Source organism: Sphingopyxis sp. JAI108, from assembly GCF_013410105.1.
Taxonomy (GTDB): domain Bacteria; phylum Pseudomonadota; class Alphaproteobacteria; order Sphingomonadales; family Sphingomonadaceae; genus Sphingopyxis; species Sphingopyxis chilensis.
Genome location: NZ_JACCCJ010000006.1, coordinates 56,055 through 110,367, shown reverse-complemented (window position 1 = coordinate 110,367; position 54,313 = coordinate 56,055). Strand labels below are relative to the sequence as shown.

General features: G+C 65.8%; 45 protein-coding genes, 1 tRNA gene and 2 riboswitches (1 of these 48 running past the window's edge). Of the genes, 4 read left to right on the top strand and 42 right to left on the bottom strand.

What is annotated here, in order from left to right; all coding sequences use genetic code 11:
* Window positions 1-182: 182 nt before the first annotated feature.
* From HDC29_RS19085 to HDC29_RS19050, 8 genes are all read right to left on the bottom strand, one after another.
* A complete protein-coding gene (locus HDC29_RS19085; RefSeq protein WP_179499884.1) occupies window positions 183-1,544 on the bottom strand; it encodes an HlyD family type I secretion periplasmic adaptor subunit in 1,362 nt (453 codons plus the stop codon).
* Complete coding sequence (locus tag HDC29_RS19080; RefSeq protein ID WP_179499883.1) at window positions 1,541-3,295, bottom strand: type I secretion system permease/ATPase; 1,755 nt, start codon at window positions 3,293-3,295, stop codon at window positions 1,541-1,543. Before HDC29_RS19080 ends, HDC29_RS19085 begins: the two co-directional genes overlap by 4 nt.
* A 67-nt stretch (window positions 3,296-3,362) precedes the next feature.
* Window positions 3,363-9,068 carry a peroxidase family protein gene (locus HDC29_RS19075; protein ID WP_179499882.1) on the bottom strand — a complete coding sequence of 1,902 codons (5,706 nt, stop codon included), beginning with the start codon at window positions 9,066-9,068 and terminating at the stop codon, window positions 3,363-3,365.
* A 326-nt stretch (window positions 9,069-9,394) separates the two neighbouring features.
* Window positions 9,395-10,150, bottom strand: a complete 756-nt coding sequence (locus tag HDC29_RS19070) for a LuxR C-terminal-related transcriptional regulator (protein ID WP_179499881.1) — start codon at window positions 10,148-10,150, stop codon at window positions 9,395-9,397.
* Between the two features lie 162 nt (window positions 10,151-10,312).
* Window positions 10,313-11,305: an ATP-binding protein gene (locus tag HDC29_RS19465; protein ID WP_179499880.1), complete on the bottom strand. Its 993-nt coding sequence runs from the start codon at window positions 11,303-11,305 to the stop codon at window positions 10,313-10,315.
* Window positions 11,306-11,357: 52 nt separating this feature from the next.
* On the bottom strand, window positions 11,358-12,035 hold the full coding sequence (locus HDC29_RS19060; RefSeq protein WP_179499879.1) for a response regulator transcription factor: 678 nt from the start codon (window positions 12,033-12,035) through the stop codon (window positions 11,358-11,360).
* A gap of 219 nt (window positions 12,036-12,254) precedes the next feature.
* Window positions 12,255-12,476, bottom strand: coding sequence for a hypothetical protein (locus HDC29_RS19055; RefSeq protein ID WP_179499878.1), 222 nt, complete (start codon window positions 12,474-12,476; stop codon window positions 12,255-12,257).
* Window positions 12,477-12,908: 432 nt separating this feature from the next.
* A tRNA-Trp gene (locus HDC29_RS19050) sits at window positions 12,909-12,984 on the bottom strand.
* Window positions 12,985-13,076: 92 nt separating this feature from the next.
* On the opposite strand from HDC29_RS19050, the gene HDC29_RS19045 reads away from it, so the two are divergent.
* Entirely contained in the window at window positions 13,077-14,021 is a 945-nt protein-coding gene (locus tag HDC29_RS19045; RefSeq protein ID WP_179499877.1) for a DMT family transporter, read from the top strand.
* Complete coding sequence (locus HDC29_RS19040) at window positions 14,018-14,641, top strand: glutathione S-transferase family protein (protein ID WP_179499876.1); 624 nt, start codon at window positions 14,018-14,020, stop codon at window positions 14,639-14,641. The genes HDC29_RS19045 and HDC29_RS19040 overlap by 4 nt, the downstream gene beginning before the upstream one ends.
* A gap of 238 nt (window positions 14,642-14,879) precedes the next feature.
* Here HDC29_RS19040 and HDC29_RS19035 read toward each other — a convergent pair whose 3' ends face one another.
* The 30 genes from HDC29_RS19035 to HDC29_RS18890 all read right to left on the bottom strand — a co-directional run bounded on the left by HDC29_RS19035 (window position 14,880) and on the right by HDC29_RS18890 (window position 48,215).
* A complete protein-coding gene (locus tag HDC29_RS19035; protein WP_179499875.1) occupies window positions 14,880-16,439 on the bottom strand; it encodes a fatty acid--CoA ligase in 1,560 nt (519 codons plus the stop codon).
* 101 nt (window positions 16,440-16,540) lie between these two features.
* The gene (locus tag HDC29_RS19030; RefSeq protein WP_179499874.1) at window positions 16,541-17,176 is read right to left on the bottom strand and encodes a DUF938 domain-containing protein; all 636 of its coding nucleotides are present in this window, start codon (window positions 17,174-17,176) and stop codon (window positions 16,541-16,543) included.
* Window positions 17,173-17,619: an ABA4-like family protein gene (locus HDC29_RS19025; RefSeq protein WP_179499873.1), complete on the bottom strand. Its 447-nt coding sequence runs from the start codon at window positions 17,617-17,619 to the stop codon at window positions 17,173-17,175. Before HDC29_RS19025 ends, HDC29_RS19030 begins: the two co-directional genes overlap by 4 nt.
* Before the next feature lie 31 nt (window positions 17,620-17,650).
* On the bottom strand, window positions 17,651-19,159 hold the full coding sequence (gene gcvPB / locus HDC29_RS19020; RefSeq protein WP_257018407.1) for an aminomethyl-transferring glycine dehydrogenase subunit GcvPB: 1,509 nt from the start codon (window positions 19,157-19,159) through the stop codon (window positions 17,651-17,653).
* 32 nt (window positions 19,160-19,191) lie between these two features.
* The gene (gene gcvPA / locus HDC29_RS19015) at window positions 19,192-20,550 is read right to left on the bottom strand and encodes an aminomethyl-transferring glycine dehydrogenase subunit GcvPA (protein ID WP_179499871.1); all 1,359 of its coding nucleotides are present in this window, start codon (window positions 20,548-20,550) and stop codon (window positions 19,192-19,194) included.
* A 12-nt stretch (window positions 20,551-20,562) separates the two neighbouring features.
* Entirely contained in the window at window positions 20,563-21,369 is an 807-nt protein-coding gene (locus HDC29_RS19010) for a glycosyltransferase family 2 protein (protein ID WP_179499870.1), read from the bottom strand.
* A 39-nt stretch (window positions 21,370-21,408) separates the two neighbouring features.
* On the bottom strand, window positions 21,409-21,780 hold the full coding sequence (gcvH, locus tag HDC29_RS19005; RefSeq protein WP_179499869.1) for a glycine cleavage system protein GcvH: 372 nt from the start codon (window positions 21,778-21,780) through the stop codon (window positions 21,409-21,411).
* A 3-nt stretch (window positions 21,781-21,783) separates the two neighbouring features.
* On the bottom strand, window positions 21,784-22,908 hold the full coding sequence (gene gcvT / locus HDC29_RS19000; protein ID WP_179499868.1) for a glycine cleavage system aminomethyltransferase GcvT: 1,125 nt from the start codon (window positions 22,906-22,908) through the stop codon (window positions 21,784-21,786).
* A 52-nt stretch (window positions 22,909-22,960) separates the two neighbouring features.
* Window positions 22,961-23,084, bottom strand: a riboswitch (glycine riboswitch).
* Window positions 23,085-23,175, bottom strand: a riboswitch (glycine riboswitch).
* A gap of 59 nt (window positions 23,176-23,234) precedes the next feature.
* A complete protein-coding gene (locus HDC29_RS18995) occupies window positions 23,235-23,882 on the bottom strand; it encodes an NAD-dependent dehydratase (protein WP_179499867.1) in 648 nt (215 codons plus the stop codon).
* Window positions 23,875-25,047 carry a deoxyguanosinetriphosphate triphosphohydrolase gene (locus HDC29_RS18990; RefSeq protein WP_179499866.1) on the bottom strand — a complete coding sequence of 391 codons (1,173 nt, stop codon included), beginning with the start codon at window positions 25,045-25,047 and terminating at the stop codon, window positions 23,875-23,877. Before HDC29_RS18990 ends, HDC29_RS18995 begins: the two co-directional genes overlap by 8 nt.
* On the bottom strand, window positions 25,044-26,792 hold the full coding sequence (locus tag HDC29_RS18985; RefSeq protein WP_179499865.1) for a tetratricopeptide repeat protein: 1,749 nt from the start codon (window positions 26,790-26,792) through the stop codon (window positions 25,044-25,046). Before HDC29_RS18985 ends, HDC29_RS18990 begins: the two co-directional genes overlap by 4 nt.
* Before the next feature lie 61 nt (window positions 26,793-26,853).
* Complete coding sequence (gene ftsZ / locus HDC29_RS18980) at window positions 26,854-28,305, bottom strand: cell division protein FtsZ (RefSeq protein ID WP_179499864.1); 1,452 nt, start codon at window positions 28,303-28,305, stop codon at window positions 26,854-26,856.
* Window positions 28,306-28,458: 153 nt separating this feature from the next.
* A complete protein-coding gene (gene ftsA / locus HDC29_RS18975; RefSeq protein WP_179499863.1) occupies window positions 28,459-29,715 on the bottom strand; it encodes a cell division protein FtsA in 1,257 nt (418 codons plus the stop codon).
* 4 nt (window positions 29,716-29,719) lie between these two features.
* The gene (locus HDC29_RS18970; RefSeq protein ID WP_179499862.1) at window positions 29,720-30,658 is read right to left on the bottom strand and encodes a cell division protein FtsQ/DivIB; all 939 of its coding nucleotides are present in this window, start codon (window positions 30,656-30,658) and stop codon (window positions 29,720-29,722) included.
* Window positions 30,655-31,581 (bottom strand): D-alanine--D-alanine ligase, encoded by a 927-nt coding sequence (locus tag HDC29_RS18965; RefSeq protein ID WP_179499861.1) that lies wholly within the window; start codon window positions 31,579-31,581, stop codon window positions 30,655-30,657. Before HDC29_RS18965 ends, HDC29_RS18970 begins: the two co-directional genes overlap by 4 nt.
* On the bottom strand, window positions 31,578-32,474 hold the full coding sequence (gene murB, locus HDC29_RS18960) for a UDP-N-acetylmuramate dehydrogenase (RefSeq protein WP_179499860.1): 897 nt from the start codon (window positions 32,472-32,474) through the stop codon (window positions 31,578-31,580). The genes HDC29_RS18965 and murB overlap by 4 nt, the downstream gene beginning before the upstream one ends.
* 118 nt (window positions 32,475-32,592) lie before the next feature.
* Entirely contained in the window at window positions 32,593-34,023 is a 1,431-nt protein-coding gene (murC, locus tag HDC29_RS18955) for a UDP-N-acetylmuramate--L-alanine ligase (RefSeq protein ID WP_179499859.1), read from the bottom strand.
* Entirely contained in the window at window positions 34,023-35,207 is a 1,185-nt protein-coding gene (murG, locus tag HDC29_RS18950; RefSeq protein WP_179499858.1) for an undecaprenyldiphospho-muramoylpentapeptide beta-N-acetylglucosaminyltransferase, read from the bottom strand. Before murG ends, murC begins: the two co-directional genes overlap by 1 nt.
* Before the next feature lie 10 nt (window positions 35,208-35,217).
* A complete protein-coding gene (locus HDC29_RS18945; protein ID WP_179499857.1) occupies window positions 35,218-36,450 on the bottom strand; it encodes an FtsW/RodA/SpoVE family cell cycle protein in 1,233 nt (410 codons plus the stop codon).
* Complete coding sequence (murD, locus tag HDC29_RS18940; RefSeq protein ID WP_179499856.1) at window positions 36,447-37,751, bottom strand: UDP-N-acetylmuramoyl-L-alanine--D-glutamate ligase; 1,305 nt, start codon at window positions 37,749-37,751, stop codon at window positions 36,447-36,449. The genes HDC29_RS18945 and murD overlap by 4 nt, the downstream gene beginning before the upstream one ends.
* Window positions 37,748-38,818 (bottom strand): phospho-N-acetylmuramoyl-pentapeptide-transferase, encoded by a 1,071-nt coding sequence (gene mraY, locus HDC29_RS18935; RefSeq protein ID WP_179499855.1) that lies wholly within the window; start codon window positions 38,816-38,818, stop codon window positions 37,748-37,750. The genes murD and mraY overlap by 4 nt, the downstream gene beginning before the upstream one ends.
* Window positions 38,818-40,194 (bottom strand): UDP-N-acetylmuramoyl-tripeptide--D-alanyl-D-alanine ligase, encoded by a 1,377-nt coding sequence (gene murF, locus HDC29_RS18930; RefSeq protein WP_179499854.1) that lies wholly within the window; start codon window positions 40,192-40,194, stop codon window positions 38,818-38,820. The genes mraY and murF overlap by 1 nt, the downstream gene beginning before the upstream one ends.
* Window positions 40,191-41,630 (bottom strand): UDP-N-acetylmuramoyl-L-alanyl-D-glutamate--2,6-diaminopimelate ligase, encoded by a 1,440-nt coding sequence (locus HDC29_RS18925; RefSeq protein WP_179499853.1) that lies wholly within the window; start codon window positions 41,628-41,630, stop codon window positions 40,191-40,193. The genes murF and HDC29_RS18925 overlap by 4 nt, the downstream gene beginning before the upstream one ends.
* The gene (locus HDC29_RS18920) at window positions 41,630-43,318 is read right to left on the bottom strand and encodes a penicillin-binding protein 2 (protein ID WP_179499852.1); all 1,689 of its coding nucleotides are present in this window, start codon (window positions 43,316-43,318) and stop codon (window positions 41,630-41,632) included. The genes HDC29_RS18925 and HDC29_RS18920 overlap by 1 nt, the downstream gene beginning before the upstream one ends.
* Window positions 43,315-43,923 (bottom strand): hypothetical protein, encoded by a 609-nt coding sequence (locus HDC29_RS18915; RefSeq protein WP_257018404.1) that lies wholly within the window; start codon window positions 43,921-43,923, stop codon window positions 43,315-43,317. Before HDC29_RS18915 ends, HDC29_RS18920 begins: the two co-directional genes overlap by 4 nt.
* Entirely contained in the window at window positions 43,917-44,936 is a 1,020-nt protein-coding gene (gene rsmH, locus HDC29_RS18910) for a 16S rRNA (cytosine(1402)-N(4))-methyltransferase RsmH (protein WP_179499851.1), read from the bottom strand. Before rsmH ends, HDC29_RS18915 begins: the two co-directional genes overlap by 7 nt.
* Complete coding sequence (locus tag HDC29_RS18905; RefSeq protein WP_179499850.1) at window positions 44,903-45,403, bottom strand: division/cell wall cluster transcriptional repressor MraZ; 501 nt, start codon at window positions 45,401-45,403, stop codon at window positions 44,903-44,905. The genes rsmH and HDC29_RS18905 overlap by 34 nt, the downstream gene beginning before the upstream one ends.
* A gap of 276 nt (window positions 45,404-45,679) precedes the next feature.
* A complete protein-coding gene (locus tag HDC29_RS18900; protein WP_373562841.1) occupies window positions 45,680-46,843 on the bottom strand; it encodes a hypothetical protein in 1,164 nt (387 codons plus the stop codon).
* Window positions 46,840-47,241: a hypothetical protein gene (locus HDC29_RS18895; protein WP_179499849.1), complete on the bottom strand. Its 402-nt coding sequence runs from the start codon at window positions 47,239-47,241 to the stop codon at window positions 46,840-46,842. Before HDC29_RS18895 ends, HDC29_RS18900 begins: the two co-directional genes overlap by 4 nt.
* Window positions 47,238-48,215, bottom strand: a complete 978-nt coding sequence (locus HDC29_RS18890; RefSeq protein WP_179499848.1) for a cysteine synthase A — start codon at window positions 48,213-48,215, stop codon at window positions 47,238-47,240. Before HDC29_RS18890 ends, HDC29_RS18895 begins: the two co-directional genes overlap by 4 nt.
* Window positions 48,216-48,409: 194 nt before the next feature.
* Here HDC29_RS18890 and HDC29_RS18885 point away from each other — a divergent pair, with 194 nt between their 5' ends.
* Complete coding sequence (locus HDC29_RS18885; protein WP_179499847.1) at window positions 48,410-50,536, top strand: TonB-dependent receptor; 2,127 nt, start codon at window positions 48,410-48,412, stop codon at window positions 50,534-50,536.
* 61 nt (window positions 50,537-50,597) lie between these two features.
* On the opposite strand, the gene HDC29_RS18880 is transcribed toward HDC29_RS18885, so the two are convergent.
* The 4 genes from HDC29_RS18880 to HDC29_RS18865 are packed head-to-tail and all read right to left on the bottom strand — an operon-like array spanning window position 50,598 to window position 53,745.
* The gene (locus HDC29_RS18880) at window positions 50,598-51,137 is read right to left on the bottom strand and encodes a hypothetical protein (RefSeq protein ID WP_179499846.1); all 540 of its coding nucleotides are present in this window, start codon (window positions 51,135-51,137) and stop codon (window positions 50,598-50,600) included.
* A 32-nt stretch (window positions 51,138-51,169) separates the two neighbouring features.
* Window positions 51,170-51,910, bottom strand: coding sequence for a 3-oxoacyl-[acyl-carrier-protein] reductase (fabG, locus tag HDC29_RS18875; protein WP_179499845.1), 741 nt, complete (start codon window positions 51,908-51,910; stop codon window positions 51,170-51,172).
* Between the two features lie 23 nt (window positions 51,911-51,933).
* Window positions 51,934-52,872, bottom strand: coding sequence for an ACP S-malonyltransferase (gene fabD, locus HDC29_RS18870; protein WP_179499844.1), 939 nt, complete (start codon window positions 52,870-52,872; stop codon window positions 51,934-51,936).
* A 45-nt stretch (window positions 52,873-52,917) separates the two neighbouring features.
* Entirely contained in the window at window positions 52,918-53,745 is an 828-nt protein-coding gene (locus HDC29_RS18865) for an LD-carboxypeptidase (protein WP_179499843.1), read from the bottom strand.
* Window positions 53,746-53,800: 55 nt separating this feature from the next.
* Here HDC29_RS18865 and HDC29_RS18860 point away from each other — a divergent pair, with 55 nt between their 5' ends.
* Window positions 53,801-54,313 carry the beginning of a Mur ligase family protein gene (locus HDC29_RS18860; protein ID WP_179499842.1) on the top strand. It continues 867 nt past the right edge of the window, so only the first 513 of its 1,380 coding nucleotides appear in the window; the start codon lies at window positions 53,801-53,803; its stop codon lies off the right edge, out of view.

Here is a 54,313-nt window from a genome sequence, read left to right as displayed (position 1 = left end):
TCAAAACCGCTTTCCCCATAGCTCTCAGCCTATGACCCCCGCGGTTCGGGCATCGAAGACTTTCCGACGCCTATCGGCGTCCGAAACTCTCAACGTTAGCGGACAGGCGGTTTTTGGCGACCGAAAAAGAGAGCGGACATCGCGCGACACTTCAGAGCACTCACTCTCGGGATGTCCGCGCTTTAATTTTCCCGCCCCGCCATCCAAAGCGTTTGGGTAAGCGGTTCAATGAGGTAAGAGAGCGCCGTCCGCTTTCGCAACGGGATCATTATATCGACCGGCAGGCCGGCGCGAAGCCCGCCGTCCCGTCGAACGCGCCGGAGTTTCGCCAACTCGCTGGGCGGCACAATCAGTTCGATCTTGAAATATCGGATGCCCGAGCGCTCATCCTCGAAGCTGTCGGCCGAAATTTTGGAAATCTGGCCGAAAAGGATCGGCAGGTTGCGCTCCTGGAGCGCGGTAAAGCGGATCTGGGTTTCCATCCCCGGCGCGAGATCGTCGGCATCGGTTGGCGAGGCCTTGCCGTCGATGACCAGGGCCCTGTCTTGCGGAACGATCTCCATCAGCATGTCACCTGCCGAAACGACGCCGCCGACCGTGAAGATCTTGAGCCCGACCACCCGCCCGCTCGCCGGAGCACGCACGGTCGAGCGGGCAAGCTGTTCGCGCACGGCGATCAGCTTGGGCTGCAACTCGTCGAGACGAACCTGCCCGGCCTGCTTGGCCGTGGCCACCTCCTCGAGCATCTGCTTGTCGATACCGACCATCTGCATCTGCGCCTCGCCGATCGCTTCGGAGGATCTTGCGATGTCGGCGCGGTACGCGCCGTAGGAACCGTCGAGCTCCGCAGCGGAGCGTTCCATGCCGCGGACCCGGTTGATCGATACAAAGCCTTTCGGAAGCAGGGTGCGCAGCCCGTCCAGCTCTTCGCCGATCAGCTGTTGTTGGACCTTGTTGGAATTCATCTGGTAGCTGTAGCCGTTGATCTGCTCCGAATGCTGGCGCATCCGCTGGCGCAATACGTTGCGTTGTGTCTGCACGGAATTACGCCGCGCTTCGAAAAGCTGGCGCTGACCTCGCAAGGCTTCGGCCGCCAGGGCCCGATTCTCGGGCGCCAGCGATGCGAATTCCGCCGGTTCGGCGATACCTTGCAATCCGCCGAGTTCGGCGACCAGACGCGCGCGCTGCGCCAGCAGCGCGATGACTTCGCCCGTCAATCCCCGTTCGGCGGCCACCAGCTCCGATGCCGAGATTGTCAGCAGCGGCTCCCCCTTTGTGACCGTTTGCCCCTCGACAATATGGAGTTCGGTGACAATACCGCCTTCGCGGTGCTGAACCGCCTGCCGACTGCCCGATACCGCAACCACGCCGGGCGCATAGGCGCCGGCATCGAGAGGGGTCAGCGACGCCCATCCCAGCAGGCCCACAAAGAAGAAGGCGATGACGATCAGGCCGATCCGCATTTCGCGATGCGGACGGTCGGCGGCATCATTATCCGAAGGGCGATCGCCCCCGGCCGGCGGCTTCCAGCTCATGTCGGTCATGGCCGCGCTCCTTCATGGATGGGAACGACATTCTGCTTCGCCGCCGAATGCTTCAAAGCCTGGAGGATTTCGTCGCGTGGCCCCGTCCCCACGATCGCACCGTCGGCGAGGATCGCCAGCTTGTCGGCACTCGCCAGCACCGCCGCACGATGGGCGACGATCATGATCGCCGCGCCATCCAGCTTCGCGGCACCAATGGCCCTCGACAGGGCATCCTCGCCATCGCTGTCGAGCGCCGAGTTGGGCTCGTCAAGCACCAGGATGCGCGGGTTGCCATATAGCGCGCGCGCAAGCGCGACGCGCTGCGCCTGTCCTGCCGACAGCCTGTGGCCATGGCCTTCGATAAAGGTGTCGTAACCGCCGGGGAGATGCAGGATCATCTCGTGGACTCCCGCCATGCGCGCGGCGTTCATGACCTGCTCGTCGACGACTGCCTGCGGAACACCACGCGCGATGGCGAAGCGGGAGACATTTTCGCTGATCGTTCCGGGCAGCAGTCCGCAATCCTGCGGGAGATAGCCGATATGCTGCGCGAGCTGTTCGGAATCCCAGTCTGCCATGCTGGCGCCATCGACCCTGATCTCGCCGAGGTCGGGCGGGAGAGCGCCCGCAACGACGCGCGCCAGCGTCGTCTTGCCTGCTCCCGACGGGCCGACGACCCCCAGCACCTCTCCGGGTGCGAGTTTCAGCGATATATTCTTGAGCAGGACCGCGCTGCCGTCGGCGTTGCGAACGACAACCCCCTGGAGTTCCACTTGCCCCTGCGGATCGGGCAAGGTGGTGCGCGCGACCGGGCCGTTCGATTGCTCGAACAGCCGGCCGAGCGTCTGGATAGCCTGGCGCGACTGGACGATGCTCGGCCAGAGACCGACGAGCTGTTCGATCGGCTGCAGGGCGCGGCTGAGCAACACCGAGGCGGCGATGATCGCGCCGACCGAAATTTGCCCATTGATGGCGAGCCAGGCGCCAACCCCCAATGCGAAGGATTGCATGAACATCCGTACGAATTTGACGAGCGAATTGTATCGGCTGCCCGAAAACTGGAGATCGGCGACGGCATTCAGGCCGACGCTGCGTTGCTGGATATGACGGGAGACCAGCGCACGCCGCATCCCGAGCGCCCGCACGATCTCGGCCTTGCGTAACATCGCCTCATGCGATTCATAGGCCGCGGCACTGGCCTGATGCGCTTCTTCGGCCTTTGCCTTGCTGCGCCTTTCGTTGACGATCGCAAGCGTGACCAGCACGCTGCCCGCGGCGAACACCAGCAACCCCAAAATCGGGTGAATGAGGAACGCGACAAGAAAATACAAGGGCGTCCACGGGACGTCGAACAGCGCGGTCGCGGCCGGTCCCGCAAGCGACTGACGCAGCAAGTCGAACTCGCGCATCGCCTGTTGGGTCGAGGGCGCACCGGGCAGCGCGCGGGATCGAGCGAGCAGCCGGTCCAGTATCTCCCCCGAAAGCAGCCGGTCGAGGCGCAGCGACGCGCGCGTCATCAGTCGCACGCGGACCGCATCGAGCATCGACAACGTTGCGATCGCGACGCCCACGACGACGGTGATGACGATCAGCGTCAACACACCGTTGGTCGGCACAACCCGGTCATAGACCTGCATCATGTAGATGGTGGGTGCGAGATACAGGATGTTGATCAGCGCACTGAATGTTGCCGCGAGGATGAAGTGAGTCCGACAGGCGCGGACGGCTTCGGACAATGCTGGTGGAACGCGCATCCAGAACAGGCGCATGTAAATCCTCCCTGATTATCGAAAAAAGTGGCGCCGGGCCGGGGGGGAGGTCCCGGCGCCAAGATCTTTATGCAAACGGATAGTCCGCGTCGAAATGGTTGCGGAGACCCGCTCGGCCATGATCCATCCAGTCGTCGAGCAGCGTCCGGATTAGCTGGAAGGGGCCTTCTTGCCGCGGAGCGAACCCGCCGCCACCGCCATTGCCGGCATTGACCACATCCTGCGGCCGGGCATCGCCGATAAACCGATCCGCACCACCGCCGGTATTGAACACGAGCCGATGGTCGGAGTTCAATCCGGATATATCGACGGTGTCCGCGCCTCGTCCGCCGTTGACGGTAATCGTATTGAAGTTGAGGCTGGTGGGATTGAAATCGCCGATGACGAGGATCGAATCGCCGCCGTTCGCACCCCCACCGCCAGGGAGGATTCCTCCCGGCGACGACACGTTGAGCGCGTTGACGTTGATTTCTTCGATATTGTCGAGTTCGGCCACGATCTGCGCATTCGACGTGCCGTTGCGCGTGATGACGATTTCCGTGTTCGCGTTGAGGCCTGTCATGCCCGCCGCCTCGGCTGCCGCCCTGGCATAGATGCGGAAAGTCTCCGCTCCGGCAGCGCCATTCAGGACATAGGTGTCCGTTCCGGCCCCGCCATCGACAATATCCCGGCCGCCGGTGCTTCCGGTCTGCGTCACGGTATCGGCTCCGGCGCCGCCATGGAGATAGTCGTTGCCAGCCCCACCGTTGATCGTATCGGCACCGCCCAGTCCGAACACCGCCTGCGAGCCCGCAGCGCCGGCCGCGCCGTTCAGATTATTGTTGTTGCCGACGGTTCCGGTCACGACGGTGTAATTGACGCCGTTGAACCGAAGCACTTCAGTAGAGAGCACCGAGTCAACGCCCTCGGCGCCTGTATTGTCGGTGACGACGATCGTTGTGCCGTTGGAGTCGATTCCGAAGTTCGCGATCCCGCCGACGAATATCGCCGTATCGGTGCCGGCATTGCCGTAGACGCTATCGTTGCCGGCACCCCCCGTCATCAGGTCATTCCCCGCATCGCCGCGGAGCGTGTCGTTGCCGAGGCCGCCCGACAGCGTGTCATTGTCAGCGCCGCCGTTCAACACATCGACGCCGGCGTTCCCCGACATCGTATCGTTACCGCCTCCGCCACTACCGGAATCATCGCCGGCCGTGCCGTTGAGCGTATTATTGCCCCCGTTGCCGGCCCAATTCACGCCGGTCGGCCCCGTGGCGTCGGATACGACCTGTTCGACCGTACCGCCGCCGTCGGTAAAGGTTACCGCGACGCGCAGCCGGAGGCCGGCCTGATCGCCGAAAACAAGGCCGGGATTATCGTCCGGGGTGAACGTCGCCGCGGTTGCTCCGGCAATATTACCCCATGTCACGCCGTCGATCGACTGCTGCCATTGGTAGCCGAAGGCGCCGAGCCCGTTTGCATCGGCAATCGCCGCCGTGTTGACGGTCAGTTGCAGCGCTTCTCTCGGCGTCAGGTCGCTGATCACCGGCTGGCCGGTTGCCGGCTGATTGACGCCGATTTCGATGTCCGAGAAGCGCATACGTTCGATGTTGCGCAAATTGTCGGTGCCATCGAGCTGCGTACCGCGCGCATGCGCCACGCTGATCGTGCCATTGGCATTGTAGATGATGTCGTAATTGGCTCGGACGTCGGAGAACACGGCAATATCCGTGTCGCCCGCCGTGGTGTCGGTCAGGATTTCTCGGACGATGACCAGCTGTCCCGGATTGAACGTCCGGTTGAACATCCGCGTCACCAGCTGCGACATGCTGTCGGCGGTCGCGATTTCCGCGCCGGTCCCGCCATCGGGGCCAATGTTCTCGCGAACGCTGATCCGAACGTTCAGCCATTTGTCGCCATCGATGATATCATCCCCGGCGTTACCCCGGATAAGGTCGCTGCCGTCGCCGCCGAGAATGATGTCGCCGGCGTTGTAGGACGTGACGCCCGCACCAACCACGGCCTGGAGCCCGGCGACCCGGGCGATGCCGGCGGCGTCGAGGTTGCTCCCCCGATAGCCTTCCGATCCGCTGAGGGCCGGGTCGGGATCGAACGGCGCGCGTTCGGCCGCGGTGACGTCGGAGCCCGCCAGAATGTCGTTGAACCGCGAACCCGAGAGCCCTTCGACGCTTTCAAAGGCGTCCTGCGTCGCATTGATCGGCGGCGTGGGATTCTCGTCGAATACGATCCCGCGCGTCAGGTCGGCATCGACGCCCGAACTATTGTCCTTGTAGATCGCCCAGTCCCATCCGGACATGCCGGCCATCTTGCCGCGCCCGGGACTCCCAACCATGATATCGTCGCCGCCTTCGGCGATGAACTCGTCGAAACCGCCAAGGCCGAAGAAGACGTCATGGCCGACCACGCCGTCCTGCGCGAAAATCTCATCGAAATTGTCGCCCGGCGCGCCGTCGAACGTGCCATGCTCGATCCAGTCGTCGCCTTCGTTGCCGAGGATGCGCTCGGCGGTCAGGTTGCCCAGGATGAAGTCATTGCCTTCACCCGCAAAGACTTCCGAACCCGCATCGGTGCCAAGGACGATAAAATCCTGGCCGCGACCACCCAGCACCAAGTCGAGGCCCGGACCGGTATTGAGCACGTCATGGCCGTCGCCGAGCTTGATGTTGTCGTCGCCGCCAAGGTCGCGGACGACATCGTCCCCCGCCCCGGCATTGATGATGTCGTTCCCCGCACCGCCTTCGAGCGTGTCGTTGCCGCCGTCGCCGAAGATTGTATCGTCGCCTTCGCTGGCGATGATGATATCCGCGCCCTCGGTACCGCCCAGAACGACATGTTCATCGCCGGTATAGCGCAGATAATTGGTGTCCGGGCCTGCGGTCCCCGGGTTGTTGCGGACGACGAGCGGGGTCAGGATGCCGCCGCCGCTCGGATCCGCGCTTTCAAGATCGCCATCGCCGTCCAGATCATTGAACTGCCGCGTCGGATCGACCTCGAGGATTAGTCCCGGGGTCGAGAAGACGTCCGACGGCAGATGAGTCGCGTCGGTATGGCGCATGATCATCGCGGCGAAGCTGTTCGCCTCCATCTCTCCGAACAGGTGCAAGCCGTCGAGGCGTTGCAGATAATAGAAGCGGTCGCCGTTCTGGAGCTGCTCCATCTGCACTTCGAAAACGAAGTTGAAGGTCGAACCGAGCATGCCGCCGAAGGGCAGTATCTTCTCGGCGAGGCCGCCGATCCAGAGATCGACATTGTCGAGCCCGGTCGTGGTGACGCCACCCGGGCCGCTCGCCCAGGCACCTTCCCCATTGAGGAAATCCGCGGCATCCGCAGGCACACCGGCGGCGCCGACGCCGAGATCGGTACCGAAGATGATTTCCATCGCCGCGTTACGCTTCCCTTCCACCGTCGTTTCATTGACGATCAGGGGATGCAGGCCATAAGCCGCGATGAAGTTGATGATCGACGCCTCATTCTTGAGATTGCCGGCAAAATCGACCCAGCTCTCATAGGGTTTCAGCCGCGCGTCATTGTTGGTCGCCTCATAGAATTCGCGGCGTGCCGCATTCAGCGATGGGACGCCGGTGTCGCGGCCACGCGCGAGGTTGATCGTCGCGAGGTCGAGCGGCAGGCCCAACAGGTTGTTGCGCAGCGCGCTGGTAACGAATTCGTCGATCTCGTTGCCGACCTGACGGGTCATGCCGCGGATGATGTCACCCGCCGCCAGCCCGTCTTCGATGGCGCCGTCAACCCCGTTGAAAGCCGTGGGATTGAGGAAGCCTTCGATCAGGCTGATGTCGTTGGACACGAAGGTCGGACCGAACCGGTCGATGTCTTCGGTCAGCATCGAGTGGCCGAACCGGTATACGACATGCGCGAATTCGGCGACGATGTCCGGATTGATCGTCGTGTCGAAGCCGTCGGGGACGACAAACGGATCGACCTGCGGCTGGATCTTGCGCGCGAATTCCTCGAACACGAGGTGCTGATACTGCATCTCGGTGCCGAATTTCGCGGCCTGGAACAGGCGTTCGCCGTCCCACACCAGCGCGTCGATCGCCGCCGCGCCAACAGGAACCGAGGCGACATCGTCGACCAGCCATTCGTTGAGGAACGCCACCGCTTCGGCCTGCGTCGCGCCGTCGGCGAGCATTTGCGCCGCATCGGCAAGCGTCACCTCCTTGGTATGTTCGACGAGCCGGTTATGTTCGGCATGGAACACATGGTGCACCGCGGTCAGACCGATATTCTCGTTCACACGCCCATCGCCCGCCATGAAGTGGGCGTCGAGCAGCTCGTCGTCATAAACCAGCGGGTTGTTGCCGGGGTTCAGCAGCCCGATCGTGATGTCGCCGTCTTCGATGCCGTTCGGTACCGCGGTGTGGGCGATGTCGGCGAGGAACGCGCTGTTGGTGCGGATCGCGGTATCCAGGCTTACAGGCGCCAACGGCGTTCCCGAAATCACGACGTCGTCGGCCGTGTTCGGAATTCCGTCGATGCCGATGCCGGTGATAACCTGCGCATAGCCCGCGGCGTTCGGAATGAAGTTGCCATAGGCGTCGGTCCGCAACAGCGGCACCTTGCCCACGTCCTGGTCGGTCAGCAGGATGCCGAGCATCAGCGCCTGTTCCTTGACTTCACCCCAGGTCGCCATGCCGCCGGGCGAGCCGCCGGCGCCCTCGATCAGCTTGCCGGTCGCGACCGGATGTCCATCGGCGTTCAGCGTATATTGGCGCAGGAAAACCTGATGCGACGCGTGCGACGCATAAGTCTGGTTCTGATCGACGTAGGAAGTCGTCGTGTTGATCGGCCGCACATCATCGGCGGTTCCCATGATGCCGTCGGTGCCGGCGGAAACCGTGGCGCGGGTCAGCACCATGAAGTTGGTCTGGCTGCCCGGAACATAGAGCGGATCGTCGGGTTCCAGCGGAATGAAGACGGTGCCGCTGCCACCCTTGTTGATGAGGTCGAGCCCATGATCGAAGAACTGCCCGAACAGGGTGAACCACGAGTTGAAGGAGGCCGACAGGCCGCCGTCGGGCGAAATATTGGGTAGATGGACATTGTCGCCGTCCATCGCGAGGCCGTAAGGCTCAAGCGCGGCGTCGCGCACCACGCGCGCGGCATCGAGGTCGGTAACGGTCACGTCGTGCGCCGCCGTTGCAGCGGCGAGCGCAGCGAGCGCGGCGGTTTCCGCCGCTGTTTCACCAGGCAAACCATCGTCGACCAGGGTCGCAGCCGTCTGCGCGTTCTGCATCACGACACGCGCCTGATATTCGGCGTCGGAGGCCGGTTTGAAGGTTTGATAGATCGCCGTGATCGCCGGCAGGTCAAGCAGCGGATCGGCGCTGCCCGCCCGGGCCAGCCCCTCGAGAATGGCTGCCGGATTGCCCAGCGTCTGGTCGACCAGCAGGTTGGAGATCGTCCGCAGGCTGGCATCGAAGACGAGCGAGTTCGGGTCGTTCGACGGACTATAGTCCGCCTGCGTCGGCATCGCCGGAGCCGGACCCGGCCCGTCGGGGTCAAAAGACGTCCCGTCGGCAGGGCGGTACACCGGATCCAGCAGCGTGGGAAACGGCACGTTGGCCGCGCCCCATTGTTCCTGGCCAGGGAGCAGATGGTTGTTGCTGCCATCGACCGTGCGCAATCCGAAAGAAAGATTGTACGCCGGAACAAGTCCGCCCGGCCCGTAAAGCGGTTGGCCAGCAGCATGCGCTTCGGCGATCTTGATCTGGTCCAGAATGAATTCGAGATCGCTGCGGATATAGGTGACCATGTTTACCTCCCTGCAATAAACCCGCGCGCACCGCTCACTTTACGGCACGGCTTTCGACTCGCGATACGCTGTCGATCTGCGGGATCTTGTGGGTGTAAGTTATGGCTGATTAAGCATCATAGTCGAGTTGGACTGGCGACCTATTCCGTTTCCGCAATTCTATATTCGTCTGCAATATAACTGTGTCGCAATAGACATAGTACTTTATATATAGTGAGCGATCAGCGAAGACGCGTGCGAAATTCCGACGACAAGTCAGCAAAGCAAAGGAAGAACGGAAGAAATCTGGTTTCGCGCTGCGCCGGCGCGTGACGGTGAAGCCTGGTTCAACGCCTGTAATATATCTGGGACAGCCCGCTGAAGTTGCGTTGCAACATCGGCTTTCCGCGGCTCTCTTCGATAAGGCCAGGCAGATATTTCTGGTCGGGACTGCCGTTGAACGCCCGCGCCTGCATCACCGCCACAGCGCTGACCCGGTTATGGACACCCAGCATACGAAAGGCCGCGGCAATATGGACCTTGACCGTTCCCTCCGCGATGCAAAGAAGCCGGGCAATTTCCTTGTTCGAGCGCCCAGCCGCGAGGAGGTGCAGCACTTCGAACTGGCGTCCGGTCAGCGCCGTCTCGTGTGCGCCGCCCTCCTCCTCCGCGACATTCGCCTTGCGGACATTCAGGTCGGAAAGAAACGGAGGAACATAAATCTGCCCCGCCAGCACCTTGCTTAACGCTTCCGCCATTTCGTGGACCGAAAAATCTTTTGGAATATAGCCGTGGACGCCAGCGCCCAGCGCGTCGAGCACGATTTCGCGGTCGCGGGACGCGGTTACCACGACAATGCGGACCTCGGGATATTTGACGCGCAAATCGCGCAAGCCCTCGCGCTTGTGCATTCCCGGCAGGCCGAGATCGATGGTTACAAGGCCGATCGACCGGCGCGCCGCAATCGTGGCGATGACGGACGGAAAGTCCCAGGCTTCGACCAGGTCGGATCGACCGAGATTTCGCGAAAAAAGCGTGGTCAGGCCTTCGCGGCAAAGCGGATGGCTATCCGCAACCAAAATCTCACATGTTTCTTTCGCCACGGATTTGCCCCCCACGGGTACTTGCCTAGGCACGCGCCGACAAACATACTCCCGCTTGACCTTTTCCCGCCGCCGCGACCCGTGCAGGAAGGCTTTTCTCCAATTATGAAACGATTCGGTCAAAGTTGAGCCTATGCCCCCAAGCTGACGCCAACCTGACGATCAGTTCCGATCGAGAGCGCCCGATCCCACTAAATGTTCGTCATCTTGAAATAGCAGACATATTTCTCTTCGATGAGGATCCGTCACCAATGCGGCGTGGTGGATTTCTGCGATCCGCGCCACGATCGCAAGGCCAAGCCCCGCCCCCCCCACGCTGGCGTGATCGGCGCGAGCAAACCGATGACTGAGCGCGGCCAGTTCCGCCGCCGACAAGCCGGGCCCCTCGTCCCTTACACATAGTCGGGCGTCGGGACCGATAGAGATCACAACCGTCCCGCCCTCGGGGGTCACCCGCAACGCATTTTCCAACAGGTTTGAAAGCGCTGCCGCAAGCGTCTCCCTGATTCCCGAAACCATCGGCTTGCCTTCGACCGCCAACGCCACATGTCTGCCCTGCTCCGCCGCCAGCGGCGCAAAGCGGTTTGCCACTTCCATCGCGACGTCGGGAAGGGAAATGCGGCTTCGGGGGATTGGCGCCTCCAGATAAACGTCCATCTGGGCCATCATCATGATCTGGCCGACAAGCCGCTTCATCGCCGCCACATCCTTTTTCAGCCGGTGAGCATCTGGCGATCCCAACCGGTCGAGTTCGATCATCAGTATTGCCAATGGCGTTCGGAGTTCGTGGGCCACATTGGCGGCAAAGGCCTCGCGCTGCCCGGCCGCATCATCAAGGCGCGCCAGAAGATCGTTCAGCGCGCGCGCGAATGGCTGAACCTCGAGCGGGAATTCGTCGAGATTCACGCGAAATCCGCGGTCGGTGCCGAGCACCGAATCCATGTGTGCGGCCGCCGCGCCCAACGGAGCGAGCGATGTTCGAATAACCCATCTCGCGGCGAAAAACATCGGCACCATCAGCAAGAGAAGCGGCAGGACGACATGCTCGCCGATTTCAAGCCATTCGCCCCGCCAGCCGTCCGCTGCGGTCCTCTGCTCGAGCATAACCTCCACATCAAAGCTGACAAAGATGATCAGCGCAAGGCCCCCGAACACCCCCGTCCAGGCGAGACCACGCGTCAGGCGGCGCGAGACCGAATGCGGCGCCTTAATCTCCGCAATCCCTGAGTAAATAGCCCATTCCCCGGACCGTGATGAGCATGTCCGGACGATCGGCTTCGCTCAACTTGTGGCGGAGCCGGGACACGGTCGCCTCGACCGCATTCGGCGTCACCGGTTCGTCAAAGCGATACAATGCGTCTTCGATCGACGACCGCCGAACGACGGTGCCGGCCCGGCGAATGAGCAACTCCAGCAAATCGGCTTCGCGACGTGTCAGCGGGATAGCATGGTCGCCGCTCCGAGCCGTTCGCGTCGCCACGTTGAACGCCAGCCTTCCGGCCCGGATGACCGGCAGCTCGCGCGTTCCCGGACGGCGCAGGAGCGCGCGGAGTCGGGCAGCCAGCTCCTCCATTTCGACGGGCTTGACAAGATAGTCGTCGGCCCCCGCGTCAAGGCCGGCGACACGATCGCCCATGCCATCGCGCGCGGTGAGGATCAAAACGGGCGGGAGCGGTCGTTTCGGCCTTTCGCGGCGCAGCCAGTCAAGTCCGTCACCGTCAGGGAGCCCCAGATCCAGAATAACCGCATCATAGGTCGCGCTGGCGAGCGAATCTTCGGCTTCGTCGATACTCGCCACACCGTCCCCGCTAAATCCGTGCCGAGCTATACCCTCGGAAATGAGCGCCGCCAGACGGCTGTTATCCTCTATGATCAGGACGCGCATGTGATACTGTTCGGCAGCGGGGCCCCCTACGGCCTGGCCAAGCAACACCCGAAAAATCATCCTCCGGCGTGCCTGGTTACTAATCGCAAGACTTGCTGATTATGAACTCATTATCGGTAAAATCAAGACAATCGGCCAGCCCGCCGGACATAGCCGCTGACATCGGCCTAAGAGGTTCAGAAAAGTCCCCAAGAAAAAGGTCGTCGAAATTACCGATATTCAACCATATTCGATTCGTCCATTTTCTGAATCAAGCAATTTTATACGAAAACATATGAAATAAAGCGCGGCACAACCGTTGAGAACTGTGCTTGCGAGGCCACGAAAGCCTTGGACGGTTGCCTTTCCGCGAAGCGCCATCCGGTACATGATGTCGATCATTCGATTTTCGCTGATCACCAGCGTCTTCGCAATTGGCGCCGGGAAAAGATAACGGCCCAAGCGCATATTGCCTGCAGCACGATACACATTGAGATCGCGGATTTCGTCGAGCAGGCCCAGCGCTTGCCGCCGTAGCGAACCAAGTGCTCTGATCGCATTTTCATTCGCTCAGGCGAGAGGCGCCACACTGGTTCGGGCCCATCGAGATTTTCGAACTCGTCCCGTTCACCTTCCTGTATGGCTTCCCGGCTGGCTTGAAGGCGTCGATGGCAACGTTGGTAAACATGTTGCTACCTCCTACCCGACACGTCGCGAGTTCGATTCCCAGGCTCACCAGTGTTGGTAGTCAGCGCCATTTGACACCAACAATCGACTCAAACTGCAAGGGGAGCAGGGGGGGACATCATGGGACGTCCCTTACTCATAACCCGCTGATTTTCTGATTTTCGAGAGACGCGCTGGGCCTCTCTGGGACGTCCTGGGACGCGGTCCTGGCAGGGGCAGCAGGACTCGAACCCGCGACCCTCGGTTTTGGAGACCGATGCTCTACCAACTGAGCTATACCCCTAGGCCGGAGTGCGCCACTAGCCCGATTGGAGGGACGGGGCAAGGGGGATGACGGCTTGCGCGTGCGAGCCGGACTGATATGCGCGATTTCGCATGAGCGACGCGCCATCATCCACCCCGTTCGACGGACCTCCGCAGCATTATCTGGGCGGGATCGCCCTGCGGCTGCTCGCGATGGTCAGCCTGTCGCTGATGTTCGTGCTGGTCAAAAAGATCGACGCGGCGGGAATCCATGTCGTCGAAAGCCTGTTCTGGCGACAGGCGCTCGTGCTGCCCTTCCTGCTGGCATGGGTGGTGGCGACGGGCAGCCTCTCATTGCTCAGGACGCAGCGGATCGGCGCGCACGCGCGGCGCATGCTGATGGGCCTGACCGGCATGGCGTGCAATTTCGGCGCGATGATCCTGCTGCCGATGGCCGAGGCGACGACCATCAGCCTCTCGGTGCCGATCTTCGCGGTCATTTTCGCGGCGCTGCTGCTCGGCGAGGCGACGGGGTGGCAGCGTTGGAGCGCGGTGATCGTCGGCTTCGTCGGCGTGCTCGTCGTGCTTGACCCGCTTTCGGGCTTCGCGGGCGGCTTCGGCGGGACGCACGGCGTCGGCACGCTCGTCGCGCTGACCGGCGCGATCATGACGGCGCTGATCACGATTGCGGTGCGCGACCTGGGCCGCACCGAAAATGCCGCGACGATCGTCTTCTGGTTCAGCCTCTTGTCGATGATCCCGCTCGGCATCGCCCTGCCCTTCGTCATCACGCCGCATAGCGGCCACGAATGGCTGCTCTTGATCGGGCTCGGTTTCCTGGGCGCGGTCGTCCAGATGTCGCTGACCGGCGCGCTGCGCCTCGCGCCCGTGTCGGTGGTGATCCCGATGGATTATTCGAGCCTGCTTTGGGCGATCGCCGCCGGCTGGTGGTTCTTTGGCACCCTGCCGGCCGACACGACCTGGGTCGGCGCCCCGCTCATCATCGCCTCGGGCCTGTTCATCGCATGGCGCGAGCATCGCCGCCATATCGCGCGGCCGAAGGAGGTTGCAGCATGACGCGCCCTATCCTGTATCATTGTCCCGACGCGCGCTCGCTGCGCTGCCTGTGGGCGGTCGAGGAAGCGGGGATCGACGTCGACCTCCGGCTGCTGAAATTCCCGCCGCGCGCGTTCGAGCCCGATTATCGCGCGGTGAACCCGCTGATGACGATCCCCGGCTGGGTCGAGGACGGACGGCTGATGACGGAATCGGCGGCGATCTGCGAACGCATCGCCGAGGGGACGCCGCTCGAGGTGCGCCGTGACGAGGCGGATTATTGGGATTATCGCAACTGGCTGCACCGCAGCGACGCGACCCTCACCTTCCCGCTCGCGATCATGATCCGCTACACGCGCGTCGAGCCCGAGGAGCGGCGGCTGAGCCAAGCAGTCGCGGATTACAAAGCCTTCTTCGGCGGCCGCGCGAAAAGCATCGAGGCCGCGCTGGGCGACGGGCGCGAGTGGCTGGTCGCGGGGCGCTTCACCATCGCCGACATCGTGATCGGCTATGCCGCCTTCCTCGCGACGACTTTGGGCGCCGACGATGTGCTGGGCGATGCGACCAAGGCGTGGCTGGGCCGCTGCATGGCGCGCGACGGTTTCCGGCACGCGCGGCAGCGGCAGACAGCCTCCGCTTAACGGAAAAGGGCTCCACCTATAAGGTGAAGCCCTCCGTGCCCCCGTGCATGGCAAAGCCAACGAGGAAAACGCATCGGCCTTTCGGGGGTGTAGGTCGCGTGAAAGGCCGGATGTGGGGCCAATTTATGGGGCGGCGATGAGGTTGGCTTTCACATTCTCACCGTCGATGTGCCAACCGCAAATGGAGCCATTCCCAGTGCATTTGGGCTGGTAACTACTTCCGGTCGAAAGCCGCCGCTCAATTCACCATCCGCTCATAGCCTTCCCAATAGGGCGCACGCAGGTCCTTGCGCAAAATCTTGCCGCTCGCGTTCCTCGGCAGCGCCTCGATCACGTCGATGCTGCGCGGGCATTTGAAGGGCGCGATGCGTTCGCGCGCCCAAGCGATGATGTCGGCCTCCTCGACGCCGGTGCCGGGTTTGGCGACAACCACCGCCTTCACCGTCTCGCCCCATTTCGGATCGGGGATGCCGATCACCGCGACTTCCTGAACCGCCGGATGGCCAAAGATCGCGCTTTCGACCTCGGCGGGATAGACATTCTCGCCGCCGGTGATGATCATGTCCTTCATCCGGTCGTGGATGAAAAGATAGCCGTCGGCATCAAGATAGCCCGCGTCGCCGGTGCGGATCCAGCCGTCGTCGGTCATCGTATTCGCGGTCGCGTCGGGCAGGTTCCAATAGCCCAGCATATTGTTCGACGAACGCGTCACGACTTCGCCGACCTCGCCCGTCGGAACCGGCTGGCCGTCAGGACCGAGGATGACGATTTCGACCCCGGGCAGCGCCTTGCCGGCCGAGCGCATCCGCGCATTGCCCGCCGGATCATGATCCTCGGGCGGCAGCATCGAGATGGTGCCGGTGGTCTCGGTCATCCCATAAGCCTGGATGAAATCGGCACCGAAGACCTGGATGCACTGGCGCAGCAGTTCGAGCGGGATCGGCGCGGCGCCATAGAGGATATATTTGAGGCGGCTGTAATCGACGCTGGCGCAGCGCGGGTGCATCAGCAGCATCTGGAGCGCCGCGGGGACCATGAAAAAGCGCGTCACGCCATGCTGCTCGACCGCGTCGAACACCCCGTCGGGATTGAATTCGGCGAGGATGATACCGGGGAGTCCCGCCGCGAGCGCCATGATGCCGAGCCCGGTGCCGCCGATATGCGCGCACGGCATCGCAACCAGCACCGCCTCGTCATCGTCCCATTTGGTGTAGGGCATGTCGAGCGTGCTCGAATGCTTACGGAGCGCGAAGAGGTTGCGGTTCGAGAGGACGGCGCCCTTGGGGTTACCCGTGGTTCCCGAGGTATAAAGCTGGAGCACCGCGTCGTTCGCGCCCGACGGTTCGAAGGGGATGCGCGCCGCACCCTCGATCATCGCCCATGCGTCGGTCGCGCTTACGATCGCCGGATCGTTCGCAAGCTTGCCAGCAAGCTGATCCGCCAGTCCCTCGAACCCCTGTCCGGCGAAGACCATCTTCGCCTGCGTATCATTGACGATGAACGCCCATTCGGTGGGCGACAAACGCCAGCCGATCGGTGCCATCACGATGCCGGCGCGCGCCGCGCCATAGAAGAGCGTGAAATAAAGATCGCTGTTCTTGCCGATCCACGCGATCCGGTCGCCCTTCTGCAGCCCCGCCGCGATCAGCGCCGACGCCGCCAGCGCGGTCAGTTCGTCGAGTTCGGCATAGCTGTAGACGCGATCCTCTTCGCGCAGCGCCACCCGGTCGGGCCGCTCGGCGGCCCAGTGGGTCAGGAATTCGTCGAACGTAAACAGTTCCGAAACGTCGCGGCCCATCGCCTCTCTCTCCTCGAATCGCGTCTTTTGCGCGCAATTGGAGGAACGCTAGCGGCTGCGGGCGCGAGGTAAAGCGCCGATCGCCGATCCTGTCAGGTCCGTCAGGTGCGGCGGAAGAGCAGCATCAGATTGTTCGCGGGCATCGCGCGACGCTCGGTGAAGGCAATGCCGGCGTCGGCGGCGGCCGCCTTGACCGCGTCGGCATCGCGCAGCCCCCAAGCCGGATCGCGGCTCCGCAGGCTGGCGTCGAAGGCAAGGTTGCTCTCTGCGGTCCGCACATCGGGTTCGGTATAAGGGCCATAGAGGATCAGCGGCGCGCCGGGGGCGAGCAGTCTGGCCGCACCCGCCAACAGGCCAAGCGTCGCTTCCCACGGGCTGATGTGGACCATGTTGATGCAGAGGATCGCGTCGGCGCGCTCGATCGGCCATTGGGACGCCGACGCGTCGAGCGCGACGGGCGCCCCCAAATTCGGGAGCGCGGCTTCTGCGCGGTAAGCCGCGATCGACGTCAGTCCGGCGGGATCGGGATCGCTCGGCTGCCAGTCGAGGTGCGCGAAGGTCGAGGCGAAATGGACGGCATGCTCACCCGATCCGCTCGCGACTTCAAGCACTGTCCCCGATGCGGGCAGCCAGTCGGCGAGTACGGCCGCGATCGCATCGCGATTGCGCAGCGTGGCGGGGGCGTGGCGCTTGTCCGCCTCGCCGCCGTCGCCGGGCATCCACGGCTGCGACGTCATTTTTTCGCCTGTGCCCGCGCGCGCCGCTCACGGACGATCAGCCAGGCGAACAGGCCGACCGGCCCGACCATCAGCGTCAGGAACAGGATGGGCAATTGGACGATACGGCTGAAGCCCTTCTGGTCGGCATCGCGCGCGATCCACATGCCGGTGAACAGGTCGAAGGCAAGATAATGAACCCAGCCGAGCGTCGCCCCGCCGGGGCTGTCGAACAGCTTCATCACGCCAGCGAGCGTCGTGAAATCGCCTCCGCCCGCCCCGCCCGCATCGATGCCGCCCGTGACGAAACCGACGATCAGCACGGTGTAGGCCAGACAGAGGAGCGCGACGCCGAGATAGAGGATGAGCGCCAGTGTCTTCGGCCCGCGCGGCAGAAAGGCGAGCGCGATCCATGCGGCGAACGCCCAGTAGTTTGCCAGCAGAAACAGACTATCCCAGCTCATCTCAATCTCCCCCATTTGCCGATGTCGGCGATCACCCCTCCCACGCCAGCACGGGCTTGCGCGCCGCGAGCGTTTCGTCGAGCCGCGCGCGCGGCGCGAAATGCGGTGCACTCTTCAACGCAGGGTCGCCGTTCTTCGCACGCATCGCGATGCTGCGCAGCGCGCCGATGAACTGGTCGAGCGCCGCCTTCGATTCGGTCTCGGTCGGCTCGACGAGCATCGCGCCATGGACGACGAGCGGGAAATAGACGGTCATCGGATGATAGCCCTCGTCGATCAGCCCCTTGGCGATGTCGAGCGTCGAGAAGCCTTCGGCAAGCCCCTTATCGCTGAACAGCGCCTCGTGCATGCACGGGCCCGAGGTGGCGAACGGCGCGTCGAGCACGCCTTCGAGACTGCGCAGCACATAATTGGCGTTGAGCACCGCATCCTCGGCGATCTGCTTCAAGCCGTCGGCGCCGTGGCTGAGGATATAGGTCAGCGCGCGCGTGAACATGCCCATCTGGCCGTGGAAGGCGGTCATGCGGCCAAAGCTCTGCGGATGATCCTCGCCTGCGCTCTCCTCTTCGATCAGGCGGAACGCATCGCCCTGCTTCGTCACGAAGGGGAGCGGCGCGAACGGCGCGAGCGCTTCCGACAACACAACCGGACCCGAGCCCGGGCCGCCGCCGCCATGCGGGGTCGAAAAGGTCTTGTGGAGGTTGATGTGCATCGCATCGACACCCAGGTCGCCGGGGCGCACCCGGCCGACAATCGCGTTGAAATTGGCGCCGTCGCAATAGACATAACCGCCCACCGCATGGACCGCGTCCGAGATCGCCTTCATGTCGCGCTCGAACAGGCCGCAGGTGTTGGGGTTGGTGATCATCACCCCCGCGACATCGGGGCCGAGACGCGCCTTCAACGCTTCGAGATTGACGCGGCCCGCCTCGGTCGCCGGAATATCCTCGACGGTGAAGCCCGCGAAGGCCGCGGTCGCCGGGTTGGTGCCGTGCGCGCTTTCGGGGACAAGAATGACGCGGCGGTCTTCTCCGCGCGCTTCGAGCGCTGCCTTGATGCAGAGGATACCGCACAATTCGCCATGCGCCCCCGCCTTGGGCGACATCGCGACGCTGTGCATGCCGGTGAGCGTGATCAGCCATTCGGCGAGCTGGTGGATCACCGCATAGGCGCCCTGCACCGTTTCCTGCGGCTGGAGCGGGTGGACGTCGGCGAAACCCGGCATCCGCGCGACCTTTTCATTGAGGCGCGGGTTGTGCTTCATCGTGCAGCTGCCGAGCGGGAAGAGGCCGAGGTCGATCGCGTAATTCTGACGCGACAGCCGCGTATAATGGCGCACCGTTTCGGACTCGCTGAGCCCCGGCAGGCCGATCGGCGCGGAACGCGCGAGCGCGCCGAGGTCGGCGCCGGGCGCGTCCTCGTCGAAGTCGACGCCGGTGGTGTCGGCGCCGCCGATTTCGAAGATCAACGGCTCTTCGAGCATCAGCGCGCGGTTACCGGTGAAGGTGACATTGTCGTCGGCGCCGCCGGCGGCGTTCATTTCGGGGCGCCAGCCGGCGCGATTGAGCGCGGTCATGCCAGCACCTCCTTCAGGGCCGCGGCGAAGGCGGCAATGTCCGCCTCGGTCACGGTTTCGGTCACGGCGACGACGAGGCCGTTTTCGAGGCCGGCGTTGTCGGGATAGAGACGGCCGAGCGAGACGCCGCCCAATATGTCCTTCTCGGCCAGCTTGTGAATCACGGGGCGCGCCGCGGTCGGAAGCAGCAGCGTGAACTCGTTGAAGAAGCTGTCGTTCATCACCGACACGCCGGGAACCTTCGCCAGTTCCGCGGCGGCCGCCTTGGCCCGGCCATGGTTGATCGCCGCGAGCCGGCGCAGGCCCGCTTCGCCGAGCAATGTCATATGGATGCTGAAGGCCAGCGCACAGAGCCCTGAATTGGTGCAGATATTACTCGTCGCTTTCTCGCGGCGGATATGCTGTTCGCGCGTCGACAGCGTCAGCACGAAGCCGCGCTTGCCATTGGCGTCGACGGTCTCTCCGCAGAGGCGGCCGGGCATCTGGCGCACATATTTGGTCTTGCACGCAAAGAGGCCGACATAGGGCCCACCGAACTGGAGGCCGACGCCGAGCGATTGCCCCTCCCCCACCACGATATCGGCGCCCATTTCGCCGGGCGACTTGATCAGGCCGAGCGCGACGGGTTCGGTGACGACCGCGATCAGCAGCGCTCCCGCAGCCTGACAGGCTTCGGCCAGCTTCGTCATGTCGTCGATGCGGCCGAGGATGTCGGGATATTGCACGACGACGCAGCTCGTCTCCTTGTCGATGCTGTCTGCGAGCGCTGCCCAGTCGGTGCCGGCTTCGAGGCTCGGGTCACCATCGACCAGAACGTCGCCGGTATATTTCGCCATCGTGCGCGCGACGCTGCGATAATGGGGGTGAAGGCCCGTCGAGAGCAGGGCCTTGGCGCGCTTGGTGATGCGGCGCGCCATCACGATCGCTTCCCAGCAGGCGGTCGAGCCATCGTACATCGATGCATTGGCGACGTCGGTGCCTAGCAGCCGCGCGACCTGGCTCTGAAATTCGAACAGCATCTGGAGCGTGCCCTGTGCGATTTCGGGCTGGTAGGGGGTGTAGGCGGTGAGGAATTCGCCGCGCTGGATCAGGTGATCGACGCTGGCGGGCACATGATGGCGATAGGCGCCGGCGCCGAGGAAGAAGGGCCCCTCACCCGCCGCGCGGCTGCCGCGCGCGAGCGCGCCCATGTGGCGTTCGACAGCCAACTCGCTCGCATGGTTCGGCAGGCCCGCGATCGGACCATCGAGCCGTGCTTCGGCAGGGACATCAGCGAACAGATCGTCGATCGACGACGCGCCGATCACGCCCAGCATCGCCGCGCGGTCATCGGATGTGAGAGGGAGATAACGCATGAAATACTCCGGTCAGCTATCGGAAGAGGAAGAAAAAAGCGGCGCGAGATCGGCCAGCGATCCGCGAAATGTGGCGGGGCCGCTGTGCGTCGTGCGGACCCAGGGCGCGAGCCAGATCCGAAACCCCGCGTCGCGCGCGCGGCGGCAGAAAGCATAATCTTCCGACAGCATCAGTCCGCTCGGGCGGTCGATCTCTGGCAGGAAGAGCGCATGAACATTTTCGCGTACACCCGTTCCCTGCCGGTCGCGCGCTTCGGTGCGAAAAGCGAGTTCGGGGTGCCGCGCGCAGAGCGTCTCGACGACGTCGCGGCGGATCAGCATCAGCCCGGTACCGAGCTGCGACAGTTCGACGAGGTCGGTCAGCGCGAAGCGTTCGTCGGTGTTCAGGAAACTGAGCGCGAAATCACCGGCATAGCGCGCAAGGTCGGCCGCATTATCCTTTGCCAGCCCGCACTCAGCGGCGCGCGCAACCTGCGACCAGTTGACCGTGCGGCGCGGCACCGCAGCGCCAAGCATGGCGCAGTCGGGCCGTCCCGCCATCGCCTCGATCATTGCGAAAATGTCGGCCGCCGCGAAATCAATGTCCGCATCGACGAAGAGCAGATGGGTGCAATCGCTCTGCATGAAGAGGTCAGCGAGCAGGCTGCGCGCGCGGTGGACCAGGGCTTCATGCAGAATAAGCTCGAACCGCACGGGCATATCCCGCCGCTGCGCCGCCATCGCAAGGTCGAGCGCCGCGCGGACATAGGTGCCCTGCGCGCCGTCATAGATCGGCGTCGCCACCATCAGGCGGCAATTGGCTGGCGCGGCGTCGGTCATCGCATCCCTCCCCCTCCCGCCCGCGGGAGGGGCGATCGGTTACAGGGCGTCGCAGAAGGCCTTATAGGCCTTTGCATCCATCAGGCCGTCGAGCTGGCCCTTGTCGGACAGCGTCATGCGAAAGAACCAGCCCTCGCCCTCGGGGTCCGAATTGACGAGCGCCGGGTCTTCCTCGAGCTGGCCATTGCCTTCGGTCACGGTGCCGTCGACGGGCGCATAGACGTCGCTCGCGGCCTTCACCGATTCGACCACCGCCGCATCGCCGCCCGCGCTCAATTCGGCGCCGGTGTCGGGAACCTCGACGAAGACGATGTCGCCAAGCTGCCCCTGCGCGAAGTCGGTGATGCCGACCGTCGCGACGTCGCCATCGACGTCGATCCATTCATGTTCTTCGGTGTAATAACGCGGCATCGATCAGGCTCCCTGTTTGCGCACATAGCGGTGTGGAATGAATGGCATGGCGGTGACGGTGCAATGGACCAGCTTGCCGCGCACCTCCGCCGCGATGGCGGTGCCGGGCACGGCATGGTCGCGCGGGACGTAACCCATCGCGATCGGCGCGCCGACGCTGGGGGCGAAGCCGCCCGACGTCACGACGCCGATCTCGTCCTCGCCGTCGAACAGCTTGGCGCCCTCGCGCACCGGCAGCTTTCCATCGACGGTGAGCCCGACGCGCTTGCGCGGCGGGCCGTCTTCCAGATGGCCGAGGATGCGCGCCGCGCCGGGGAAATTCTCTTCCTCGCGGCGGCGCTTGCTCACCGCGAAGCCGAGATCGGCTTCGGCGGGGTCGATCGCCGGGGTGAGGTCATGGCCATAGAGCGGCAGACCGGCTTCGAGCCGCAGCGAATCACGCGCGCCGAGGCCGATCGGCTTGACCTCTTCCATCGCGCACAGCGCGTCGGCGAAGGCGGTCAGTGCCTCGTTGGGCAGCGAAATCTCGAAGCCATCCTCGCCGGTATAGCCCGAACGGCTGAGAGCTATTTGGTGGCCAGCCCAGGTCGCGCGGGTCGCCTGCATGAAGACGAGATTTGCCGCTTCGGGAACCAGCCGCGCGAGCGCATCGACCGCTTTCGGGCCCTGCAGCGCGAGCAGGCCATAATCCTCATTATGGTTGAGCGTGATATCGTCGGGCAGATTTTCGCGCAGGTGGCCGATATCTTCCCACTTCACCGCGCCGTTGACGACGATGCCATATTGATCGCCCTCGTTGGTGATCATCAGGTCGTCGAGGATGCCGCCGTCGTCATCGAGGAGCAGCGAATAGCGCATCCGTCCGGGTTTCAAGCCCGAAATATCACCGGGAAGGAGCGTTTCGAGCGCTTCCGCGATGCCATCACCCGACAGGGCAAGCTGCCCCATATGGCTGACGTCGAACAGGCCGGCGCTTTCGCGGGTCCAGAGATGTTCCGCCATGATGCCTTCATACTGGATCGGCATCCAGTAGCCGGCGAACTCGACCATGCGGCCGCCCTTCGCGCGGTGCCAAGCGTCGAGCGGCAACGTCGCCGTTTCGACCGGAATTTCTTCATCTTCGCGCATATCGCACTCCCGTCGTTGACACGGCAAGACGCGGCCGGGTGCCGCCCTGTGCCATGCCCCCTCTGTCACGGGAACCTGAGAGTTTTCCTCCATGCGCCCTCGTCGAGGTTGGGCATGGAGTTACCCCTTCGGTGGTTCCGGCGGAAACAGCCGGAACGCTTTCCAGAGTGTCCGTTCCAGCCCGCGCGGTCCGCTTGACCTGAGAGTTTCCGGGGCGGTTGCTCCTTCGGTGGCGGGGTTGCCCCCACGCTCTCCCGCGCGGCCGGTCGAATCCCTTGGCGGAACCCGACAGACGCCGCGAGCCTTGGCGCTCCCCCTGTGCGGAGTCAATCGGCGACCGCGCGGATCGCGTCGTTTTCGTGGATATACACGCCCGAATCCCTTTGGCCGGCAAGCGCGACGATCGCCGCCGCGACTTTGTCGCCCGAAATCGAGCGGTAGCGGCGGAAGCGGCCGTGGAGCAGCGCGTCGGTCAGCGGCGCGGCGATCGTCGCCAATCCTTCGCCGAGGCGCTGCGGCCCGGGACGCTCGCCGCGGAGCAAACCGGGACGGATGAGATCGAGGCGGTCGAAGCCGAGCGCGACGAGATCGTTCTCGGTCTGCCCCTTGGTTCGCAGATAGAAATTGCCGCTCTTCGCCGCCGCCCCGACCGAGCTGACGACGATCATGTGCGGCGTGCCGCCCGCCCTTGCGCCGCGCGCGGCCGCGAGGACGAGATCGTGATCGACGGCGCGAAACGCCGCCTGCGATCCCGCTTGCCGGATCGTCGTCCCAAGGCAGGAGATAAGAATCGCCGGCTTTTCGGCGGCGATGATATCGGCCCAGCGTTCGGGCGGAGCGACCAGTTCCTTGTGATGCGGGGCAAGCCCCGCGACAGGGCGGCGCGCCAGTATGGTCACGGGCGCGGAGCCGAAATGATCGATCACCGCGCGCCCGACCATCCCGGTCGCGCCGACGATCAGCGCGTCAGGCATGCGCCAGCGCGGCGGGCACCGCGTCGCGGCCGAAAATGTCGGCATAGCGGTCGATGGCGAAGCGGTCGGTCATGCCGGCGATATAATCACCGATATGCCGGCTTGTCGCGCATTCTTCACCGGGCAGGCGCGCCGACCAGTCCGCGCCCATCAGCCGGGGATCGGCGGCATAGGCGGCGAAGAGGTCGGCGACGACCTGATTCGCGGCCTCGGCGGCGGCAAGCTGTTCGGGGTGGTGATAGAGGTTGGCGTACATGAAGCGCTTGAGTTCGCGTTCCTGCGCCGCCAGCTCTGCCGAAAAGCCGCCGAGGGTCCGCCCCGCCGCGCGGACCTCCTCGACGCTTGCGACCCCGGCCTCGGCGACATTGGCGGCGGTGGCGGCGATCACGTCGTTGACCATCGCGCCGATCTGGTCGCGGACGAGTTCGCGCAGCAGCCGGTCGCGCGGCGCGCCCGGGAAACGCCCCTCTACCGCGCGATAATTGGCGGCGACGAAGGGCTGTGCCATCAACTGGTCGAGGTCGAGCAGGCCGGCGCGCAGCCCGTCGTCGATGTCGTGATTGTCGTAGGCGATGTCGTCGGCGATTGCCGCGACCTGCGCCTCGAGGCTGGCATGGCTGGCGAGATCGAGTCCGAAATCGCCGTCGATTTCGGCGAGCGCCCAGCCGGGGTTCGCGACCGGGCCGTTGTGCTTGGCGAGCCCTTCCAAAGTCTCCCAGGTCAGATTGATCCCGTCGAACAGCGGATAGGGGCATTCGAGCCGTGCGAGCGTGCGCAGCGTATGACCGTTGTGATCGAAACCGCCGTGCGCCGCCATCGCGGCCTTAAGCGCGTCCTCGCCCGCATGGCCGAAGGGGGGATGGCCGATATCGTGCGCGAGGCACAGCGCCTCGGTCAGATCCTCGTTCAGCCCGAGCGCGCGCGCGATGCCGCGACCGATCTGCGCGACCTCGATACTGTGGGTCAGGCGAACGCGATAATGATCGCCATCGGGCGCGACGAACACCTGCGTCTTGTGGCGCAGGCGGCGGAAGGCGATCGAGTGAATGATGCGGTCGCGGTCGCGCTGGAAATCGTCGCGCGGCCCGCGCACGACGCGGCCGGGTTCGGAGTAGCGGCGCCCGCGACTATGTGCGGGATCGCTGGAGCAGCGCGCCAGGCTCACTTGAGCGGATCGACGGTTTCGCCGACATCGCTGTCGAAGAGGAAGCCGTCGCCTTCGGCTTTTTTATAGTCGCCGAGCCAGTCCTGCGCCGCCTTGCGATTGGGAAATGGTCCGACGAGCAGGCGCCGCGTCTGGCCCCATTCGGCGGTCGATCCGGACTTGCCCTTGAACAGCGCTGCGTTGCGCTTGGCGAACCGGTTATAGTCGAAGGCGAGCGCCTTGAGGTTCGATCCGGTGGCGATCTGGACCCAGATGCGCGCAGGGTTCGCCTTTTTCTTGGCGGCTTCTTCCTTCGCTTTGGCGTCCGCCTCTGCTTTCGCCTTGGCGGCCGCCTCCTCCTTCTCGCGCTTCGCCGCTTCGGCCGCCTCGGCCCTGCGCTTGTCCTCCAGCAGCCGGGCAAGCGTGTCGGCGCCGACCGCACTGTCGGACGGCGCGAGTTCGGCGGCGGGAATTTCGATCGACCCGACGATGTCGGCAAGCGACGCGAGCGGAGCCGAAACGGCGGCGTTCGTCGCGGCGGATGGCGGGGGGCTTCCGGGCTGCGAAACCGCCGGGGTCGAACGCCCCACGTCGGCGATCGAGAAACCGGGACCAATCAGGCCCTTCGCGGCATCGACGGCGGCGCCGACCGGTTCGGACGCCGGCGCGGCGCGCGCCGGGGCCGGATCGGGTCGGCTCACCGCTGCCTGAGCGGGGGGCGATGCGGGTGGATCGGCCGGTCGGACGACCTGAGCGGGGGGCGAAGGCGTCGGCGAACGCGCGGCCGGGGCCGGATCCGGATCCGGTTTGCGGGTGGCCGCTACCGGCGCGGGCGCCGGCGATGGCGCCGGTTTCACGGCCGCGGCGGGCCGCCGTCGATCGTCCGCCGCCGGCTTGCGCGCTGCCGCCGGCGGCGGCGAGGATGCCGCCGCGACCTGCACCGGCGGGCGTTTCGGGCCGAGCTGGCCGTTCGGGAAGCGGCCGAAATGCGCCGCCGCGGCCTGCTGCGCGGGATTGAGCCGGTCCAACTGGACGAGATAGGGGGTGATATTCTGCGCCATCGCGGGCGGCATCGTCGCATTGACGATATCGGTCGCTTCCTTGTCGCGCCCGTTCATCGCGAGGATCATCGCGCGTAGCCGCCACGCGCCGCGGTCCTGCGCGCGCAGTTGCGGGGTCAGCATGGCGATCGCGCGATCGGCGTCGCCGCTGATCCCGAGCGACAGCGCATAGCGCCGGGTCAATTCCTCATTGGGCGAGATCGACAGCGCAAGCTGATAATCGCGCTGCGCCGCGTCCTGCTGGCCAAGAAGATCGCGCGCGAGCCCGCGGTCGGCGAGGAACAGCCGTTCGGGGGCGCCCATCAGCTGCGCCTCGCCGAAATAGTCGAGCGCGCGTGTCGGATTTTCCATATGGACCATCGCCGACCCGAGCGCGGCCTTGATCGCGCCGTCGCGCGGGCGCGCCTGTTCGGCACGGACGAGGAAACCGAGCGCGGCGCGATAATCCTCGAGGTCGATCGACGCCCGGCCGGCGTCAAGCAAGGCCGACACATCGCTGTTGTTCGCAGCGATGCGGGCGAGCGACGACGACAGCAAGGTCCGCGCGGCGGCGCGCTTTTGCATCGCCGCCTGCGTCGCGGCGTCGGGCGGCGTCACCTGCGCATGAACGGCGGGACAGGCAGCCGTCCCCAGCAACAGCGCCCCGAGCGCGCCGACCCACGGCCGTGCGCGCACCGGCTTCGCCGTCAATTTCACCTGCCGCATGGGCAACTCATCCCGATCTCCGGCCTGCCGTTGCCCGGCGGGCGGCCGCTCGATAGCCCCGTTACTGGTTGTTCTGCCGTCCGAGGAAGCGCGGAATATCGACCCCGTCGTCCTTGCCGGCCTCTTCGGCGTCGGGCGTCGATGCCCCGCGCGAGAGCCGCGACATGCGTTCGAACAGCGTCCCCCCGCCCACCGAGCGCGCGGGCGATTCGGCCGGCGCGGGATCCGCGGTGCCTGCCGCACGATAATCGGCGGCCGGCGCTTCGGGCGCGTCGAGGACAAGCTCGTCGGCGGTATCGTCATAGGTCGCGGCGACCTGCGACAATTCCATCGGCTCTTCCTCGGCCGCCGGAGCCGGAGCTTCGCCGGAATCGCCGAGCGAGAAACCCGGCGCCGGGTCATTGTCCTGCTGGACGGGCGATTCGGCGACAGGCTCTTCCTGCACCGCCGGCTCGACGACCTCTTCGGCCACCGGAGCGGGCGCCGCGGCGCGCGCGGGGGCGAAGGAGAAGCTGCGCGTGGCAGGCGCGGCCTGTGCGGCCTCGCCTGTGCCGTCGATACCTGTGGCAACGACCGACACGCGGATCTTGCCATCGAGGCTGTCGTTGAAGGCGCTGCCCCAGATGATGTTGGCGTCGGGATCGACCAGTTCGCGGATATGGTTCGCGGCTTCGTCGACTTCCATGAGGCGCATGTCCTCGCCGCCGGTGATCGAGATGATGACGCCCTTTGCGCCCGCCATCGACACGCCGTCAAGCAGCGGGTTGGCGATGGCTTTCTGCGCCGCTTCGAGCGCGCGGCCGTCGCCTTCGGCTTCGCCGGTGCCCATCATCGCCTTGCCCATTTCGCGCATCACGCTGCGCACGTCGGCAAAGTCGAGGTTGATCAGGCCGGGCATGACCATCAGGTCGGTGATGCCGCGGACGCCCTGCTGGAGCACTTCGTCGGCCATCGTGAACGCTTCCTTGAAGGTCGTGTTCGGGTTGGCGACGAGGAAGAGATTCTGGTTCGGGATGACGATCAGCGTATCGACATGATCCTGCAGCTCGGCGATGCCGGCGTCGGCCGAGCGCATGCGCCGCGCGCCTTCGAACATGAAGGGCTTGGTCACGACGCCGACGGTCAGGATGCCGCGGTCGCGTGCCGCCTTGGCGATGACGGGGGCCGCGCCGGTGCCGGTGCCGCCGCCCATGCCCGCCGCGACGAAGCACATATGCGCGCCATTCAGCGCCTCTTCGACCTGCGCGATGCTTTCCTCGGCTGCCGCACGCCCGACCTCGGGCCGCGAACCCGCACCCAGCCCCTGGGTGATCTGCGTCCCCAGCTGGATGCGCCGTTCGGCCGGCGAGGCGTTGAGCGCCTGCGCGTCGGTGTTGGCGACGACGAAATCGACGCCCTCGACGCGCGCCGCGATCATGTTTGCGATGGCATTGCCGCCCGCGCCGCCGACGCCGATCACCGCGATCCGCGGCTTCAGCTCGTCGACCTGCGGCGGGCCAATATTGATGCTCATCAAATAATCTCCCTGCAGCGGCGAACCCATGCCGCTTCCCTGCACCTTGCGACCCGTCGGACGGTGGTCCTGCCGCCCGGATAACTGTCACCGCATTGCACTATTGTGACTTCGGAATCACCCAAAAAATTAACCTTTTCACCTTTGCCGCCACTAAAAACTGCTTTTCAGCGCGGCCATCAGCCGGTGGAGGATCGACGTCCCCGCCGGCTTGTAAACATCCTGTGCCATCATCGGCAGGTCGCGAAGGTCGACGGGGTCCGACGCGGCATAGAGAACCAGACCCGCGAGCGTCGCGAAAGCGGGGCCGCCATGCGCATCGGGCAGTCCGTGCAAGCCGCGCGGTCGCCCGACGCGCGCAGCGCGGCCGAGCGCGCTTTGCGTATAATCGGCGATGCCTTTCAGGTCCGCACCGCCACCGACGAGCACCACCTGCCGCCCGATCGGACCGACGAAATGCAGGTCCTTCAATGTCCGGCCGATCTCCCCCATCATCGCGTCGAGCCGCTGGCGGATCACCGCCACGAGCTGCGCGCGCGTGATGCGCGGGGAATCGCTGCCCGACGGGGCACCGGGTTCGAGTTCGATGATCTCGTTATTGTCGCGGGGGGACGCCGAGGCCGAGCCGTAGAAGCTCTGGAGCCGCTGCGCCTGGCTGCGGCGGATGCCGAAGGCCGAGGCGATGTCGTCGGTGATATCGCTCGCGCCGAAAGGCAGTGACGCCATTTCGACGAGCATGCCGCCTGCGTAAAGCGAGACGGTCGTGACCGCCGCCCCGAGTTCGACGAGCGCGACGCCGAGGTCGCGCTCCTCCTCCGACAAACAGGCAAGGCCCGCGGCGATCGGTGAGGCGACGACGGCGTTGACGTCGAGATGCGCTTGCCGGACCGCAGACTCGAGGTTCCGCACCGGCGCGCCGTCGGCCATGATGATGTGGATATCGACGCCCAGCCGGTCGGCGTGGAGGCCGATCGGATTCTTGACGCCGGTCAGCCCGTCGAGGGTGTAGAGCGCGGGCTGGGCGTGGAGGATCATCCGCCCTTCGGGATCGATGCCCGCGCGCCCCGCGGCGAGTAGGTCATCGACATCCTCCTGCTCGATGCGGTGGCCGCCGAGCTCGCTTTCGATCGGCGCGACGTCGCTGAGCAAGCTTCCCGCCGAGAAGCTGACCCAGACGTCGTCGATATTGAGCCCGGCGATGCGTTCGGCCTGCTCGATCGCCTCGCGCACGACATGCTCGGTCTGTTCCATGTCGGCGACATAGCCGCGTTGGACGCCGCGGCTCTCGCGCTGGCCGGTGCCGAGCACGTGGAGCTGGCCGTCGGCGGTCTGCCCCGCGATCAGCGCGCAGACCTTCCACGACCCGACGTCGAGCGCGGTGATGATCTTTTCGATGCGCGGCGGCGCCATCGCCTTATCCTTCGTTCGAAGCGGCGGCGGCAACCGCGTCGACCGCGGCGCGCGCCTCGTCGAGCTTCGCGGGCGCGACCTGCCCCTCGTGCGGCAGGCGGAGCACGAAGCGGGCGGGGTCGCGCATGTCAAAGCGCAGGATGCCGCGGCCGAGCAGGCGGTTGGCGCCGTCCATATGCGCGAATTTGGCGAGCGCGGCCTTTGCCTCGGCCTCGCCTTCGGGCAGCGAGAGCGTCTCGCCGCTGCGGAAGCGGAGGTCCCAGCGGCGGTTTCCGACCCAGGTCGCGCCGGCGAGCAATTCCTTGAGGCTGCTCGCCTCCGAAAGCAGGCGAGCGAGATCCTGCGAACGCTGGTTCGCGCGCGGACCGATGACGAGCGGCAGGTCGGGCATCGTCGCGACGGTGACGGGTTCGAGCACGACGCCCTTTTCGTCGATCAGCGACAGGCGATTATTATGCTGCCAGATCGCGGCCGGGGTGCGCTCGACGATGTCGACGACGAGCGTGTCGGGCAGGCGCCGCGACACGCGCGCATCCTTGATCCAGCCGTAGCGCATCAGGTCGCCGCGCACATCTTCCAGATCGACCGCAGCCATCGAGCGGTCCTTCTGCGCGAGCGCGATGTCATAAACCTTGAGCCGGTCGATGCGGTCGGCGCCCACGACCTCGACCTTCTTGACCTGAAAGCCCGCGCGGCCGACCGCCTGCGCATATTCCTCGTGGATTTTCGCGGTGACGCCGGTGGCGTGCGCCGCGATGGCAACCACGGCGCACAGGCTGAGGCCGATCGTCCAATTAGCGGCCTTCTGCAATCGCTGCGGGCTGATCGGCAGCGCGTTGATGATCGCGTTGAGGCGCGACTGCTGGATCTTACGCCGCTTCTTCGGCGCGCGCGCGGGCCGCCGGGGCGGCGCCTTGGCGCGCTTGATCTTCGTACTGCTCATGACAACGCTTCCCCCACGATGCGTTCGACGAGTTCGGCATAATCGATGCCAACGGCGCGCGCCTGTTCGGGCACGAGGCTGAGCGGCGTCATGCCGGGCTGGGTGTTGACCTCGAGCAGGAAGATGCCCGCGAGGCCATGTTCGTCGTCCCACCGAAAGTCCGAGCGCGAGGCGCCCTTGCAGCCGAGCAGGCGATGCGCCTGCACCGCCAGATCCTTCATCCGCTGCGCGACGTCATCGGGGACGTCGGCGGGGCAGACATGCTCGGTCAGCCCCTCGGTATATTTGGCGTCATAGTCGTAGAAGCCCGATTTGACGCGGAGTTCGGTGACGGCGAGCGGCGTGTCGCCGAGCACCGCGACGGTCAGTTCGCGCCCCTTGATGAAGGGTTCGGCGAGCAGCCGGTCGAACTCCTGCCACGGACCCACCGCTTCGCGCGCGATCGGGTTGCCGTAGTTGCTGTCGTCCTTGACGATCGCGACGCCGACCGACGAGCCCTCGTTGACGGGTTTCAGCACATAGGGGCGCGGCAAGGGGTCGATCGAAAAGAGGCTTTCGCTGTCGACCATCGTCCCCGCCGGCATCGGAATACCATGCGGCACCAGCGCCTGCTTCGTCAATTCCTTGTCAATCGCGATCACCGAGGTGACGAGGCCGCTGTGGGTGTATTTGAGGCCCATCAGGTCGAGCATTCCCTGCACCGTCCCGTCCTCGCCGGGGACGCCGTGGAGCGCGTTGAACACGACATCAGGCTTCGTCTCGGCAAGCCGCAGCGCGACGTCGCGGCCCATGTCGATGCGCGTGACCCGGTGCCCGCGGCTTTCGAGCGCATCGGCGACACCATTGCCGCTCATCAGCGACACCTCGCGCTCGGCCGACCAGCCGCCCATCAGGACGGCAACATGCCACGGACCCCGGCTCACTTCATGACTCCCACACGCTGTATTTCCCATTGCAATTCGATGCCGCTCTTGTCCTTGACGCGGCGGCGGACTTCCTCGCCGAGCGCTTCGATATCGGCGCTCGTCGCGTCGCCAGTGTTGATCAGGAAATTGGTGTGCTTCTCGCTGACCTGCGCCCCGCCGACCGCGAAGCCGCGGCAGCCGGCCTCGTCGACGAGTTGCCACGCCTTGTGGCCGTCGGGGTTCTTGAAGGTCGAACCGCCGGTTTTCGAGCGCAGCGGCTGCGAGGCTTCGCGGCTTGCCGAGATGCGATCCATTTCGGCCTGGATCGCGTCGGATTCGCCTGGCTGGCCGCGAAAGGTCGCGCCGATCACGACCGCGCCCTCGGGCAATTCGCTATGGCGGTAGGTATAGCCAAGGTCGGCGAGCGGCAGGGTATGGCGTTCGCCCGAGCGCAGCACGACGTCGCAGTCGATCAGGATGTCCTTGACCTCGCCGCCATAGGCGCCACCGTTCATACGCACGAAACCGCCGACGGTACCGGGGATCGAGCGGAGGAATTCCATGCCGGCAATGCCCGCATCGCGCGCGGTCGAGGAGACGAGGATGCCCGATGCGCCGCCGCCGCAGCGCAATGTGGTTTCGTCGATCGCTTCGACCTTGGCGAACGCCTTGCCCAGCCGGATCACGACGCCCGGAAAACCGCCGTCGCGGACGATCAGGTTCGACCCGAGACCGAGCGCCATCACCGGCACGGCGGAATCAAGGTCACGCAGGAAATCGGCAAGGTCGTCGGCGTCCTTCGGCTCGAAAAGCCAGTCGGCGGGGCCACCCGACTTGAACCAGACGAGCGGGGCGAGCGGCGCGTGGGGCGTGAGTTTGCCGCGCACTGAAGGAAGCGTTGCGGTGCTCACAGCGCCCTCCCTTCCCCGCTCGCATCAAGCGAAGTCGAGATGCCCCTCGGGCCAGACGCGAGGTCGATGGGTATCTCGACTTCGCTCGACACGAACGGGATGAAAGGCGGATACAAAATCATGCCGCCTCCACCGCGCCTGCCAGCCCCGCCGCCATCTTCGTGATGTCGCCCGCGCCGAGGCAGATGATCATATCGCCCGCGCCGAGGTCGCCGGCCTTGATGCTCGCCGCGATGCTCGCGGCCAGCGCGCCCGCATCGGCGACGACATGGGCGTGGCGATGGCCGCGGTCGCGCAGCCCCTCCGTCAGCGCATCCGACGATATGCCATCGATCGGGTTTTCGCCTGCCGCATAGACGGGCAGCGCGAGCACCATGTCGGCGTCGTTAAACGCCTGCTGGAAATCGTCCATATGATCGCGGAGGCGGGTGAAACGGTGCGGCTGGACGACGCCGACGACGCGCCCTGCTCCCGCGCCCTCGCGCGCTGCCGAAAGGACTGCGCGGATTTCGACGGGGTGGTGGGCGTAATCGTCGATCACCGTGATCACGCCGCCCTCGACCGCGATCTCCCCCACCTTGGTGAAACGGCGCTTGACCCCTGCAAAGCCGTGAAAGCCCGATACAATCTTGTCGTCGCTAACGCCCATGTGCAGCGCCACGGCGATCGCCGCCAGCGAGTTCTGCACGTTATGACGGCCCGACATCGGCAAATGGATGCCCTCGATCGTCCGGCTGTTGCCGTCGCGGTCGCGCACGACGACGTCGAAGCGGTTGCCGTCGGGGCCGGGCGTCACATTGGTGCCGCGCACGTCCGCTTGGGCAGAAAAGCCATAAGTAATAATCCGCCGGTCGCGGATGCGCGGGATGATCGCCTGCACCTCGGGATGGTCGAGGCAGAGCATCGCCGCGCCATAGAAGGGCACATTCTCGATGAACTCGACGAACGCGTCCTTGATCGCGTCGAAACTGCCATAATGGTCGAGATGTTCGGGATCGATGTTGGTGACGACCGCGATCGTGCCGTCGAGACGCAGGAAGCTGCCGTCGCTCTCGTCGGCCTCGACCACCATCCAGTCGCTGGCGCCGAGGCGCGCGTTCGAGCCATAATTGTTGATGATCCCGCCGTTGATGACCGTCGGGTCGATCCCGCCCGCGTCGAGCAAGGCCGCGACGAGGCTGGTGGTGGTCGTCTTGCCGTGCGTGCCGGCGATGGCAACGGTCGATTTGAGGCGCATCAGTTCGGCGAGCATTTCGGCACGGCGGACGAGCGGGATGCGGTGCGCGAGCGCGGCCTCGACTTCCGGATTGCCGCGCTTGACCGCGGTCGACGTGACGACCACCTGGGCGCCGTCGACATTCGAGGCTTCATGACCGATCGCGACCTTGATGCCGCGCTTGCGGAGACCCTCCACGACATAGCTATCGGCGATGTCGCTGCCCTGCACCTGATAGCCGAGATTGTGCATCACCTCGGCGATGCCCGACATGCCGATGCCGCCGATGCCGATGAAGTGGATGGTGCCGATGTCGGTCGCGACGCCGCGCATCAATTGTCTCCCGCGCGGGTGGCGGCGATGCCGCCGGCGACCGAGGCGCTGCGCGAAGGCGCGCCGACGCGAATCACGTCCATCATCGGCGGCGCGGCGAGCGATTCGACAAGATCGGCGAGGTCGCGCGTGGCATTCGGCAGGCCGCAGCTTGCCGCGCGTTCGGCGGCTTCCTCGAGTGCGCCGGGTTCGAGCGCCATGCGCTGAATATGTTTCGCGACCTCGGCCGGGGTGAAGGCCGGCTGCTGGAAGGCGATCGCTCCGCCCGCTTCGACGAGGTCGACGACATTATAGGTCTGGTGATCGTCCATCGCGCTCGGATAGGGAACGAAGATCGCCGGACGACCCGCGCACGCGAGTTCGGCGACGGTCGAGGCGCCGGCGCGCGCGATCACCATATGCGCCCAGCGCAGCCGCTCGGGGAAATCCTTGATATATGGCGCGCATTCGGCGGCGACGCCCAGTTCGGCATATTTGGCGCGCACGCCCTCGATGTCATCTTCGCGGCACTGCTGGACGACCTGCAGCCGGTCGAGCAAAGCGCGCGGCAGCATCGCGATCGCGGCGGGGACGACGTCGCTGAGCACCGTCGCGCCCAGGCTGCCTCCGACGACGAGCAGGCGGACGATGCCATCCTCGGGCAGCGGCGGAAAACCGTCCTCGCGGATCGCCACGATCTCCTCGCGTACCGGGTTGCCGGTGATATGTTTCTTGAGTTCGTGCCCCGCAGGATAGCGCTGGATATTATGATAGGCGACCGCGACCGCATCGACGCGCGGCGCCATCATGCGGTTGACGCGGCCGAGCACGGCATTTTGTTCGTGAAGCACGCGTGGCCGCTTCGTCGCGCCCGCGGCGAGCAGGCTGGGCAGCGAGGGATAGCCGCCGAAACCGACGACGACCGCGGGGTCGAAGTCGCGGATCAGGTCGATGGCCATGCGGCGGCCCTTGTAGATTGCCAGCGCGGCCTTCAGCCAGCCAATGGGCCCGCCCGATACGCGACCGGCGGGAAGCACATGCGTGTCCATCTCGGCGGGCGCGCCCGGAATCTTCAGCCCGCGGTCGTCGCTGACCAGCGCGACGCGATGGCCGCGCGCGATCAACTCGCCCGCAAGGGCATAAGCAGGAAGCATATGTCCTCCCGTCCCGCCGGCGGCGAGAAGGAAGTGGCGCGTCGCGGTCATTTTTGGGCGCTCATTTCTTGTTCCAGTTTCGGGTCATCGACACCCGGGCCGCATAGGGGTTTCGCCGGGTCAGCGACAAGAGCAAACCCATGCCGATCGACAAAGCGATGAAGGACGAGCCGCCATAGCTGATGAAGGGCAAGGTCATCCCCTTTGACGGGAAGATCTGCGTGTTCACCGCCATGTTGATCACCGCCTGTCCGCCGAACTGTGCGATCAGCCCCGCGACGGCGAGGATGAGGAAGCTGTCCTCCTCGTCGAGCAGGCGTACCAGAACGCGCACGATGATCGCGAGATAAAGCGCGGCGATCGCGATGCAGGCGATCATCCCGAACTCCTCGCCGATCACCGAGAAGATATAGTCGGTGTGCGCTTCGGGCAGCTGGAATTTGGCGAGCCCGGCGCCGGGGCCGGTTCCGATGAGGCCGCCTGCGGTCAGCGTCGCATGCGCCTTGTCGACCTGGAAACTGTCGCCTTCGGCAAAGAGCCAGATGTTGATGCGCTGCTGGGCCACCGGATAGAAGAAATAGGCGAGCACGATGCCGACGACGCCCGCGCCCGCAAGCGCGCCCATGATCCGCATCGAGAGGCCGGCGACGAGGACGAGCACGAACCATGTCGCCGCGAAGATGACCGTCTGCCCGAGGTCGGGCTGGCCCATCAGCAGGAGCGCGATGACGCCGGTGAGCGCCGCGGCGAGCGGCACGACGGGAAGGCTCTGGTCGTGGAGGCGCAGCGACAGCACCCACGCGAGCGACACCGCGAAGAAGGGCTTCAAGAATTCCGAAGGCTGGAGCCGCAGCGCCCCGCTGCCGAGCCAGCGCTGCGCGCCGTTCACGGAGGTGCCGACAAGCGGCACGAGGAACAGGAGGCCAAGGAAGACGACGGTGCCATAGATGGCGAAGCGCCGCGCCTGCGGCTTGGGCAGCATCGACACCATGAGCATCACGGGGACGCCGACGATCACCCACATCAGTTGGCGATAGAAATAATAGAGCGGGTCGAGCGACGCGGTCGAGGTCGAGAGTTTCTGCGCCGCGACGGGCGACGCCGCCGCGACCGCGACAAGCCCGACCGCGACGAGGATCGAGACGAGAAGCAGCAGAACGCGGTCGATTTCCCAAAACCAGAGGCCGAGCGGCGTACGGTCGGCGCGGCTGAGGCGCGGCCCGCGGCGTTTCGTGGTGCGCGTGGCGGCGATCACCGGGCGTTCGGTCGCATCCATATTGTCCCCCCCGCTCATGCCCCGAGCGCCTGCACGAGCGCGCGGAAGGCATCGCCGCGCTGCTCATAATCCTTATACTGGTCGAAGGAGGCGCAGGCGGGCGAGAGCAGCACGATATCGCCGGGCCTTGCCGCCGCCGCCGCCTGTTTCACCGCACTCGCCATATCGCCCGACTTTTCGACCGGAATCGCGTCGCCGATCTCGGCGGCGAAGGGCTCCATCGCCTCGCCGATCAGATAGGCACGCTTGACGTGGCCGAACCACGGACGGCAGGCGCCGAGCCCGTCGCCCTTGGCCTGCCCCCCCGCAATCCAGTGCAAACGCTGGTCCGGCGCCGGCGGGAATGCCGCCAGCGCCGGTGCAGCGGAAGCCGCGTTGGTGGCCTTGCTGTCGTTGAACCAGCGGACACCATCGGCTTCGCCGACCAATTCCATGCGGTGCGGCAGCGATTTGTAGGTCGCAAGACCGCGTTCGATCTGTTCGTCGTTCAGCCCGAGGACGCGGCACACCGCGATCGCACACACGGCGTTCTGGGCGTTGTGCGGCCCCTGCAACGCGGGCCAGCGCGCTTGGTCGGCGGGGTCGATATCCTTCCCCGACACGCGATGGAGCCGGTGGTTGATGCGCCCCGCGATCATCTTCGACGGATCGTCGTCGACCGCGACGATCGCGATCTGGTCGCGGCGCTGGAGACTGAACAGCCGCGCCTTCGATGCCGCATAGCCGGCAAAACCGTCGTAGCGGTCGAGGTGGTCGGGGCTGAGGTTGGTGAGGACCGCGATGTCGCAGGCGAGGCTGTGCGACAGGTCGATCTGGTAACTCGACAGTTCGAGGACATAGACCCCGCCTTCAGGAAGCGGCTCGCGCGTCAGGATCGGCAGGCCGATGTTGCCGCCCATCAGCGTCGGCACGCCGGCGCTTTCGAGCAGGTGGGTGATCAGCGCGGTCACCGTCGACTTGCCGTTGGTGCCGGTGATGCCGACGACCCGATGCGACGGCAAGTCGCCCCTGGCTTCGGCGAACAGTTCGATGTCGCCGATGACGGGGACATGCGCTTCCTTGGCGTGCGCCGCGATCGGGTGACGGTTGAGCGGCACGCCGGGCGAGACGACCACACCCGCGAAGCCGACGAGGTCGATCTCGAGCGGGTCGCCGATATCGGCGCCGAGCGCCATCGCCTCGTCGCGCGCTTCCTCGCGGTCGTCCCATGCGGTGACGCCCGCGCCGCTGGCGACGAGCGCCTCGACGGCCGCGAGGCCCGAGCGCGCCAGCCCCAGCACCGCATAGCGGCGGCCGGCAAAGGCGCGCGAGGTGATCACCGGAGCTTCAAGGTCGCGAGCCCCGCGAGTGCCAGGACGATCGAGACGATCCAGAAGCGGATGACAACGGTCGATTCGGGCCAGCCAAGCTGCTCGAAATGGTGGTGGATCGGCGCCATGCGAAAAACGCGCTTGCCGGTGCGCTTGTACCAGAAGACCTGGATGATCACCGACAGCGCCTCGACGACGAACAGCCCGCCGACGATGACGAGCACGAGCTCGTGCTGAGCGGTGACCGCGATCGTCGCGAGCGCTCCGCCGAGTGCGAGGCTGCCCGTATCGCCCATGAAGACCGCAGCGGGCGGCGCATTGAACCACAGGAAAGCGAGGCAGGCGCCGATGATCGCAGCAGCGAAGATCGCGAGCTCGCCCGCGCCAGGAACATGCGGGATGCCGAGATATTCGGCAAACTTCACATTGCCCGACAGATAGACGATGACGAGGAAGGTCAGGCTGGCGATGATCACGGGGAAGGTTGCAAGCCCGTCGAGCCCGTCGGTCAGGTTCACCGCGTTGCCGAAACCGACGATCAATATCATCGCGAAGACATAATAGAGCGGGCCGAGCGGGATATAAACGTCATTGAAGAAGGGCAGATAGAGGTCGGTGCCGGTGCGCGAGACGATCAGCAGCACCGCGACCCCCGCGATGAGGAATTCGACGAGCAGGCGCACGCGCCCCGGAATCCCGCGGTGGCTGGCCTTGGTCACCTTGTCGAGATCGTCGAGGAAACCGACCGCTGCGAACCCCCCGGTTACAAAGATGCACGCCCAGACGAAGCGGTTGGAGAGGTCCATCCAGAGCAACGCCGAGATCATCAGCGAAATGAGGATCATCAGCCCGCCCATCGTCGGCGTGCCCTTTTTGGCGAGGTGGCTTTGCGGCCCGTCGTCGCGGATCGGCTGTCCCTTCCCCTGCCGCATGCGCAGCATCAGGATGAAGCGCGGCCCGATCCACAGGCCGAGGATCATAGCGGTCGCGACCGCCGCGCCGGAACGGAAGCTCAGATAGCGAATGAGGTTGAGCGCCCCCGGAAAGCCAAGCCATTCCGCCAGCCAATATAGCATCAAAAATCCCCGTTGGTCAGCGCCGTCACAAGATGTGACAGCCCGACGCTGTTCGACCCCTTGACCAGCACGGCGTCGCCCGGACGGATCAGGTCCCGCAGCCGCCCTACCGCGGCCGGGTGGGCGGGCACATGCTCGAAATCGATACGGCCCTCAAGGGCTTTGGCGAGTGGCGCCATCTCTGCGCCGACAAGCAGGGCGAATTGCACTCCCGCCGCGACGAGCGGAGCCGCAAGCGCGGCATGATAGGCCTCGCCATCCGGGCCAAGCTCCTTCATCGCACCAAGAATCGCGATCTTGCGGTCGGCGGATTCGCTGCCGAGCTGGCCGATGGTCGCCGCCATCGAGGCGGGATTGGCGTTATAGCTTTCGTCGATGACGAGGATGTGGCCGCCGGGAACCTCGACGCGGTGGCGCGCGCCGCGCCCCGCCAGGCCGGCCATTTCGGCGAAGGCGAGCCCCGCCGCCGGCAGGTCCCCGCCGACGGCTTTCACCGCGGCGAGCACCGCGAGCGAATTGGCCACCCAATGAGCGCCGGCTTGCGCGATGGTGAAGCAGAGGAGCGATTCCTGCACCTGCGCGGTGACGAGCGAGCCGCCCTGCCCGTCGGGCAACCAGTCGACGGCGCGGACGTCGGCGCCCTCGTTCAACCCGAAGCTGACGATGTGCGCGGCATGTTGCTCCGCCTTGGCGCGCAGGCGCGCATAGTGCGGGCTGTCGAACGGGACGATCGCGGTGCCGCCGGGTTCGAGGCCTTCGAAAATCTCGCCCTTCGCGTCGGCGATCGCTTCTTCGCTAATGAAAAATTCCATGTGCGCGGGGGCGATGGTGGTGACGATGGCGACGTGCGGACGCACCATGCGTGTCAATGCCGCGAGTTCGCCCGCGTGATTCATGCCCATTTCGAAGATGCCGAAATCGGCGGTCGAGGGCATACGCGCGAGGCTCAGCGGTACGCCGACATGGTTGTTGTAGCTTTTGACCGAGCGATGCGCCTTGCCGGGACGAAAACGATCGAGTGCAGCGAACAGCGCCTCCTTCGTCCCCGTCTTGCCCGCCGAACCGGTGACGCCGATGATGCGGCCATGGCTGCGCGCGCGCGATGCGGTGCCGAGCGCGGCGAGGGCCGCGGCACTGTCGGCGACGCGAACATGCGGGTACGCGATGTCGGTTTCGCAGACGATCCCGGCGGCGCCCGCTGCGATCGCCTTGTCGATGAAGTCATGGCCGTCGGCGGTTTCGCCCTTCATCGCGATGAAGAGGTCGCCCTTCGTCACCTCGCGCGAGTCGAAGGCGACGCCATGGGCGGTGAAATCGGCGCTGGCGGCACCGCCGGTGGCCGAAGCGATGGCGCGCGCGGTCCAGAGCGGATTCATGCCGCCTCCTCGCGCGCGACCGCGACATCGTCGAAGGGAATGACGCGCATTTCGTCGCCGCGCCCGACGATCTGACCCTGTTCGTGCCCCTTGCCCGCGATGCAGACGATGTCGTCGCCGCGCGCCTCGGCGATCGCGGCGGCGATCGCGGCGCGGCGGTCGCCGATCACCCGCGCACCGGGCGCGGCGGCGGCGATCGCGTCCCGGATCGCCGCCGGATCTTCGCCGCGCGGATTGTCGTCGGTGATGACCAGCACATCGGCCTTGGCGGCGGCAACCCTGCCCATTTCGGGGCGCTTCGCCTGGTCGCGGTCGCCGCCGGCACCGAAGACGAGGATCAGGCGGCCCGCCGCATGCGGGCGCAGCGCGTCGAGCGCGGCTTCGATCGCGTCGGGCGTATGGGCATAGTCGACATAGACCGGCGCGCCCGCGCGCGTGATGGCGGCGCGTTCGAGCCGCCCGCGCACCGGCTGCAGCCGCGCGAGATTGGCGAGCGTCTGCCGGGCATCGCCGCCGGTCGCGATGACGAGGCCCGCCGATACGAGCGCGTTGGCAACCTGATAGCCGCCGATCAGCGGCAGATCGACCTTTTGCGAGAGATCGCCCGCCGTGATGACGAGCGACTGGCCGAGCTGGGTCGCCTCACGCGAGACGAGGCGGAGCGCTTCGCCCCGCGTGCCGACGGTCAGCAGGCGGACGCCGCGCGCCCGCGCCGCGCCGATCACGGCGGGCGAATATTCATCGTCGGCCCCGACCACCGCCGCGCCGCCGGGTTCGACGACTTCGGTGAAAAGGCGGAGCTTGGCCGAAAGATAGGAATCCATCGTGCCATGATAGTCGAGATGGTCGTGGCTCAAATTGGTAAAGGCCGCCGCCTTCACCGGCAGGCCTTCGGTGCGATACTGATCGAGGCCGTGGCTCGACGCCTCGAACGCTGCATGGGTGACGCCCTCGGCGGCGAGGCCCGACATGTTCGATAGAAACGTGACGATGTCGGGCGTCGTGAGCCCGGTCGAGGCGCTGTCCATCGACGTCGTGATTCCGAGCGTGCCGATCGAGGCGGCGTTGAAGCCGGCCATGCGCCACAACTGGCGCGTCATTTCGACGGTCGAGGTCTTGCCGTTCGTGCCCGTCACCGCGACGCAGGTCGCCGGGAAACGGTGGAAGAAGCGTGCCGCGATATGCGCGAAGGCGCGGCGCGGGTTGGCATCGGCGACATGCACGGCACCCTCCACACGCGCTTCGGGCCGCGCAACGATCGCGACCGCACCCGCTTCGAGGGCGGCGGGAATAAAATCCTCGCCGTTGAATTTCTCGCCGACGAAGGCGCCGAAAACCGTGCCGGGCGCAACCTTGCGATGATCGATCGCGAGCCCCGTGACGACGGGACCGCTGCCCTCCAGCGCCTGATCCTCGAGCAGCGCGGCGAGACGCATCAGTGCGTTTCCTCGCCTCTTTGCAGCAGCGGCGTCAATTCGGAGACGTCAACGTCGCGGCTTTCGTCGGGGAAGACGCCGAGCATCGGGCCCGCGCGCGTCACGACCTTGCGCACCACCGGCGCCGCGGTCCAGCCCGCGGTGCGCTGGCCCGAACTATAGGCATTGCCCTTGGGCTCGTCGATCATCACGAGCACCACATAGCGCGGATTGTCCATCGGGAAAGCCGCCGAGAAGGTCGAGACGAGCGAGTGGCGGCGATAGCCGCCAGCGCCCGGCTTTTCGGCCGATCCGGTCTTGCCGCCAACGCGGAAACCCGGCGCGTCGGCCTGTTTGCCGGTGCCGTCGGAGACGATAAGGCGCAGAAGCTGGCGCATCCGCGCGCTGGTCGACGCCTTGAACACGCGGCGACCCTGCGGCGGCGACTTGTCGCCGAGCTTGAGCATCGTCGCGGGGCGATAGATGCCCCCGTTGACGAGCGCGGCATAAGCGCTCGCGAGGTGCAGCGGCGTCACCGCGATGCCGTGACCATAGCTGGTCGTCATCGTCGTCACCCGGCCCCAGTTTTTCGGCCACAGCGGGAAGGCGCGTTCCTTGAGCTCGATTTCGGGGCGCTTGTCGAAGTTCAGGTCGCGGAACAGTCGTTCCAGATTCTCGCGCCCCAGTTCGTCGGCGATGCGCGCCGTCGCGATGTTCGAGCTTTCGATCAGCGTTTCGGGGACATTATACCAGCGCCCGGGATGGCTGTCGCGGATACGAAAACCCGCGATCGGGAGCGGCGCCGTCGCATCGTAGCGACGCGCCATGCTGGTCACCGTGCCGTCGTCGATCGCGGCGCCGATCGACAGCGGTTTGAAGGTCGAGCCGAGTTCATAAAGATTGTAGGTGACGGCGTTGCGCCGCGTGCCCGGATCGCTGCCGAGCAGCTTGTTGGGATTAAAGGTCGGGAGCGAGGTCATCGCGGCGACTTCGCCGGTATGGACGTCGAGGATGATGCCCGCGCCGCCGATCGCCTCGAGGTTCGCAACCGCCGTGCTCAGTTCGCTTTCGAGCACGCCCTGGACGCGCGCGTCAATCGACAGTGCGAGCGGCTCGCCGCGTGTCGCCTTGTCGATCAGCCGCTCGTCGAACGCACCCTCGACGCCGGTGACGCCATGCCCCTCCGAATTGGTGAAGCCGAGCACATGCGCGGCGAGGGTGAGCTGCGGATAGAGGCGTTCCTTCTCGCGCGGAAAATCGAAGCCGACGTCGCCGATCGCGTTCACCGCGGCGACCTGATCGGGCAGCGCGCGGCGGCGGATATAGGTCGGGCGCGGCCCGGTCAGCTTCGCCAGCAGGTCCTGGCGCGTCATGTCTGGAAAGATCTTTTGCAGCTCGGCCGCCAGATATTGCCGGTCGTTGAGCAATTTCGACGGCATGACGCGGATCGAATAGCCGTCGATCGTGCGCGCGAGCGGCACGCCGTTGCGATCGACGATGTCGGCGCGGGCGGGAATGAAAGCCGTCGCCGCCGAACGGCCCGACGATGTATCGAACAGCGCGAAATAGAGCAGGCGCACCGACACAACGAAAAATGCCGCCATGAACAGCAGCATCAGGATCATCAAACGCTGTTGTGCGGTCAGCAATATCTGCTGCCGCACCCCTGCGGTTCGAACCCGGGTCGGACGGACGACCAGCGTGTTCATCGGCCGGCGCTTCCTCCCGCCGCTTCGAGGGCCGCGGCGCGCTTCAAGTCGGCGAGCGTCGATTCGGCGAGCAGCTGATCCTCGATCATCTTGAGTTGTTCGCGGCGGCGCGTCGGCGCCATGCGCGGAGCGACGTCGCTGCGTACGCCGGTATCGGCCTGCGCGAGCAGCACGGGCTTGGGCGCGGCGGGCTTCGTTGCCGCGGGCTTGCTCGCAACGGGGCTTTCCTTCGGCGCGGCGGGCACCGCGACCGGCGAAACCATCGCCATCAGTACCGGCGCGACCTCGTTGGCGCCGCGCGCGCGCGGCAGCCGGTCGAGCGAGGCCAGCTGGCGCTCGCTCTCCAGATACTGTCCCGCGTCGGGCGCCGAATAGCCGAAGGCATCGGCATTCCACTGTTCGAGCTGGCGCATCGAGGCGCGCACCGCGAGTTCGGATTCGAGGTAGCGAATATTGTCGCGCGTCCGGACAATGTCCCGCTCGATCTGCGTAAGTTCGCTGCGCGTCGCCGCGACCTTGAGCGATACGGGATAAAGCATCATCGCGAAGATGAGCACGAGCAGGACCAGTCCGATCCCCTGGAGCTTGCGGGCCGCCATCAGCATGACATCGCCTCCTTCATCCTGTTGTCCGGCCAGGCCGGTGCCGCGGTGCGTACTGCGCTGCGCAGTGTCGCCGAACGCGCGCGCGGATTTCGCGCTTCCTCTTCCTTGCCCGGACGCACCTTGCGCGCCGGCGTCTCGAAGGTTGCGGCCCGCGCCAGAGGGGTCGGCGCGGGCCGGTGACGCGAACCCGCGGCATCGCCACCGCTGCGTTCGCGCAGGAAATTCTTCACGATACGGTCCTCGGTGCTGTGGAAGCTGACGACGGCGAGCCGGCCGCCGGGGCGCAATATGCGCTCCGCCGCGGCCAAACCCGCGACCAGCTCGTCGAGTTCATTATTGATGTGGATGCGGATCGCCTGAAAGCTCTTGGTCGAGGGATCCTTCGGCGCGCCGGGCGGATGGCGCAGCGCCTTGCGAATCACGGTCGCGAGCTCGGCGGTCCGGCTGAGCGGGCGCGCAGCGACGATCGCGCGCGCGACGCGGCGCGACTGGCGCTCGTCGCCATAATGAAAGAGCACGTCGGCGATCTCGCTCTCGTCGGCACGATTGAGCCAGTCGGCAGCGCTTTCGCCCTCCTGCGCCATGCGCATGTCGAGCGGGCCGTCCTTCTGGAAGGAAAAGCCGCGCGCATCGCGGTCGAGCTGCATCGACGAGACGCCGATGTCGAAGGTGATGCCGTCGACCGCCTCGATCCCGCGCTCGGCAAGCAGCCGGTCGATCTCGCCGAAGCGGCCGTGGATCAGCGTCAGCTTGCCATCGGATTCGGCGACGAGCGCCTGCCCTTCGGCGATCGCGTCGGGATCGCGGTCGCACGCGACGACTTCGGCGCCCGCGGCGAGCATCGCGCGTGTATAGCCACCCGCGCCGAAGGTCGCATCGACATGGCGCTCCCCGGGAAGGATTGCGAGCGCGGCGATGACTTCTTCACGGAGGACCGGATCGTGGCGGGGATCCCGATGGAGTTCGGGGAGAAGCTCGGTCACTTGCGCCCCTTCCCCTTGGCGGCGTCCCATGAAGCGGCTAGCCGCCGGAGCACCGGGTCGGCCTCGGCGCATTCGGCCAGCGTCGGCAGCCACCAGATTTCGAGACGGCGGCCCGACCCCACAAAAGCCGTCGCGCCGGCATCGCCGACGCGGTCGCGGTGGATGAAGCTGGGAAGGAAGCGGCCGCTGTCGTCGAGCGTGTACGGCTCGGTATAGCTGAAGCGCTTCTTGAACTCGCTGTCCTCGTCGAAGTCGAGGTTGCGCAGCCGCGCGGTTTCGCGGTCGCGTTCGATCTCGCCGTTCAGCCGGTCATACTGATCCTGCCCATAGGCGACGAGGCACGGCAGTTTTTCGTGAAAACCTACCCAGAGTACGCGCTGACCGTCCGCATTGAGGGGCACATTGTTGCGGAACTGTGAGGGGACGGCGATGCGCCCCTTGCCATCGATCGCGGCGAAGTTGGTACCCGCATACTGGCCGGGCGTCACAATCGCCATCGCTCTGCCCCCGTATCCGCGCCACCGGGCAAAACTTCCCCGGCCCCGGAATCGCGTGATTCCAGCTGGTTCGGCTCGAGTGGAGAATGCCCCTCTCCGATTTCGTGAGTATCAATTATAGATCGGGGTGAAAAGGGGTAATTTAGGGTGAAATAGGGAATCTAGCCCCAATTGGCCGCAAAAAGCGCTCCGAATTGGGTAAATACCGGTCCTACGGCGCGCGAACGGCACCGCAGGACGACTTCGATCGGGGCGATTTAGGGTAAAAAAGCCGACTCAGGCGGCGCGAGCGCGAATCCAGAGCGGACGGAGCACACCGTCACCGGCGCCGGGCCACAGGCGCGCCGCGAGCCATTCCATCGTGTCGGCCCGCCGCAAATGATCGGCGCTGGGGACGAGCGGGCGCCAGAGCGGAGCGAAGAGCAGGTCGGCGTCGCCGGCCAGCCAGGCCTCGCCCTTCCCTATCGGGCAGCGGGCGACGCGCCGGCCGGCGAAGGCCTGGCATTGCGGAGGGAGGCGATCGAAGCGGCCGGAGCTGAACAGACGGAGACGCAAGCCGTCAACGTCAACGGGCAATGAAGGCCCCTCGGCGGCGGCAGGCGCCGCGAGCGTGATGCCCCAATGATCGAGGAGCGGCGTCAGCAGGCTCGTCACGGGCGGATTGCGCGGATCGCCCAGCGGGTGGCGCGCGGGCCAGCCCGACAGCGCATCGGCGAGGACGACCGCGCGGCCGCCGCCGCGCACGAAGGCGTCGATCGCGACCAGTTCCTGCGGCGCGAGCGCGCGGGGATGCGCGAGCAGCAGCGCGCCACCGGGAGGGGGCACATGGTCGGCGAGGCTGTCGACGAGCGACACGGGACCGGCCGCGGCCAGCCGCGCGAGCGCCGGATCGTCATTCATTCCCTCCGCAATCATCGCCCCGATGTCGCCGCCGCCCGACCAGCGCAGCGGCAGGCCGGTGAGCATGGTGAGGGCGGGGGCGTCCGCCGCTGCGGCGGCCGGGCGATAGAGGGCGGCGAGCAGTCCATGTGCCGCCCCGAACCAGCCGGCGACGAGCAGCAGCGCGGCTAGCCAGGGCAAAGCCCCGAAACGCGCACGCCAGCCCGCGAGCAGTCCCGAGAGCCACGCGGCGAGGCCGCCCGCGGCCATGGTCAGGAGGAGCTGCGGCGAAGCCGCCGATCCGGCAAGGATGAAGCCAAGCAGCGCCTGCGCCGCGGCGAGGAGGACGAGCGCCAACAATATCGTAAACCAACGGGTCGCGGCCGGCTCGCGGCGCTGCCACCATGCGAGCAGCATCAGGGGGAGCGGGAGCAGCGGAACGGCGAGCGCGGGATCGATGCGCCCGAGCAGCGCCTGCCCGCCCGCGACCCACGCCAGCGCGACGATCGCGATGGCGGTGGCGAAGGCGCGCAGCAACGGCCTGCGCGATGGCGCGATCACTGTTTCGACTGGCGCGCGCGCTGGAGTTCGGGGTCGGGTTCGAGGTCGGGCACCGACGAGGCGGGCGGTATCGCCTGCGGGACCTTCACATCGGTGGCGGCATTTTCGTCTTTCGACGACGATGGCGACACCGGCTGGACGCCAAGCTCCTCCAGCGGGGCGCCGCTGGCGGGCTCTTCACCCGGCATCTTGACTTCGGTCGTAGCTGCGACCTCCCCTTCGGCCCGCTCGCGGGCGCGCTCGCCGATGAGCCCCGCCATGCCGACGAGCAGCAGAACGGTGAGCACCCCCGCAATGCCGATCTGCAGCCGCCGCATCGTGTCGTTGACCGGCGCCGTCGGCGACGGCGGCACGGCTTGCGTCTTGGGTGCCGAGGGACTGTCGATCCGCACGCTCATGCTGCTGCCTCCAGTCCCTTGCTCGCCAGCCATTCGGGGTTGTAGAGCGTCGAGAGATAACGGAACCCGCTGTCGCAGAGGATGGTCGCGATGCGCTTGCCCGGCCCGAGCTGCCGCGCGAGCGCCATCGCGCCGGCGACGTTGATCCCCGACGACAGGCCGAGGCACAGCCCCTCCTCGTCGAGCAGGCGGCGGACGATGGCGAGTCCCTCCGCATCCGAAATGCGGAACTGCGTGTCGATCGGCGCGCCTTCCAGATTGGCGGTGATGCGGTTCTGGCCGATGCCTTCGGCGACGCTCGATCCTTCGGGCTTCAACTCGCCGCACTGGTAATAATTATAGAGTCCGGCGCCGTGCGGATCGGTCAGCGCGATGGTGATGTCGGCGCTCTTCGCTTTCAGCCCCAGCCCGGTCCCCGCGATCGTGCCGCCGGTTCCCGCCGCACAGGTGAACCCGTCGATGCGGCCGTCCATCTGTTCCCAGATTTCCTCTGCCGTGCCGAAGATATGCGCCTTTCGGTTGGCGATATTGTCGAACTGGTTGGCCCAGATCGCATTGTCGGTTTCCTCGGCGATGCGGCGCGAGGTGTGGACGAAATGGCCGGGATTGGCGAAGGGCGCGGGCGGGACGAGCACGAGTTCGGCGCCCAATGCGCGGATCGTCGCCATTTTCTCGGCGCTCTGATTGTCGGGCATGACGATGATCGTCCTGTAGCCGAGCGCATTGGCGACAAGCGCGAGCCCGATGCCGGTATTGCCCGCCGTTCCCTCGACGATCGTGCCGCCGGGGCGAAGGCTGCCGTTCGCTTCAGCATCGCGCACGATATAGAGCGCGGCGCGGTCCTTCACCGAACCGCCGGGGTTGGCATATTCGCATTTTCCCCAGATTTCGCAGCCGGTCGCTTCGCTGGGGCCCTTGAGCAGGACGAGCGGGGTGTTCCCGATCAGGTCCAAGCTGGTTTTGGCTATGGTCATGGCGCATGATCTAGGACGCCGCCCCGCGCCCCGCAAGACAGCTTCGCTTGCCGCGCCGAAGACGCGCCTTTGTCGACCAACGGGGATCGAGGGCCGACGAACAGCAATCAAGCGGGGCTCCGGGGCTTGTTTTTGTGACAGTATATCATTACTGCCCCGCCATCAGGTCGCAATAACAACAGGACTCTCCCTCCATGCGTTTGCTTTGTTCCGCCGGTTTTTCCCTTGCCCTTTTCCTCGCCGCGCCCGCTTTCGCGCAGGATCGCGCCACCGCCGGCAGCGATGACGATGTTCATACCGGCGACCCGATCATCGTCACCGCGCCCTATGTCCGCAGCCTCGACATCCTCGGCAACGTCTCGGTGCTCGAGGGCGACGAGCTGGCGCGCGACATTCGCGGCCAGATCGGAGACACGCTGACCCGCCAGCCGGGCGTTTCGGCGACGAGCTTCTCCCCCGGCGCATCGCGTCCCGTCCTCCGCGGCTTTTCGGGCGAGCGCGTCAAGGTTCTGACCGACGGTATCGGATCGATCGACGCGTCGAACACCTCCGCCGACCATGCGGTCACCATCGACCCGCTGACCGTCGAGCGCATCGAAATCCTGCGCGGCCCCGCGGTGCTGCTGTTCGGCAGTCAGGCGATCGGCGGCGCGGTCAACCTGTTCGACCGCCGGATTCCGAGGAAGGTGCCCGCCGACCACGTCCATGTCGATGCCATCGGCGGCTATGCGACCGCAGCCAACGACCGCAACATCGGCAGTTCGATCGACGTCGCGCTGAGCCCCCAGATCGTCGCGCATCTCGACGGCAGCTGGCGCAAGACGGGCGATGTGCGTTCGGGCGGCTATGTCTATGCCCCCGATATTCGCGGCGACCTGCTCCACCTTGCCGAACATGAACTCGAGGAAGGCCATGCCGACGAAGCGGCGGAGCTGACCGAACAGGCGGGCAAGCGCGGCAAGGTCGACAACACCCAAAGCGAGACCTGGACCGCGGGCGGCGGCCTGTCGCTGATCAACGACGGCGGGCAGCTCGGCATTTCGATCGGCTATTTCGACACTAATTATGGCGTGCCCGATCGCCCGAACACCGCGCACGAGCATGAAGGCGAGGAGGAAGAAGGCGGCCACGACCACGGCGAAGGCCCGGTCACCATCGGCATGAAGCAATGGCGCGCCGACCTGCGCGGCGAAGTCGAGCTGGGCGACGGCTTTTTCGACAAGCTGCGCATCCGCGCGGGCTTTGCCGATTACAAGCACACCGAGTTCGAGGGCGACGAAGTCGGCACCGTCTTCACCAACCAGGGCATCGAAGGCCGGGTCGAGCTGGCGCAGAACGACCGCGGCGGCTGGCGCGGCGCGAGCGGTGTGCAGTACAGCCACCGCGATTTCAACGCGATCGGCGCCGAAGCCTTTGTCCCGCGCAACCTGACCGACCAGTTCGCGCTCTTCACGCTGCAGGAATATACGATGGGCCCGCTGGGGCTCGAAGCCGCGGCGCGCTATGAAAAGACCAATGTGCGCGCGCAGACGCTGGGCTTCGAGCGCGACTTCGACAGCTTCTCGGGTGCGCTTGGCGCGACCTATGACATATTCGACGGCGCGAAGTTCGGTGTTTCGGTATCGCGCGCGGTGCGTGCGCCGTCGGCCGAGGAATTGCTGTCGAACGGCCCGCATATCGCGACGCAGAGCTTCGAGCTCGGCGACCCGAATTTGAAGCGCGAATCCAACTGGGGGGCCGAAGCTTCGTTCAAGTTCAAGTCGGACGCCTTCAACCTCAGCCTCACCGGCTATTCGAACTGGTTCGACAATTTCATCTATTCGGCGGCGACTGGCGCCGAAGAGGATGAGTTGCCCGTCTTCCAATATTTCCAGCGCGACGCGCGCGTCTATGGCTTCGAGGCCGAGGCGAGCGCACGATTGGCGCAGATCGGCGGCTTCAACATCATCGGCGACGTCACCGCCGACATGACGCGCGCGAAGATCAAGAACGCGGGGCTCGACCGCAATGTGCCGCGCATCCCGCCGCTGCGCGTATTGGGCGGGCTCGAGGCGCAGGGCGAACGCGTCGATGCGCGCGTCGAAGTCGAATGGACCGACGACCAGACGCGCGTTGCGCAGTTCGAGACGCCGACCGACGGCTTCACCTTGGTCAACGCCTCGCTAAGCTGGCGTCCGCTTCCCGACACGAAGAATCTGACGCTCAGCCTGTCGGCGAATAATATTTTCGATGTCGAGGCGCGCCGCCACGCAAGCTTTACCAAGGATTATGTGCCGCTGGCGGGCCGCGATTTCCGCCTGACGGCCCGGGCGAGCTTCTGACCCCTCTCTCCGCTCGTCCCGAGGGCCGGGTCCGGTTGAACCGGACCCGGCCCCTTCGCTGTCAGGGCGCGATCTGCTTGCGCTTGTTCCAGTAGATCGAGGTCGCCGCGGCGTAGGCGCCGACCTTCTCCCATGCCGCACCGTCGACCTTTTCGATATCGACGTCGGCTTCGATATAGGCCTGAACGATCTTCATGATCTGCTCTTCGGTCATGTCGGTCGACAGGTCGGGATTCGCCCCGTTCGGCCCGAAGTCGAGCGCCTTGTCGACGACCGCGGGCGACAGGTTGAGCTTTCCGATATCCGCCGCCAGCCATTCGCGCGCGATGCGCGCAAGGCTATAGTCGAAATAATGACCCTTTTGCTCGGCCGTGATGCCGTGAGCCGTGACGCAGCTGTCGACAACCGTCGCCAGATTCTTGAACAATGCTTCGCGCGACGCATCGTCGCCGCTGCCCGCCATCGACTCGCCGATCGACTCCCTCATGTCGCCCGGCACCGAAGCGACGACGCAGTCGAGCTTTTCGCCTTCCTGCGCCGCGACCACAGCGGGGAGTGTCGCAAACGCCAGCGCGGCGCCCGCCATCCAGGTCTTCATCATCGACTCGTCTTTCCGTCCGGCGGGATCGCCCCTCAGGACAGCATGGCCATGCCGCCGTTCACATGCAACGTCTGCCCGGTGACGTAGCCCGCTTCCTTCGACGCGAGATAGACGACCGCGGCGGCGATATCGCTGCCCTCTCCCATCCGGCCCGCCGGGATGCGCTGGTTGAGCGCTTCTTTCTGCGCGTCCGGCAAATCGTCGGTCATCGCGGTCGCGATGAAGCCGGGCGCGACGCAGTTCGCGGTGATGCCGCGGCTCGCCAGTTCCTGGGCCAGCGCCTTGGTCATGCCGGTGACGCCCGCCTTCGACGCGGCATAATTGGCCTGCCCCGGATTGCCGGTCGCGCCGACGACGCTGGTGATCGAAATGATGCGGCCGAAACGCGCCTTCATCATCGGTTTCGCGGCGGCGCGCGCGAGGCGGAAATTGGCCTCGAGGTTGATGCGGATGACGTCCATCCACTCCTCGTCCTTCATCCGCATGATCAGATTGTCGCGCGTGACGCCGGCGTTGTTGACGAGGATATCGAGCTGCCCGAGCGCCTCGACCGCCGAGGGCACGAGCGCATCGACCGCGGCGGCATCGCCGAGGTTGCACGGCAGCGCGACATGGTCGCCGCCGAGGGTATCGCGAAAGGCGCTCAGCTTGTCGGCGTTGGAACCCGACACCGCGAGCCGTGCGCCCTGCGCGGCAAGCGCCTGCGCGATGGCAGAACCGATGCCGCCCGAGGCGCCGGTGACGAGGGCGGTCATGCCGGTGAGATCGAACATCTTATTCTCCTGAAATCTGAATCTTAAAGCGCTTTGAGCAGCGCTTCGATGTCGTCCATCGAAATCACGCTGACCGTCTCGACCTCTCCACTCGCGCTGCGCTTGACCATCGGCGAGAGGACCTTGCCGCCGAATTCGACGAACTGCGTGACCCCGATATCTTCCATCGAAACGACGCTTTCGCGCCAGCGGACGCGGTCGGTGACCTGCTGGACCAGCAAATCGCGGATCTGGTCGCCATCGCTCACCGGGCTCGCGGTGACATTCGCCACCACCGGCACCAGCGGCGGCTTGGGCGGGTTGGCGCCGAGCGCCTCGGCCATCGCGTCGGCCGCGGGCTGCATCAACGGGCAATGGAAGGGTGCGGAGACGGGCAACAGCACGCCGCGCTTGATGCCATAATCCTTGACCAGCGCGACTGCGCGTTCGACCGCGCCCTTGTGGCCCGAGATCACGACCTGCGACGGGTCGTTGTCGTTGGCGACCGTGCAAACCTCGCCCTCGGCGGCGGCATCGGCGAGCTTTTGAGCGGTGTCGATATCGGCGCCGAGCAGCGCCGCCATCGCGCCGACGCCGACGGGCACCGCCGCCTGCATCGCTTGCCCGCGCGTCTTCAAAAGCCGCGCCGTGGTCGCAAGGTCGAACGTCCCCGCGGCACAAAGCGCGCTATATTCGCCGAGGCTGTGACCCGCGACATAATCGGCCTTGGCGGCGAGCGTCACGCCACCTTCCTTTTCGAGCACACGCAGCGTTGCAATCGCATTCGCCATGATCGCGGGCTGGGCATTTTCAGTGAGGGTCAGCTGGTCCTCGGGACCGTCGCTCATCAGCTTGAAAAGATGCTGGCCGAGTGCGTCGTCGACCTCCTGAAACACCTCGCGCGCGATGGCCGAAGCGTCGGCGAGCGCCTTGCCCATACCGACCGACTGGCTGCCCTGACCCGGAAAGATGAATGCGCGCATATTGCGTCCCCTAGCGTGATTTTGAATTGGGCCGCGCCTATTCCCTCACCCCGCGCGATGCAAGCCGAAGGGCACGACCTTGTTCGCGGCGTCGTGGCCGATGTCGGCCCGGCCGAGCCAGGGGATATTGCACCGCGCGCACCAGTCGCGGGCGATTTCATCGGCCTCCATGCCGAAGGGACGGTCGTTTTCGGGCACGTCGCTGACGCGCCCGAGCCGCAGCCCCGCGAGCCCGCGCGGCGCGAGATAGGTCGCAACATGGAAAAAGGCGCGGTCGAGGGCGTAGAGATATTCGCTGACCTCCTCGACAAGCAGGACATGCCCCGACAGATCGGGTTCTAGCGGGGTGCCGAGCAGCATCGACAATGTCATCAGGTTGAACGCGGCGTGGCGCGCACCATGTTCGAGCCCGGGCTCGCACGCCGCAGGATCGCGCGCGACGAGCCAGTCGAGCGCGCGCAGAACGGCGGCGTCGCCGCCTTCGCGGCGGATATCGGCGACCATCGGCCCGTGCGCGACATGGTCGAAGCCGTCGCGATAGAGCGCGCCGAGCAGATTGCCCTGATCCGAATAGCCAAGAAACGCCTTGCTCCGCGCCGCATCGGTCATCGCGGCGACCGCTTCCCCGGCGATCCGGCACGCGCCGTAACCGCCGCGCGCGAACCACACCGCGTCGATATCGGGCCGGTTCGCCATTTCGACGAGCGCGGCGAAGCGGTGCCCGTCCTCGCCCGCGAAATGGCCGTGCGTCGCGAAGCATTGCGGGTCGAATATGAGCTCGACGTCGGGATAGCCTAGGCTGGCGAGCGCGCGCACCGCCTCCGCATCATCGGGGAGGATGGGGGTCGAAGGAGCGACGATGCCGATACGCAAATCCTGTCCCCTGCCCCGCCTTGCCAAATTTGAGCCAAGCCCATATCGCGCCGCCATGTCGGAAAACAAATCCTATTTCTTCTGCGGCATCGGCGGGTCGGGCATGTTGCCGCTCGCAATGATCGTCGCGGCGCGCGGCGCGGCGGTCTCGGGGTCGGATCGCAGCCGCGACCAGGGCCGGACGCCCGACAAATTCGCCTGGCTCGAAGGCCAGGGCATTGCCTTTTATCCGCAGGACGGCAGCGGGCCGAAGGATGGACAGATTCTCGTCGCGTCGGCGGCGATCGAGGACAGCGTGCCCGATGTCGCTGCGGCCGATGCGCTCGGCCTCCCGCGCATGACGCGCGCCGACCTGAATGCGGCGCTGTTCAACGCAGCGGACAAGGCGATCGGCGTCGGGGGAACGAGCGGCAAGTCGACCGTGACCGGAATGATCGGCTGGATCCTCGCCAGCGCGGGAAAGAAGCCGACCGTGATGAACGGCGCGGTGATGCGTAATTTTTCGGGTGCGGACATGCCTTTCGCCAGCGCGCTCGTCGGCGACGCGGACATCTATGTGAGCGAGGTC

What these genes read in the sequence shown, in the direction of transcription:
- HDC29_RS19085 (WP_179499884.1), bottom strand. Translation starts at nt 1,544, where the DNA reads ATGACCGACATGAGCTGGAAGCCGCCGGCCGGGGGCGATCGCCCTTCG.
- HDC29_RS19080 (WP_179499883.1), bottom strand. Translation starts at nt 3,295, where the DNA reads ATGCGCCTGTTCTGGATGCGCGTTCCACCAGCATTGTCCGAAGCCGTC.
- HDC29_RS19075 (WP_179499882.1), bottom strand. Translation starts at nt 9,068, where the DNA reads ATGGTCACCTATATCCGCAGCGATCTCGAATTCATTCTGGACCAGATC.
- HDC29_RS19060 (WP_179499879.1), bottom strand. Translation starts at nt 12,035, where the DNA reads ATGCGCGTCCTGATCATAGAGGATAACAGCCGTCTGGCGGCGCTCATT.
- HDC29_RS19045 (WP_179499877.1), top strand. Translation starts at nt 13,077, where the DNA reads ATGAGCGACGCGCCATCATCCACCCCGTTCGACGGACCTCCGCAGCAT.
- HDC29_RS19040 (WP_179499876.1), top strand. Translation starts at nt 14,018, where the DNA reads ATGACGCGCCCTATCCTGTATCATTGTCCCGACGCGCGCTCGCTGCGC.
- HDC29_RS19035 (WP_179499875.1), bottom strand. Translation starts at nt 16,439, where the DNA reads ATGGGCCGCGACGTTTCGGAACTGTTTACGTTCGACGAATTCCTGACC.
- HDC29_RS19030 (WP_179499874.1), bottom strand. Translation starts at nt 17,176, where the DNA reads ATGACGTCGCAGCCGTGGATGCCCGGCGACGGCGGCGAGGCGGACAAG.
- HDC29_RS19025 (WP_179499873.1), bottom strand. Translation starts at nt 17,619, where the DNA reads ATGAGCTGGGATAGTCTGTTTCTGCTGGCAAACTACTGGGCGTTCGCC.
- gcvPB (WP_257018407.1), bottom strand. Translation starts at nt 19,159, where the DNA reads ATGAACGCCGCCGGCGGCGCCGACGACAATGTCACCTTCACCGGTAAC.
- gcvPA (WP_179499871.1), bottom strand. Translation starts at nt 20,550, where the DNA reads ATGCGTTATCTCCCTCTCACATCCGATGACCGCGCGGCGATGCTGGGC.
- HDC29_RS19010 (WP_179499870.1), bottom strand. Translation starts at nt 21,369, where the DNA reads ATGACCGACGCCGCGCCAGCCAATTGCCGCCTGATGGTGGCGACGCCG.
- gcvH (WP_179499869.1), bottom strand. Translation starts at nt 21,780, where the DNA reads ATGCCGCGTTATTACACCGAAGAACATGAATGGATCGACGTCGATGGC.
- gcvT (WP_179499868.1), bottom strand. Translation starts at nt 22,908, where the DNA reads ATGCGCGAAGATGAAGAAATTCCGGTCGAAACGGCGACGTTGCCGCTC.
- HDC29_RS18995 (WP_179499867.1), bottom strand. Translation starts at nt 23,882, where the DNA reads ATGCCTGACGCGCTGATCGTCGGCGCGACCGGGATGGTCGGGCGCGCG.
- HDC29_RS18985 (WP_179499865.1), bottom strand. Translation starts at nt 26,792, where the DNA reads ATGCGGCAGGTGAAATTGACGGCGAAGCCGGTGCGCGCACGGCCGTGG.
- ftsZ (WP_179499864.1), bottom strand. Translation starts at nt 28,305, where the DNA reads ATGAGCATCAATATTGGCCCGCCGCAGGTCGACGAGCTGAAGCCGCGG.
- ftsA (WP_179499863.1), bottom strand. Translation starts at nt 29,715, where the DNA reads ATGGCGCCGCCGCGCATCGAAAAGATCATCACCGCGCTCGACGTCGGG.
- HDC29_RS18970 (WP_179499862.1), bottom strand. Translation starts at nt 30,658, where the DNA reads ATGAGCAGTACGAAGATCAAGCGCGCCAAGGCGCCGCCCCGGCGGCCC.
- murC (WP_179499859.1), bottom strand. Translation starts at nt 34,023, where the DNA reads ATGCGCGGCGTCGCGACCGACATCGGCACCATCCACTTCATCGGCATC.
- murG (WP_179499858.1), bottom strand. Translation starts at nt 35,207, where the DNA reads ATGACCGCGACGCGCCACTTCCTTCTCGCCGCCGGCGGGACGGGAGGA.
- HDC29_RS18945 (WP_179499857.1), bottom strand. Translation starts at nt 36,450, where the DNA reads ATGAGCGGGGGGGACAATATGGATGCGACCGAACGCCCGGTGATCGCC.
- mraY (WP_179499855.1), bottom strand. Translation starts at nt 38,818, where the DNA reads ATGCTATATTGGCTGGCGGAATGGCTTGGCTTTCCGGGGGCGCTCAAC.
- murF (WP_179499854.1), bottom strand. Translation starts at nt 40,194, where the DNA reads ATGAATCCGCTCTGGACCGCGCGCGCCATCGCTTCGGCCACCGGCGGT.
- HDC29_RS18925 (WP_179499853.1), bottom strand. Translation starts at nt 41,630, where the DNA reads ATGCGTCTCGCCGCGCTGCTCGAGGATCAGGCGCTGGAGGGCAGCGGT.
- HDC29_RS18920 (WP_179499852.1), bottom strand. Translation starts at nt 43,318, where the DNA reads ATGAACACGCTGGTCGTCCGTCCGACCCGGGTTCGAACCGCAGGGGTG.
- HDC29_RS18915 (WP_257018404.1), bottom strand. Translation starts at nt 43,923, where the DNA reads ATGCTGATGGCGGCCCGCAAGCTCCAGGGGATCGGACTGGTCCTGCTC.
- rsmH (WP_179499851.1), bottom strand. Translation starts at nt 44,936, where the DNA reads ATGGGACGCCGCCAAGGGGAAGGGGCGCAAGTGACCGAGCTTCTCCCC.
- HDC29_RS18905 (WP_179499850.1), bottom strand. Translation starts at nt 45,403, where the DNA reads ATGGCGATTGTGACGCCCGGCCAGTATGCGGGTACCAACTTCGCCGCG.
- HDC29_RS18895 (WP_179499849.1), bottom strand. Translation starts at nt 47,241, where the DNA reads ATGAGCGTGCGGATCGACAGTCCCTCGGCACCCAAGACGCAAGCCGTG.
- HDC29_RS18890 (WP_179499848.1), bottom strand. Translation starts at nt 48,215, where the DNA reads ATGACCATAGCCAAAACCAGCTTGGACCTGATCGGGAACACCCCGCTC.
- HDC29_RS18885 (WP_179499847.1), top strand. Translation starts at nt 48,410, where the DNA reads ATGCGTTTGCTTTGTTCCGCCGGTTTTTCCCTTGCCCTTTTCCTCGCC.
- HDC29_RS18880 (WP_179499846.1), bottom strand. Translation starts at nt 51,137, where the DNA reads ATGATGAAGACCTGGATGGCGGGCGCCGCGCTGGCGTTTGCGACACTC.
- fabG (WP_179499845.1), bottom strand. Translation starts at nt 51,910, where the DNA reads ATGTTCGATCTCACCGGCATGACCGCCCTCGTCACCGGCGCCTCGGGC.
- fabD (WP_179499844.1), bottom strand. Translation starts at nt 52,872, where the DNA reads ATGCGCGCATTCATCTTTCCGGGTCAGGGCAGCCAGTCGGTCGGTATG.